This window comes from Paenibacillus sp. WG02, assembly GCF_055396115.1.
Genome location: NZ_AP036016.1, coordinates 2,854,291 through 2,911,961, shown reverse-complemented (window position 1 = coordinate 2,911,961; position 57,671 = coordinate 2,854,291). Strand labels below are relative to the sequence as shown.

Genomic DNA, 57,671 nt, shown 5'->3' with positions numbered 1-57,671 from the left:
GTCCACTTCAATCCAATTGACATCGCTCTTTTGGAAAAAATTGCTCAATCGTGAAAGAACAAAATCAATATCCGGATATCGCGCCGCCGAGAGATTTTGCAGTGCAAGCAATATTTCATCCTGCTCTTTTTCTGAGAGCACCGACTTATTTAGTACAAAGTTATCAAGGATGACAATGCCTCCGCCTTTGCCCTGATTCGTATAGATCGGTATACCGGTACTGCTTAATGTTTGGATATCGCGATATATGGTTCTGACCGACACTTCAAAACGGTTTGCAAGTTCTTTCCCAGTGCTTTCTTTTTTCTCAAGCAAATAATAAACGATACCGAAAAGTCTGCTGATCTGCATAAAAGTTACCTCAATTCAAGTACATAGCTTCTCAAAATAACCAGTCCCTTACTTGCACTAGCCTCACGGCCTAGTGCATTTTTTCGTTTCACCTCAACAGTCCAGAGGTTAACATTTTATTTCATCACCGCGTGTGTCTGCTACATGAGATACCGCGGCGGCGAACATCCGGATTCCTGGGACCCATTGGTAGTGGAACTATTCATACACGTGAAAGAAGACGTTAGCCCACGTCGTCATTGCAGCATTATATATTCCAAAGGCTGACGATGTTGAGATAAGGATCACAGGCGATAGGTACTCGCAGCCAGCCGAAGAGTACCAGCTTCTGGGGTAAAGATATCCCTGAAACATGTATCTACCAATGCCAGCGAATTATCTCGTATCAAAACGCGATTGCGCTTGTATAACTTCTTCCCAATTAGTCGTTACCCAATCAATTAGACCTTCCAATGGGCGAATCAAACTCACCCCAAGACTAGAGAGTTCATATTCCACACGGGGTGGAACTTCAGGAAAAACTTCCCTTACAATCAATCCATCACGCTCCAAATTTCGTAAAGTCAGCGTAAGCATTCTTTGAGAAATTCCGGGAATTGATTTCTCCAAACTCGAAAATCGAGCACGATTTCGGTGTAATTTAGAAAGGGAAAGAATCAGAAAGATACTCCATCTATCGCCGATTTTTGTCAAAAGCTCTCGTACAGCCGCAGGGTCTTTATACCCACAGACGAAAGCCGAATTAAAGTCATTGTTTTCATTGGTATTCTTCATAGCTAACCTCCATGTTAGTTTACAAATGTTAAGTGCCTTCTTGTTTTATACAGGCATTCAATGTAGTAGCTCAAAAATCAAGTTACATAGTGTTGACTGAATTCAAATTTCTTATATACACCAATTTATTACCCTCAAACTTTAGCTTCCAAATATTGTTTGGAATGAACATTTAGAATCTTGATACATCCAATATCAAGTTCTTTATCCTTAACTTAGAAAGATTCGCATTACTATTCAATTGTATAAAAGATAATATGACTACGTATTGTCAAGTTATCTCTTTCTATAAAACAAAATCAACTATACATTGTTTTCATTAGTATTCTTCAAAAACTAACATCCATGTTAGCTACGAATGTTAAAGTGCCTTCTTGTCCTATACAAGTAATCAATATATATTTTAATCCGTACTAACAAGCACCATAACAAAGGGGAGTGATGACAATGTCGAGCATTAAATATACAACTTTTTATGCTCTTGACCTTTTACTGAATTAGTACAAAAAAACTAAGCGGTCTTGAGATGTGAGTATCTATATTATTTGACACCATCGAAGATATGACGCATACCCCATCTTATTTCCAGTTAAGTCCTACTCAAGGTTTCGGATTGGCGTACCTTACAAAGAGTAGGTATCTCTCCAACATCACGATTAATCGTAAACAGGAGAAATATATGGATTCTTAACGGCATGGAATGAATAAATGGCTCAGCTAAATAATCTCATTCGTCATTGAAAGGAAGTAATCATATGAAACAGATTCTCACCATTGAAGTGAGCCCAAGAGGGGCTGTATCCGCCAGTCGCGCGGTAACAGAAAAGCTTTCTGCACGGCTTAGAGAGGAATTTCCAGGATCTAAGTTCGTATACCGTGACCTTGCAAAAGACTCGATCCCTCATCTAGATAACAACACCTTAAAAGCTATTTCATCAAAAATACCAGAGGAAGTACAGGCTAATAAAGAATTTGCCCACCTATCGGATCAATTGACCGAGGAACTTCTGGAATCTGATCTCTTAGTCATTGCAACTCCGATGTGGAACTTCGGTATTCCGTCTGTGCTCAAAGCCTGGCTTGATCTTGTTGTCCGCCCTGGTAAGACTTTCGCCTATACAGAAACAGGAGTTCTAGGATTGGCAAAAGATAAAAAGGCTATCATAATCGTGGCTTCCGGCGGTGTATTTACTGAAGGGTCATGGAAGTCATGGGATTTTGTAGTGCCCTATTTACGTCAAATTTTACGATTTATTGGAATTGAAAATGTTCAAGTGGTAAGAGCTCAAGGCATAAATATTCCACTACTTGCAGAGAGCGCCATACCGAATGCTGAACAATCTATTACACAGCTTGAGCTGTAAATGTCTCCCTTCTTATAAGCATCGTTAAGCAACTAGCTCAATAATGAATGACATTGGAAAAAGTAAAACTTTCCATGCAAAGAAAGGTTGAATAAATGATCTGAAAGCGCTCGGAACGCCAGAATTTCCATTTCTGTCTTGCGCGGTGATATGGGAGACTAATATGAGGATTTGTCCAAAATAGATTTCGTGATAATTAAATAAGGATAAAAGCAAAACTGACCGAAAGGCAGTGACGCAAAGCCACGGATCTTCTCACTATTCAAGTGATGACCGTCGGGTTACCCAATTTGCCAAACACGGCCTATGGGTCGTGTTTTTTTATTTAAAGCATTGGAGGAGCGCTCGCCCTTGCACCATGCGGTGTATCAAGACCGAACCCTTCTTGCACAAAGACGGCAAGTCCGTCGATGGACTTACGCAAATCCGTGAATCCGCACGCCAAATAGACGGGATGAGAACCAGATGGCGTCAGCATGGTGCATAGAGAGCGCTCACGACTTTTCGGAGCAGAATGGCGTCGAAGTCGGCTTGAAGCTCGATACGCGCTTGGCCGATGCGAACAACAAGAGAAGAAACTGAGGGCACTGGAGAGGGACCGTCTAAAGTAAGCGGCACCCAGAGCGGGACATGGGAAGGCGGAGATGGATCTGAGATTTTCTTTAGCTTGCGGTTCCAATACTTACTGAAACGGTAATGGCTAATTTATATCTCCTGTATAGAATCCATGTGGTAATTCACCATTGTTAGCACTTCCTATGGGACCAAAATATCTTTTCTAAAGTAATAATGTTTACTGCCTAATGGGGCGTCTTCATAAACTGCAACTTCTTTATATCCATTTTTCATATAAAATTCTGGTGCTTGAAAACTAAATGTGTTTAATTTAATGAAGGTGCATTTTTTCTCTTTTGCAATATCCTCAATTCGGGTTAAAAGTTGAGTTCCGAAACCTGAACCTCTAAGTGCTTTATCTATCCATAAAATGTCAACCTCTATCCAATTCCAACAAAGGACACTTAATAATCCACCAATGATCTTACCTTCGTTATCCTTTATAGTCAGATTTATTTCCTCATAAATGTTCTTCAAATCATCGGGAACATGTTCATGATTAAATTCAATTAACTTTCTTCTAACGTATTCGCTGTCTTCTTTACTCCCATAAGTTATTTCAGTTGCCATGATAACCTCCCATGTATAGTTATTAATACACACGGTATTACCATATTATGGGCATTGTCAAGTGTAGAAGGAAAAAATGGATTATGCTAGAGAGAGAAGGCATGCCGTTATTCAGCTCTCGGGCAGAATAGCGCAATCTCATAGTCGGTTAACCAGAGAGCTTTCCACTCGACTGGAATTTATAGTATGATAATCCATAAAGGAGGAGATGAATTTATGATCAAACAACTGATCGTCGGCGACGCAACGCATGAACTGGCCACTACGCGCCGCATTCTAGAACGCTTGCCCGAGGAGCATATGTCGTGGAAGCCGCATGAGAAATCGATGACGCTCGGCGGGCTGACCACGCACCTGATCAACCTGCTGAACTGGCAAATCGCGATTTTTCAGTACCCGGAGTTCGATCTTTCGACCGTGCCGCTGCGGCGGGAGCCTTTGGAAAAACGCGCTGACATTCTGGAGGAGTTCGACGCAAACGTCTGCAAGTTTGAAAAGCTGCTCGCCGAATGCGACGAGAAAACGCTCGGCGAGGAATGGACGCTGCGCCACGGCGACCATATCATCCTCCGCAAGCCGCGGGCGATCGCTCTCCGCACCTTCGGATTAAGCCACATGGTCCACCACCGGGCGCAGCTCGGGGTATACTTGCGGCTTCTCGATATTCCGGTGCCGGGCATCTACGGTCCCTCGGCCGACGAAGCCCAATGAACTAAGTTTCTCGATCAGATATGTGCCAAACAGTCGCAGGGCACCGGCATGACCGCCGGTACTCTGCGACTGTTTTTATTGTCGTCGGAACTATCGTTTCCCGTTAGTTTAATGATATAATTACCATAAATCCAAATAAAATAGTGAGGCGGTAATTATTATGGAAACAGCTAATCAAATAACGGTAGAAACCACAGTTCATGCACCAGTTGAAAAAGTGTGGGAATATTGGACAGAGCCACAGCATATCACGAAATGGTCTTTTGCTTCAGAAGACTGGCATGCACCAATTGCTGAAAATGATTTAAGTGTTGGCGGCAAATTTCTTACCAGAATGGAAGCAAAGGATGGAAGCTTTGGATTTGATTTTGGTGGAGTTTATGATGAAATTAGAACAAACGAATTTATTTCTTACACTCTTGGAGATGGAAGAAAAGTTGCGATCACTTTTATTAGTCAAGAAAACGATACTAAGGTAATTGAAACTTTTGACGCGGAAACCGCCAATCCCATTGAGATGCAAAAAGCAGGCTGGCAGTCGTTTCTAGACAATTTTAAAAAATATAGTGAAATTACTAAAGAAGTTTAGGATAAAATAAATCGGACAAGCAGTCGTAAACTAAATTAAACCTTCCTTTCGGAAGGTTTTTTTATTCGAGCAAACGTTTTGAGATCGTCAGTAACCAAAAAAATGCTTTAACAGACCGTTAACTAGTGGTTAGTTTACTCTGCGGGACTGCGTGTTGATCTGCGGGGTTCGTAGCCGAATTCCGAGATGAAATCATCCATGGCATACAAGGGTTTATATTCATTGCCTGGAAGTTTGTAATAATCCAGACTATAATGGTCTCCCAATATAGAAGAGAGAATTTCCAGCGCGGGTATCGTACTGCTGATATCCGGTCCTACTAGGTTAAAGTTTCTTACGCCTGATTTGATTGGCGCATCCACGACCCTGATTATTCCCTCAACGACATCGCTTTCATACACATGTCCTAAGACGATAAACGGAACAGACATCCTTTTATCCTTCTCAACCAATGGCGGTACCCAATCTTCATTCGCTACCGCGCCAAAGCGTAAATTGATAAAATCCGTGTCAGGATGTACGCGATGAAAATAACGGGTCAATTCCTCCACTAAGGCTTTGCTTAACCCATATGCATCTGCTGCCAGACAAGGATGATCAGCTTGGATCGGTAGGCTAAGCGGAATAAAATCATCGTCCAAGCCGCCTACTGCTGCAATCGAGCTGGCCGTCACGAATTTTTTGCACCCGCGATCGAGCAAGTACCGGTAAAGTCTTCGCGTACCCAGTACATTTACAGCTAGTCCATCCTCTTCTGTGCAACCGCCGGTAACGGCAGCAAGGTGAATAACCGCATCGATCTCATAAGGATCCAAACCGCGCAAATCTTCCAAACTATCAAACGAACCTTGAACATATATTGCATCTTTTTTAATAGGATGATGCGAACGCGACATAGAAATAACGTTATGATTGTTTGCTAAGCCATTAACCAATTTCTTTCCGATAAATCCGCTGGCGCCCGTAATGAGTATATTCATCGTACTGCCTCCCGGTTAAATTTCATTATATCTGTTAATCCACGAGCTTCTCTAACCATATTGAATCAGGTTTCATTATACGTAATCCATCTGCTAGCCAAAGCTTCTGCTGATCATTCATGTTGATGACATAATTATTGAAATCTTCAATATCTTTTTTTCTTGGGTTCAAACTTTTAAACAACAATTGCCAAACCGGATTTACAAAGGGTCTCCCCTCACGATCTTTTAGAGCAAATTCATTTATGGGCATGGTAATATTTTTATTTTTTCGAAAGAGAACTTTATCCTCCACACGTTCAGTAAGCAGAATTTCTACAAAATCTTTATCCCTGAAGAGATGTAAACAATACCTAGGTAGTGATAAGTCGCTTATTTGTTCATATCCAACAAGACGGTTTTCACCTGGAACCGCTACTTTAATTTCCCAGTCCTCAAAATATCGTAGTGCTTCATTAGCATCCTCACGGAAAATACAAATATCAAGATCGTCATGCTCCCTCGTCACTTTACCTAAAGCGATGTCGATTACCCAACCCCCTGATATAAACCAAGGCATCTGGAAATTCTTCATTTCTGACATGATAAAATCTAAATCAGGATGAATAATTACTCCCCCTAAAAACCGCTAAATTTAAGGAAACTACTTCGACATTATTCTGGATTTCCCTTCCAGAAGCGCTTGTCTTTTTGAAATGCCACCACGCATAACTGGCCATTAACTGAATAGGCTGCCAATGTTATCGGCAGCCTTGTTGTCTTACACTATCCTTCCTATACAATAAAAAAATCGCCGCAGCAGCACTGCGACGATTTTTCGTATTCCCATGCTATTTTTTGCTTAGTATTTGCTTAGTATAGGCTTAGTGTAAAGTCATCCATGGCTGCCCAGTTGTTAGCATTCGCGTTAGACCAAATCCCGAATTCAATTTGTCCATTAGTAACCGGAATGTTATCGATCGTATATTGCGTCCAGGCTGATGAAGCTCCTATATTGGTTTGCAGTTCCGTTGGGTTCCCGTAATTTTTGGCATATAGGAGCAATGTGTTCTGTCCGCCGGTCGATCTCATCCACACGGATAATTTATACGTACCGTTGGGCACGGATAGCGTCTGGTATGTTTTTTGCTTATAGGCCGATGTGCTGTTAAAATGCGCCAGCTTATAAGTCCCGGTATGTGCGCTTCCCGATTCGATTCGATAGTTGGTTCCTATGTCGGAATACTGCGACCATCCCGATGCATTTCCTGTTTCAAATCCGGGATTATTGATCGATACCGCCGGCTCTGCAGTTTGCACGGGAAAGATCGTTACCGGCGTATAAAAGGCCCGATCCGTAATATTCATCTGTAACAGGTTCGATGCCGGAGTAGAGCTGCCAGGCATGACGATGTTGTCGAAGATAATATTGCTGATCATCGCTGAGCTGCTGTTCCCTTTCAACTTACCCGCGGTAGTCCCTTTCTCGCGGACTTTAATGTTCTTCACAGTCAAGCCATTGACCGGACCTCCACCAAAACCATCTTTATTCTCAACATAGAATAATGCCCATGTGCGGTTACTGTCGTTCGTCTGGCCTACCCTCTCAATATCAATATTATCAAAGGTGACATTTGTCAGCGTGCCAGTCCCATATTTGTGATGGACCCCGATCCCTATCGCGGAATCATAGACCACGCTGTTCTTGAAGGTGATGTCGCTCTGATTCTGACGCATGCCCTGCCCAACTTTAAATCCGTAGCACCACGTCCATGATATCAGGTCATCAAAGGTCACATTCTGAACCGGCTGGGGACTTCCTGGCCAACTGCGGCTAATATCGGTCGCCTGATCCCATGTTTTCGTCGTAAACGGATCATCCAAACCGATCCCGATGCTATGTTGGACCAATACATTCTGCGATTCGTTAACGTCAATACCGTCGTTCTCGCCCATATCAAAGCGGTTGAATATTTTCATATTCTTAAAAGTCAAAACGTTGGACCTCGCCGGGGTCACAGCCCAAGAGCTGGATTCTCGTATTAACGGCCCGTCGAAGGTGAAGTTGGTTGTGCCTATCGGAACGATAATATTGCTGGCGAAATTCTGGGTCACCGCATATTTTCCGTTCCCGTCAATGGTGCCGCGGCCATAAATCTTCACATTATTCGCGCCGGTTTGCGTATAGATCCACCAGGTAACATCACGATTCTGGGAATCTTTATGCCAATTGACTGTGTAGTCGGACTTCACGCCAGAGAACCTGAGCACAGAGCCCCCCTGCAGATAAAGCGCTACATTGCTCTTCAACTGCAAATTGCCTACCATATAAACGCCTGTCGGAACGTAGACAATCCCTTGCCCGCCAGCATAGTTTGCTGCATCGTTAATGGCATTCTGGAATGCGGCAGTGGTCATGTTAGTCCCCGAACTATCGGCGTTATAAGGAGAATTCGTCACGTTATAAATCCCGGTGCCCGATGAAGCCGGGCGCTCCAACCTCCTCCGGATAGACTGCAATCACTAATGCGCGCAAACCAGGGATTTTTACAATCAAATATTCATCATTCTGAATCGTGAAGGTCAGCTTGCTTCCGCTGATAGAACCCGATATATTCAATTTCTGAGGGGTGATGACGTATGAGCTGAAGGTAACCCCTCCTAGAGCCGTTACTTCAATGACAGTCGTGCCGGCTGACATGGAAAAATGAGCATAATCATATTCGTTCGCATACCCGATAACCGGAATGTCGATTCCGTTCGCCTTCAAAGAGAAAACATTAGAGCTGGGGTAGATTGAAGGCTTGGCATACGTTGCTATGGTGTTGGCGCTGGCCTGAATCTGGGGCAGAATCAGCATTACGGAAAACAATAGGGTGAAAATCATCATCACATGAAGCAACTTTTTTCTACTTACCATTAGACAACCTCCTAAAATAGTTTTACTTAATACTGGTATAACCAACGACGGGAATTACCGTTGTATCCGCTTTCAAATTTCACCTCCCCAATTTTTCTGCGAAGTAAAGAAGGATTCCAGCAATCGCTCGGGACAGTAAAACTCCTCCCATACCATCCCGGTCGATTGCTGTTGCTCCTTACAATAGCAGCGTCCACTAACCTTGGAAATCTTCTCTTTTTGTGATACTATGCTTTTTCACTTTTTCAGCCAAACTTAAGCTGTTCATGCTATTTCAAGCATAATTGAACTAGATCATCCACATGTGCCGTAGCAAGACAGACTACCGTATCCGCAGAACCATAGTAAATTTTAACTTCACCTGTAGGCTCATGAATCATTCCGCCTGGGAAAATTACATGATTCCGAAACCCGCCATCCGTTTCGTAACTGGTTTCCGGGGCAAGCAACGGATCTTGGTACACACCGATTACCTTTTTGGGATTGTCTAAGTCCAGCAGCATGAGACCGGCTGTATACCTTTTCTTCCAAGTAGGCTCCCATCCATTCTTGCCTCTAGAAGAGTCGATATCTACGGCATGAAATGTCGTTAACCACCCCTTATCTGTTCGGATGGGCGGTGCTGCTGGGCCGATTTTATCATTAGCGAAAGGCACTTGTTCGACAGCTAGCAACAGATCTGAATTCCCCCAATAAACTAAATCTGGCGATTCCGAAATCCATGTATCGAATCGGTCTATACCGCCTCGACTGTAGACTGTGAATGGGCGCTCCAAACGAACATAGTTGCCGCCAATTTTTTCAGGAAAAAGGACCATATTCCGAAGATCAGGTGTCGACAAGCTCAACACTTCAAAATGTTCAAAATCATCGGTAACCGCAATTCCCCCGCGAATGCCGTGTTTGGTATCGACTGCAAAGCACATGTAACAGCGTCCATCGATTACCGTTAGCCGTGGATCATAGGCGCGGATGATTTCTTCATCGTTCATTTTAAAACAAGGCTTCGGACCAACCTCGAAGTGGATACCATCCTGACTATAGGCGATTCCCAAGTCCGTCGTTGAGAAAGGCTCCAACCTTTGCTCACGAAGAGAGCCGTAATCATTTCGAAATACCATCACATATTTACCGTTAAACTTAGTTACGCCAGCATTAAATACAAGTGCCGTCGGATAGGGAACTTTCTCAGCGTCCAAGATCGGATTTAATGGATGACGCTTTATAACCTGGCTTGATGTTAATAGCCCTATGACAGGTAATGTCATGTTGAAACCCCCAATTTGTTAATAATCATTCGTTGACTACACTTCCACAGGTCTCTTGTGTAAAATGAATGCTGTTTCTTCATCCTTATTACCTGATCTCACGATTAACCGATTGTCGTCATGCTCGATCATTGGCGCGTGAGGAGCCTCAGCGCTGTCCATCACGAACGAGAACAGGAAGGCTGCTTCTTGTATCAATCGAAAATCGATACTTCTCCGTTCACCCGAATACATAATGAGATCTACATTGAACGTCCGACCGTCCTCATGGATTTCCCATTTCAGTGGTGCTTGAGGAATGTTATCTTCCTTAAAAGCTGCATACCATGTCTGTAAAAACAACTGGAGCTTACCTATCGAAATTACGGCACCATTGTCACTAGAATCGCCGATCACATTGTCAAGACAACCCCCGATCTCCAATCGCAAGCGAAGGTCCGAAGCTTCGATCACTCCTCCCGTCTTGTCCAAGTTCGGATGCGTATCGCCCCCATTCGTTATGAACTCGACACCGAACAGAACATGCTGACGGTCCTGCTTACCGTTGAATACAGCCGAGCAATAATCATATCCGTCATGCAGACAGCGCAATTGCGCATACGTCGCTTGGCCTCCGTTATCGACGTAAGCCAATAGCGGACGTTTCTGATTCCACATGACCTCCCTGCTATGGCTGCCGAGTGAATATTGCGGAGTCATATACGTCGTAGCCCAGCTCTCCCTATCCGTAGTTGCGTTCACCGCATACAATTGCCTAATTTCCTTTTCCTGCGAAGTGGAGAATGAGGCGATCAATGACTCGGGACAATAATACCCGCTCTCATACCATTCCTCCTCATAAGGCAGCTCTTCCCACGGGAAGAACATCAGTTCACCTTTCGTCGCCAATTGAAGAAATGCTTGATTCTCTACACTGAGCAAGGTTTGATAACAACGGGCGTGCGGACCCGACCACTGTTTGGAGGCACTATGAAAATGCTCGGCAACTGAGCTCCATGCCAGATGGAGAAGTTCATCGCTTAATCTCTTCGATTCATCTCCCATTGTTTCGTTACGTATCTTCGATAATTCTAGAATCGCAATGTACGTGTAAGGCGGGCTATTATATTCTTGGAAAGCTCCTCGTTCCATCGTAAACCGATGGAGCTTCGCTAAGCGGTTCAATCCGTATTCGGCATAATCTCTCCGTCCGAACCGTTCCCCAGCGATAAGTGTCACAAAGGCGCCCATGATGGCAATATTCGTATAGTGCGGACCTACATCCCGTTTAATAATGGCATCACATGCGTTGAATATCGCTTGGATAACTGCATCGCGCAGTTGATCTGGGAATCGATCGCCATGGCGTGATAATGCGAGTACAAGCTGCTTCCCGATAAAGTCAGCCCAGTTCCAATCAGGCGGAGACATCTGGTCGAGACTTTCCTCGTAGAACCAAGACCAGATACCGAAAGTGCTGCGGCTGCGGTCGGTATCCTGTAAGGAAACAATTTTCTCAATAATGTCGAATGCTCTTTCCTTATTTTCATCCAGTTCTGTATCTAACAATGCAAGCGCGTATCTCATGGACTCACGGGTTGCATGGATAAAGTCAGCTTGTTTAATCGTGGTGTGATAACCAGGGCTGCTGAATGGCGATCTTAGCAAGCGAAGCTCCGAATTGTACGCAGCATTTCTCGATTTCACAACATTCAGCAGCATTTGCTTCTGATCTAGTTGTTGCATGAGGGTTCTCATCCTTTCAAGTATCCTATTATCATCGCGTAGATTTACTCTAGCAAAAGCGACTCTATTAACAATTGCATCGTTAAGCCTTGCCCATAGAGTGTCGGACATATACGAACACGATTGTAATCTTCGATGGTCGGCTTAACCGCCGTCCCTCCGGATACGCCAGTTACTTCGCCCTTGGAAGTAATTAACGGAAGTACACTTTCCAGCGTCAATCGGCTCAATGCTAAATAAGAGGTATCCAGCATGCCTGCTCTGACCGCTTTGATAAAACCACTAGCAATTCCCGCACTCCCAGACGTTTCCTTGTAGAAATCCTGTCTGTCCAGAACGGTATGCCATAAGCCATCTTCTGCTTGACATTCACACAGTGCCATTGCAAGCCTCGAATAGCGTGTATGGAGCTCATCTGGAATCTCAATAATTCCTCTTATTTCCATGACAATTTCCGGTACTGCGATCATGATCCAAGCATTGGCACGATTCCACTGGGTCGCTGACATATGATTTCCTGCTTCGCAATTCCAACCGTGATACAGCAGCCCTGTATCGGGGTTCTGTAATAATCGAAGATGAAGCATCGTTTGTCGAAGAGCTTCCTCGGCAACCTTCCGATCTTGTGTTAATCCAGCATATCGAGCTAGGAACAGAACCGCCATATAGATGGTGTCGGCCCATACTTGCTCCTGAAACTCAACGTTCTCCGTAACGGTATGCTCGAAGGCTCCCTCGCGTGTTCGAGGCGCTTCATCGATCATCCAGCTCACTATTTCCCGTGACTTTTCCAGAAACCAATTTTGTTGCGTTGCTCGATATAAGGCAGGGAAGACAGCGAATGGTGCCATGGAATTAATCGTCTTCTTCACATCCGACTTATCCTTGTTCATCTCAACCCATTCCAGCGCATAACGAATGACACTTTCTTGCTTTAGCTTACTGCCATAGTCAGCAATCGCAATAATGCCAACCCCCGGCACCCAGTCCCATTGATGGATATCCATCCCCCAGTCACCACGATGATCCTGAATCATATAGGAATAAACCTGAGAGAGCATGTTGTACATCTCATCTCTATTCATAGTCCTTTCAATTCCTTTCAAGTTAAAATTTGACATTATTATGGTATAGGCAACCCTCAAAGAGCTTGCCGATAGAATGTGTAAATTGTCATTCCAGCGGATCACTCCTTGTGTTTTGCCCGATATTCGGTTGGCGTCAAACCTGTTATTTTCTTGAATATCCTCACAAAGCTATTTACATTCGAATAACCTACATTCTCGGCGATCGTGCGAATCATTTCATCCGTACCGACCAATTGTTCCATCGCTTTGTTCATTCGGACATCCATTAAATAGTCGATAAAATTACATTCCATCTGTTCCTTAAACAGCTTGCTCAAATGAGAGATGCTTAGATGAAACTCGCTGGCCAGTAAGTTTAAGGACATATCATTACGCTTATAATGCTGTTGAATATACAGCAGCACTTTATCAATCACGTCATTTTTTTCCCGTATGTTTCGTTTTTCTCTAATTCGTTCAATAATATGTTCCAAGGCTTCCATTGTATATTGTTCCAAGTGCCCTAGCTGTTCATATTGATTCAGCGCGTCATACATGTCGCGCCCGGGTAGTATTTCTCCTACATTTACACCGATTTCTGCAGATACAGTAGCAACCTTCATTAGACATTGGACAATCAGCTGCATGATCATCTCCGGTGGAACATTTTGCTCCTCGAACAATTCGAACCATTTACTTACCTGATGTCGCAGCTTATCGCTATCGACCATTTTGATAGAAGCAACTATCCCATCTGTCATCGCAAAAAAGCGGTAATACTGCGGCGATTGGCCGCTCGTAATCTCTTCATTGGTAATAATCGAATTTCCACCCATAACTAACTTGTAGCGAAGCGCCTCGATCGATTGCTTGTAAGACAGATGTGTGTCGTTAAAGCTTACGGAATCTCCAATTCCGACTGTAATCGTCTGATTGAAATATTCCCGGACAAAATTCCGCATTAAATCGGCTACCGCTACTGCTCGCATCACGTTATACTCAGCCGTTTCCTGATCGTCGAAATTCATAATGACGGCACATTTGCCGTTCTCAACTTCGACTGCAAATCCTAGACTTTCCGCATTCATGAGTTCCTCGGCTACATTGCATAGCGCATAAGCATATAAATGCAGATCTCGTGCAGTCGCTATTTTGTTCTTATTATCAAATTCGATACTCATCACCACGAACTGGCCATCTTGCAAACGGATACCGAGTTTATCCATGTAGGTCTGCAAGGAGCTCCATTTCTGGGGGGGATTGGACAATATTTCTGTGAAAAGTTTCCATTTAATTAATGGTTTACTCTCATTGACCTGTTTGTGCAGTTGTTCCCGGTCTTGTAAAATATGCTCCACGGTTGATTCGAAATATTGGAACTCATCTGAATATTTGGGTACCGGATGCCCTTTGGGGTGAACCGTTAACCGTCCGGTCATCGACTGAATGAAGCGGTTAATCGGCTTGAACGTCCAACCGCCAACTACGGCAACCACCACCATAGACATAACGAACAACACCACCGCAAGTGCTAAAAATCCATAACGAATGACTGACAACGGCTGATTAAATTGGACCTCAGGAATAAAACGCACGATTTTCCAGCCCGTATATTGCTGATTGACATAAAATAGGGAGGATGGCGTTTGATCCACTTCATCCGAAAAATGCCCTTCTGATTGGGAGCTATTCAGAATCGATTGGATATAGGACAAGTCGCTAATGTTTGTACCCAGAATTTTCTTGTCTCGATGCAGGATAATGACACCGTTAGGATCGATAACAAAAATCTCACCCTCATCCTGATTTGAGGTTTTCTTAATCAGGTCGTACAGCAATTCTTCTTTCATATTGATAGCAATGGCGCCTTTTCTTACATTCGGATTGGATATAAGCGGATAGGTTCTGACAAAAGTGACCACGTTTCGATAAATCGGATAATTCGATTGATCCAGCATCACTCTACGAGTCGGCATCCACTTGGAATATCCCTCATATTGTTTGAAATCGTTAATCCATTGATAGTTCTGCAAGAAATCCTGTTCATCCAGTACATTGCCAGACACTAGCTGTTTTTTGTTGTAGGCGTATAAATCGATGGAAAACATATTGTCATTACTGCTCAAAGCATTATCAAAATAATTGGATATCCGATAGGAGTTGCTGTGACTCTCCTGCTCATTAAACTCATAAGTGAAGAACTGAGTGACATCTTTATTATTTAGCATCTGGATCGCGAGCTTATCCATATTCTCCATTGTAAGCTCGAGCTTATGATCCAATTGTCTGAGCAATTCCATATTCGTATCCGTTAACTGCCGCTTTAATTCCTTATTGAAGAAAATATACGTTGAGAAAATGGAGGACGAGACCAGCAGGAACAAAAGAATCGATAACATACCGACCGCTTTGGTAAGCCGTTTGTTCTGAATCCACTTCATTGTCCCATCCTCCTCTTCTCAGTTGTTATTTAAAGCTGGCTTTATTGTCCTGGTACCACTTATTAGCGATTTCTTCCGCTTTGGCTCCGCCTAAACGAGCCCATTCCTTGCGAATTTCGCCAAGTGCCCATTCACCGCTATATTTATCTCCCTGCGTTGTTGCTTCAGCGCGGATTTCCTTAATGAACTTGTCGAATGATGCACGAATGACATTGATCTCGTCAAAGTTTGGTTGATAGGGAATATCACGTCTGAAATTAACCTTGAGAGCGGTTTCCAATGCTTTCGCATCAAGCTTGGCAATGCGCTGCGACAACGGATCATTCGCTGCCTGGAGAATTAAATCCTCTGGCTTAACAACCTCTTGACGTAATACGGCATACTCTGCTGCATAAGATACTTCCTTATTGTACTTATCCATGTTCAATCGTTTGGCAACACCATTAACATCCTCATAGTGTACGCCTTTCTCACCATTTAATAAAGGATACCATCCCTTATCAATCATCCAATCCAGATACTCCATGGCTGCCTTCGGATTTTTCATCTCCTTATTGAAAGCGACATAAATAAAAGGTGATGCTTCCTGGTACACGCCATACTTACCGTATTTGGTGGATACTGCTTCTAGTGGTACGGGATTAGCGTTTGGCACGTTTTTAATCAGGTCCGTATTTAGCGTAGTAAGCCACTGACCAAGCATAATGCCTGCTTTGCCAGTCGTCCATAGCTGGTTGCTTCTTTGGTTGTTCGTATCTGTGAAATATTCACGATCCACGAGTCCAAGACTGAACAGTTTCTTCTCCAGACTAATGACATCTGCAAAACGGTCCAACGTTGCTCCGTATTTCAGCTTGTCGTCTTCCACATACCACTGATTGTTCATAGCGCCATTCAGAGCGGCATAGATATCACTGGCATTTGCCCCTACGATAGGCGTACTTCCTGGATATTTGTTCTTAAATGCTTGCGCCACAGTAATTAATTCATCGACCGTCGTAGGCGCCTTAAGGTTCAACTCATCCAGCCAATCTTGTCTAATCCACATCCCGTGGTTTGCAACGGCTGTAATCGGACGCTTCGTAACAGCTGCATATATTTTACCGTCGAACGTAATATGAGGGAGCAAATCCGGATTCTCTTTCAGGTATTTCTTATATGAAGTGCTATACTTCTCAATATACTCATTAATGGGTTGGAGAGCTCCCTGTGTCACTAACTTTCCGATATAAGAGCGGTCGAACTCCCAGATAAGATCAGGAGCCTGATTCGAAGCGATGAGCACATTCAACTTATCCTTAGACTGAGCGCGCGGTACAGGGACGATCGATACATCAATCCCTGATTCCTTACGAATATAATCCACCCAGCGGTTTTTCTCATACGTGCCTTCATCACTGGATACTTTTCCTCTATCGAACATGGAAATACTGACTTTTTTCGGAAGATTACTATAAGGATCCTTTACAGCCTCAGCAGTCGCAGAAGCCGCAGGATTTTTCTCATTTGCCTGTCCCTTTGCGCCTTCCTTACTTTCATTAGAGCAGGCCGCAGCAAGCAGTACTGTAATCATACTTAAAACGAGCACCATTTTCCCCTTTATTTTACCAAAGCTTTTCATACATAACCTCCCATAATATTTATATTATATTATAAAAAAGCGCTCGCGAGTTCGCTTCAATATATATCCAGCTTCATTAACCCTTGACTGAACCGAGTAACACTCCTTTAATGAAATGTTTCTGCAGGAACGGATAGATACAAAGAATCGGAATGATGGTCAAAATAACCGCCGCAGCTCGAATCCCCTCGGGTGTAAGCGTAGTCTGGCTAATGCCTTCTCCGCTCCGCAGAACCTCGGGACTTACCAGTGAAATCATCTGGTACAACTTAACAATCAAGCTCAGCTTATCCGTACTTCGGATATAGATCAGCACGTTCACGAATGAATTCCACCAGCCGACTGCATAGAACAACGTTAGAGCGGCGATCACAGGTTTGGAAAGAGGAAGGATAATCTTCCACATAATCGTTAGTTCATTGGCGCCGTCGATCGAAGCAGACTCTTCCAGCTCCTCAGGCAACCCTTCAAGAAATGACTTCAAAACGAACATATTATAGACGCTGATAAGCGCGGGCAGCCATAAGGACCAATAAGTATTCACCAAACCCAAGCTGCTCACGAGCAAGAAGTTCGGGATAATGCCTCCACTGAATAACATTGTAAACAGGATCGCCATCAGAATGACGTTTCGACCTTTCAGTCTTGATTTGGACAGCGGATAAGCGGCCATGACAGTAAACAGCATATTGAGCGCTGTACCTACAACGGTAATGACAACCGAGTTCTTCATGGCCACCAACATCTGTCCGTCTCGCAGTAAATTCGAATACGCGGTCATATTAAACTCGATCGGCCACATGAATACTTCGCCTGAGTTGATCGCCCTCGTGCTGCTCATCGAAACCGCAAATATATTTATAAAAGGGAACAATGCGATATACGCAAAGAATGCCAACAACAAATAGTTCAACCATAGAGAGGTCTTTACCATAATCCACGTTCTCCTAACGTTTTAATAATCCGATTCACAGATACGATAAGAATGAGTCCGATAACCGATTGGAATAAGCCTAAAGCAGTCGTATAGCTGTATTGCAGATCCTCAATCCCGCGTTTATATACGTACGTGCTAATGACCTCTGCGACACTCGATATAGTGGCGTTGTTATTGCTCAGGGCATACACCTGTTCAAAACCGACATCCATCATCTTTCCAACTTGGAGGATAAGCAGTATGGCGATCGTGCTGCGAATACCCGGAAGCGTAACATGCCAAATCCGCCTGATTTTGCTCGCGCCGTCCATCTTAGCTGCTTCATATAAGGTGGGATCAATCGATGCCATGGCCGCCAAATACAAAATCGTGCCGAAACCCGCTTCTTTCCAAATTCCCGAGAAAATAAAGGAAACCGTCCACCAGAACTTGTCTGCCATAAAATAAATCGGTTCAAGACCGACGCCTTTCAGCACGTAATTCAGAATACCTGTGGACGGCGATAACAAAGCGTAAACGATGCCACCCAGTACGATCCATGAGATGAAATGCGGAATGTACAACAAATTTTGCAGCGTTCGTTTGTACCATTCCACACGCACCTCATTCAGCATTAACGCCAAAATAATGGGTGCTGGAAAAGCAAAAATAAGCGTATATAGATTCAACAGCAGCGTGTTTTTCAGCACATTAAAAAAGTCCCTGCTCGAGAATAACTTCCCAAACTGCTCCAAACCCACCCATGGACTTCCCCATAATCCATCAGCCAGACGATAATTTTTGAAAGCGATGATTTCACCCGCCATAGGGGCGTATTTAAAAACAATTAAATAGATAACAACCGGTACCAGCAGCATATACAAAAAGCGGTTCCGTGAAGTATTTTTCCATGCGGACTGCAACGCCATTCCCCCATTCTGTTGTTCAATTGTCGTTTGCAGCCTTAGAATAGCAGGGTTCTTTAACCATGGAAATCTTCACTTTTTGTGATCGTACTCCTTTTTCGCACAGCCTCGTTCACTTTTATTGTGATGTAATGCTTTTTCCTTTTTTCGGGGCAATAAATGGGAAAAATCACCTTGAGATCCTCCTCCACCATTCCCACAAAAATAATAAACGTTCACCCAATTGAGTGAACGCTTACTAATTGCTTCAAAATTTTATTGTCTACTTATCTATTTTTGCAAAGAAAAGATTTTGCGCACTTGCTCATTCCTCAACCAAAGGCCTCCCCAAACCAACACTGCAAGATAAACGGGAAACAGGATCGTAGAAAAAAGCGGGGCATCTAGACGAACCTGTGTCGCAATTACGCCGCCAAAATAACCGGTCAACAATATTGCACCTAAGATCGTTGTACGAGGTAATGCATAAAGAATAGTTGAAAGAAGTCCGAGTATGCCCATCAACAAAATATGATGTTCCTGATAACCAAGTGATACAGTAGAATCAACAACAAACGCAGGTTTAAATAATTTCATGATACTGTCAAGCAGCATAAACAAAATGGCGATTCCGCTCATCACTCTTGCTGCCCATAGTCGGCCTTTAGAAATTGTTCTTGTCATCGTCCATCTCTCCTTTTAATAACTAAATGGTATACCTTCCCAAAGCTTACTGTTTGGTAATCATCCACGTGACTTCAAAAACCTTTCTACTTGATTTTGCCCTTCTATAATTACGACGAATAAACAATGGTGAAATCGACAAAGGAAGTAAATATTCTTTTATTTTGTTTTCATGCTTTCCTTTCCTCTCAGAACAAAGATTTCTCTAATGAATGCTCCCAAACCACCTGATATAGCTACAATTGAAATTAAATTAATAATTTTAACAAATAAATGAGGTGTGCCAATTATGGTTACACAATTAAAAAATATGATGATTGGGAAGAAAATTAAGCCAACATATAACTGTTTTTTTGTAGAAATAATGCTTACCTCCCTTTTATTATTTGTTCATTATTACTACTTCTTCAACTAATTCCGTTAATATCCTTTTACACCGTGAATACCTATTCAACATTTCTACCCGTTAGCAGAATAGGCTGCCGGATTTATTAGCGGCAGCCTGTCTGAGTTGTTTGCTCAATTTCGATCCGTTAACTTAATGCATAGAGTTGAATCACATAGGGATACGTCTATTTTGCTCTTTGGATTCATCTTCATTTACTGGTTGATGAGATTTTGATGTTGAGAAAGTGACTTTAATGATTTCTTCTATTTTTTTCAAAACTTCATGAGTACCATAACCAACAAGAAAACCAATGCTTATTTGAAAATACAAGGATTGCGTGCTCGGATCTTTAATATTCGATAGCCCAATAAAACCTGCATTTAACAGCGCCACTATGATTAACGAGAGTACTCCAGCTTGTAAGGGTCTAAATAAATACCAAAATAACCATAACTTTATTTCGAACCTATCATCCAAATCGTCGCCATCCTGGGAACCGTCAATGGGTAATTTTTTGTACAGACTTCTTGCCGCAAATAAAGCGCCTCCTAAAAATCCAGCAAAAAAGACATGTAATGAGATCGAATAAAACGGAAATTGTGAATCATTACTTGAAGTCATGTTGCTAATAATTAAATTTCCAACGGGAGTGAAGACAAACAATAGGCTTGAAACAATGCAAACCACCAAATAAAGTGCAATGAATGAAATCCAAAAAACTTCTAAAATGCTATATCCGTTTTTGTCATCCATGATCATTCATCCTTTTTAACTCAGTGTATGCACATACGGCGGCAACCGTTAGAAAAAGAGACTAACCCTACCAGCAGCAAATGCTGCTAGCGGGGTGAGGCGCTAATCTTAGCAAATTGTCCACTTCGAAAATCGCCTCTTCATGCTTTAAATATCCCCAACCATTGCAGCAGGAGTATCACCCGTCTTCCGAAAGTCATGGGGAATCGAAAATATTTCCTTATTCTCAACTATTCTGTCCATTACTTCAAAAAATGAAAAAAGAGCAGCCGTCAAGCAAGCTCCTCCAATCTAGTTCTTCTTTTGTAGAACGACAAAACCGTTCCCTACGTTGTCTGTAATGGCAAGTTTTAAGGCCATCCTTTGCGGGATGGCCTCATCTTATGAAAGGTAACGAAAATGTTTCGACTCAGCCCTCTAGGTCGTAAGCAGTAGGGTGAAGTGGCTGGTAGATCGGAAGATCAGCCCCGCTAGGAAGTTTGATAGAAGCGGACCGCCCCCAACGTTGGTTGCTGATTGGCTCCGAGATCGTGACGCCCTTAGCGGTTAATTCCATAAGTGTCTTCTCAATATCTTCACACATAAAGTAGAACTCGTGCTTACCAAGTCCATCTGTAGGATGCACGGCGATCTCGGCAGGAGGCAACTTGAAAATCAGCCAGCCACCACCCGCGTCAACACGAGTTAATCCGAGCACGTCACGGATGAAGACCCGGTCGGCTTCCGCGTTGGTACTGTAGAGAATGATATGTGCTGCGTTGATCATGTTTTCCCTTCACTTCCCTATTCATCGAGTGTTTCATTATTATTACTACTGCTTACACTAAATATAGCAGTCAAGTATATCCTCCACAATGGCTTTAAGACAACTTTCGACACCTCTTACACGCCCACTCCATGAACCTTGCCATTACTTTTGATACGGTTCCCCGTAAATTAGGTTACAACCTACCCGTTTGCTGCGCTTTTCTGCCTGTTACTTCAACAAACGAAAATGCAGATCAAATTTACTCATGACATAACTTAAGAATTTCATTTGCCATTAATTCTGTTGTCAAGTCACGATTTTCTTCATCCATCGCATAAAGTTTTATCCCAGTCAGTTCTTTTATCTTGTCAATATCTGGATGTTTATCTACGCAGATTGTCCCTAGAATAATATGTTGAGAGCTCGAAACAACTTCATGGATCATTTCTTGAAAGGGAACGGATAACATTTGCATGAAACCAATTTCATCGATAACTGTAATCCTCTTCGTTTCTAACGATAGCCTCACTGCCTTTAAAGCAATTTTCTCAAAAGTATCTACTTCAACCCCATATCTCCCTACTCTTACCGAACTATCACTATCAACACCCGCAATACGATGACTCTCACCACTAAGAGTTACACAATTAAACCCAATACGATTCGTCGAGTTACGTACTTCTTCTGTGTAAAAACCACCGAAATATTCTGGACCAATTCGGTTAATAATTCGTTTTATTGCTGTTGATTTCCCCACGCGAGGTTTCCCAGTTAATAAAAAACATGTATCCAAATCATCAACCCTTCCGTGATTTCAATATGAAAGGGAGCCCCCTTAACGGCAAGCTCCTTCACTAACGTTCTCCGATAGTTTAATACAACCTTTTTAAAAAATTAACTCGCTATCTCTATTTTCCCATACATCATATAAGTTTCCATCTATGTCCACAAAGACAAAAAACTTTCCATAGATACCTTCATCACTTATATTTCTAACAGTGACTCCTTCGGAAGATAATCTCTTATGTAATGATTCAATGTCATCAGTAAAGAAAGTAATAACCCATCTAGTACGACCGTTTACTTCAAAAACCGCTCTTGTGTCATTATCGGATTCAATTAAAACAAGGATTGGGCGGTTACCCTTGAATAAACTTAAATCAGTACCTCTATCATTTCTGATATTAAAACCAAAATGTTTTACAAACCATTCTCCTGATTTTTTGACATCAGATACAGGAACTACATTATATGCAATCCCCATTATTTTTCCACTCTCCATTTTAATCACTCCTTATAATAAACTTGCTTAAAATAGACTTCGCCATATTACCTTTTTTTTCCTTTTTCGTTCCATTAAACTGCTCGTTACTTTAATAAACAAAAGAGGAACTGCCGCGAAGCAAGCCCCTCAACTATAGTTTTTCGTTAGTTGAATTACCCATTACAAACGAGTTGTCTTCACGAATCCAGCTATTCATTGAATAGAATTACTTCGTTCCCATCTTTATTCATATGAAATCCGTCAATCACAGGAAGTTAAAATCTTTCTTTAGTTGTTGAGTTAAATTGTAATACACATATCGCTTTATGCCCATGTGCAATCTTATCCACGGGTAAATATACAAGAGGGTTTATAATTGTACAAATTCTGCATTCAATTTTTTTGATTGCTTTGGGATTATTTCTATACCAATAACGGTTAAATTCTTGACCAATATCAATATCTTGCTCCACAAATGAGACAAAAGCATAAATTAAGTTTTCAGGTTCATAATCCAATTTTAAAAAATCATGGATAACCTTATCCCTTTCTTGATTTATTCTATCCTTAAATCTTTTGATTTGCTTGAAAACTAAATCTGTTATATAGGTACTTATAGTTCCTACTTTAGCGTAATGAATCTTGCCGAATGGGCCGATGCGTAAATATGGTGTTAGCAGATGCCTCTGTCTTCTTCGATTTACATACACATCGCTCTTATCCGCTCTTAAATCAAAGCCCTTAAAACAGAAAAATACGCTGACTAGCTTCTACCTAATCCTCTATCAGCCTCTAATTGAAGTTGCATGGTTTTAGATCCCATATATTCTTGTGCAACCCCAAGAATTGTTTTGTCGTTACCCAATGATTCCAATACTGTAACTGAAAAAACGTTAATTAAGTGATCATCTTTGCAATTAGATACTTCTTCAAAATAATCAAAAATACAATCTAACAGCTTGTTGTTCCTATTCTCGCTTAATAGCTTAATAATCTCAGGCATGAAGATATCCTCAATTATGACTGTTTCTAATACCTTACCGTAACGCTCAATTGATTTTTTATAATCAATACCAGTTGAAGGTAAGAAATTTAGCATAACTCTGAAAAATTCCTCCGACTTTTTGCTCATGACAACTCCTCGATTTATTCAATTATTTTAGCCCTTACTCTGCTTTTATTAGATGCTATGATTAACCCTCGTTAGGCTTCGGAAAAGTGAACCCGCCGAGCGCATTGGTAGCATAATTAATTAAGCCGCGGTGTCTGATTCAGCTAACGTAACTGCTTATTCTTCGACATTATTAAGCCGCAGCCAGACTAGCTTAATATCATTCTCTCTCAACACATAGTCTTTCAGATTATTTATCAGATTCATACCGATCTCAGGAATCGGATACTCGGCGTTTATCGTTATTTCGATTGGACGGTTGGAATACTTAGGATACTGTTCGTCCATATCGCCGCTCTCGACAAAATCCAGATAACGATACACTTTCGCCTGCATCAGCCTTAAATGGGTTTCAACATCCGACCAGTCCAAATCATCGACTATTGTAAGTCTTGTCATACTGATAGATAGCAAGTGGTGTATTGCTGACGCCGATAACCAGTGTTGAAATCAGAGGGAGGATTTGTATGAACTTCAGATTTGAGTCACCATCCCTACAGGACCTACCTGTGGTTGATTTACATCCCAATAACCGTAAACAAAAAATACTAAAGGGTGAACCACACACACCAGAGAAAAGAACAAGTAAATACCATACCTATTCAACTAGTCACCCCATTTTATGTTTTCAGTATCTATACTATGTTACCACAAATTGGAACTATCCTGCCCGTTACTTCAACAGGCCGCCGAGTAAGCCGGCAGCCTGTTGTTATTGTGCTATCGTAACCGTTAGCGTAACGCGGCTGTACCAGTTGTTTCATTTAGCAGTTGTTTCATTTCATGTAGCGATATTCCAGGAGATTCTTCAAATTTGAGATTTTCTGCAGCAGCTTCTCCCCGACATTGGTTTCCCTCACCAGTTTCCGCTCCAGTTCTTTGTCCACCAGCCTTTTTACAGACAATACGTCCGTTCCGTTACATAACACATCTTCTTTTGAATTAAATTTCTGATGGGCAACGAGCTGCATGCCAAAGGAATTATACAACAAGGTATATCCGGCGATGCCCGTTGTGGATTGATAGGCTTTGGAAAAACCGCCGTCAATGACAACCATTTTCCCGTTTGCTTTAACGGGGTTCTCTCCACGAATTTCTTTAACTGGCGTGTGGCCGTTAATGATATGTCCATGATCCGGATTCATATCAAACTCCAGCAGGATTTTCCGGCAGATCTCCTCATTTTCACGCAAATGGTAATAAGGGTTCTTTCTCTCCTTATAGGTTTCTTTATCTTGGATAAAGTACCGTTCAAAGGTGGTCATTTCTCTCTTTCCAAAGAGCGAGGAACATTCCCCTGTCCAGATGTACCATACCATATCCGTAGCCAGATCATCCGTCTCTTCCGGATGCGCAAAGGCGTAACGTAAATAATATTCAAAAACATCGAGCAGCTGACGGCCCGAATACGTCATGTCTTCAATCTGCATTTCTTCCATGTTTCCTTCTTCATCCAAGGGAATACAGCCGTGAAATAACAAATTCCCGTTGTATTTTAAATAAAGGCTGCCCGTTTTCATAAGAAAATTCATATGTCTGGCCAGCTTTTCGGAATGCTGAACGGAGAACAGCAGCTTTTCCATCACCTGCTGTTCCTCCTCCAGTAATTGTTCAGGCTGCTGCGGATTTACGGTTGCGAAACAGGTATTTTCCAGCGGGTAAGTTTTTCCGCCAATCTTGATTTCAGTTTTGTCGTAATCGATCTGCTCAAGCAAAAGCCTTTCAGACATATTAAAGTATGGGCGTCTCTTGATAATCGGGATTTCAAGCTTAAACTGGATCATGGCAATGGCTTGATGAATTTTGGCAATCTGCAGGATTTCCTGCTCCGAACCGTTATGGTCGGTCTGCAGCTTCGGTCTAAAGGCCGGATTGTCATCATAGTATTTCTCCGCCAAGTTCAGCAGTGGGCGAAGATTGATTCCATATACGTCTTCGATGATGTCCAGATTGTCGTATCTGGCGCAGATCCGGATAATATTCGCAAGGCAGACCAGGGAACCCGCATAGGCGCCTATCCACAGGACATCATGGTTCCCCCACTGAATGTCTACAGAATGGTAGTTGATCAGCATGTCCATAATTTTATCGGTCCGGCCGCGGTCATAGATATCTCCGACCACATGAAGATGGTCAACCACCAGGCGCTGGGTCGTATAAGCAAGGCCGATAATGAGCTTGTCCGCCTGGCCCAAGGAAATAATTTGCCGGTATATTTCCTCATAATAAGGGTCCTTATTGTTGGTCGAATCCGTCTTGTATAGAAGCTCTTCTACAATATATACAAACTGCTCCGGCAGAGCTTTACGCAATTTCGAGCGCGTATATTTGGAAGAGGCGTAAGAAATGAGCTTAAGCATTTGTTCAATCGTTTGTCTGTACCATCGGTTCAAGGCTTGTTTATTGCACAGGTCTCCTTTAACCAGCTGTATTTTTTCTTCCGGATAATAAACTAGCGCCGTAAAATCATTGATTTCATGGTCCGTCCAAACCTCACGGAACAAGGCTTTGATTTTCTCTTTTACGGTACCCGAACCGTTTCTTAGTACATGCTGAAAAGCCTGGAACTCCCCATGCAAATCACTGACAAAATGCTCAGTTCCCTTGGGAAGATTGGAGATCGCTTCAAGGTTGATGATTTCTGTTACAACTTTTTCTTCCGTATCATATTTCTGGGCCAATAAATCTAGAAACTGCGCATCCAAAACAGATGTCCCCCTTCAAGGAAATATGGTGATGTATAAGAGGTTTTTTAAATGGGGCTAGCCGCGTATCGAGGTTCCCTTTGGTACTCTTACTAACAGCTATTATAACTGAAACTTCCCACGCTATCCGTTACTTGAATGGACAAAAAGAGGAGTTCCCGCAAAGCAACCCCCTCTGTTCAAATAAGTTTTGATGCGGAGAGAAGATCTCCCTCTTTTTCAAGATAATGTAGCATTTTCTTAATATCGTCGATTTCGTAACTTCTAACGATAATCATGTGCGGAATATGCAATCCCGGGGGATCTATGTTTGGCCGAGAAAGGTTTTTATGCAACCTTTCGGTGTATATAACATACTCCAGCGCTTACTTCCGTCATCAAAGGTTAAAGTAATCTCATTTCATTCACCTGTTTAATAAGACATTAAGCAGTATGCCCGCATTGCAAAAGTCTATCGGTTGTGCGATTTGGAAAATACGTTATTAAAACACGCGCAGGAGAGGTGAAACGGCAGCGTTACCGCTGTAAAGCCTGCCATCAAACCTTCAACGACCTCACAAACACGCCTCTTCAACGCACCAGAAGACCCCATCTATGGGTTCGATTCATCGAATGTATGATTGAGGGCTTTTCGCTGAGAAAATGTGCCGAGCAATTGGGTAATGAGGTGACGCATGTAACCCTGTTTTACTGGCGGCATAAGATTCTTTCGGCTCTGAAGCAAATTCCAACCGAAACGTTTCAAGGTATCGTTGAAATGGACGAGACCTATTTCTTGTACTCTGAGAAAGGAAAAAGAAACATCTCTGAACGCAAGTCCCGTAAACGCGGCGGCAAAGCTAAATATCGTGGAATCAGCAACGACCAAATATGCGTATTGGTCGTTCGTGACCGTCAGAAGATGACTTTCTCTGGCGTTCTTGGTCGTGGACGCATTCGAACAACGAAATTGGATGAGGCTATTGGTGGTCATTTATCTAATTCAAACGTGCTTTGCACCGATTCTATGAACATAAACAAGTGAACCCACATAGAATGAAATTGGTCATTTGACTATTTCATTTTATGTGGAGGTTAATAAATGTTAAGTTTTCATACAGAGCGACAGATGATGATACCTCATCCAATTCTTTTGGATGCAAGACAAACCGCTTCAAATCAAATTTTATTGACATATGATAAGCGAACTGATTTAGCGTCAGCAACAAATGTTTCGAATTATTGGATTAGAAGTAATATGGGTCCTGTTGGTATCGCGAGCGTAGGAATGAAGGATGCACTAACAGCAGAAAACGCAATACGCCCCGATATGGCAATGATAACACTTGCTGACAATTCCATGATGAGATACTTCTTGACATTTAGGGTAAATGCTATGTCTGGTGTAATGTATACTGTGCTCCCTTGTTTTGTTAATTTAGAGGGAATGACTGGTTTTCGAGGAGAAAACTGGGCTCCTTTTAGCAGAAATATGTTTATTGGCATGTAATTCAGATGCTTGAAAATTGAGTATCGATACTTAAATATACCAAAAGAGGAGCTGCATGAAGCAAGCTCCTCCACTATCGTTCCAGTTAATTGAATGAATTTTAGCTTAAAGATTCCTTAAGTATTTTATCTTTAACGAATTTAGTGAATAAATAACGAACAAGCGGTCCCACAACTATGAGTTGAAGAGGGAAAGCAAAAATAAAATTTCTAAATATTAAAGAAAAGTAACTTTCAAGCAATGATTCTCCAATTAGACTGTCAGAAAAGTAAGCAGTCCCCAATCCATAAAGAGACATAAAAAGAACCATTCCACTCACCATAAAAAATGCAAGGGATAGAATCACAAAAACCTTCTTAGATTTGTCATATGGTAAAGATAAAGCAATTTTCTTTGCAACTGGACCTACAATAAATAATTCCAATAAGGAAGCAATAATAAAGACTAGAATAAGTTGAGTACATATTTCATTCAAGGATATCGTGCCAATTAAACCGTGTGTAAATAAATTATAAAATGTCATAAATACGACCATCCCAAAGCACATCATCAACCCAAAATAAAAATTTTCTTTCTTTGTTGTTGGCAATTTTCATCATCCTTTCTGTTTACCCTTGTTATTATAGCGATAGTGGAAACCTCCTCGTAAGTGAACGATTTGTGAACATTTTGGAGTTGAGAGTGTCTATTTCTCTGAGCAAAAGGCCACCAAGCAATATCTTGCTGGTGGCCTAACATCCTTTTTAGTCATACGCTTTAATAACCTCAACCTCAACTCCCTCATTACTTACCATATCCATCACAGCTTGAAAAAGATTCGGCGGGTATTCGGCAATCCGATGACACAAGTACAAAAACCATTGATGCCCATATGTAAGATAGATCCTTACTGGATGCCCAGCTGCTTTTAACCTGCTGCTCAAATCCGGACGAATACCATACAACATTTCGAATTCTACATCTGAGTTGGATAACCACCCTCGCTTCAGCACTTCTTCGATGATATGTTCATCATGGGTAGCGATCGACACATGGTGTCCTTGGCGAATCGCACTTTCAACAAGTTCCAAATAACGATCACTAAGCGTTGAAGATCGAGGGATCGAGCAGTCAGCCGGTTCCTGATAGGCGCCTTTGACGATTCGTATACGACTAGGTAAGGCAACTATAGCAGCCAAATCCTGTGGGGTTCGTATCAAGTGCGCCTGCAAAGTAATGCCAATGTTCGGATAAAAAGAGGCTGCTCGCTCATAAACAGAGAGTATGTCATCTGTCTTGCTAGACTCTTCCATACTAATGAATAATTCAACCCCAGCTCCCTGGGCTTGCTCAGCTAGATTCATCAAATGCGAAAAAGCAAACTCCTTATCTAAGGAAAGTCCGATATGTGATAGATCGAATGATACACGAGCTGGGACTCCGCCTTGGCTTAAGTCATGGATCAGGGCCATCATCTCCAATGCGGCTGCTTCACATTCAGTGGCAACAGTTGTATTTTCACCAATATACTCGATGGATACTGCGTAACCTTTATCCACTAACTTGCGTCCCACTTTGAGTCCGTCTTTGCGATGTTCACCCGTTACATATCTATCAGCCGTAAGACGCAACAGCCGATTCAGTTGTGGTGTCTGCTCCACATAAGATTTTAGGTCTGAACGGCGAGCGATAGATTTCAGTGCAGCTGTGAATTGTTTTTCCAAATCTGACACTTGGTACATGATGTCAACTCTCCCTCTTTCAAGTTACACCCAGTATATTAGGATGAAGGAGGCTGGTATTGTAAATAATTGCTCTTTTTAAATTGATAAGGCGTATTTATGCGGTGTAGTCCCGACTATCTTGTCAAATGTTTTCGTGAAGTGACTCTGGTCATAGAAGCCCACTTCTACTGCAATTTCGGCTATCGATCGCTTCTTCATCAATTCCGACTTCGCATGATTAATTCGCAATAAGTTTTGATAAGCATGCGGGGGCAGATGACTCCACCTCTTATACATACGAATGAGATGAAATCTGCTGATTCCAGCTTCGTTCTCCAAATTCTCCAACGTTATCTGTTCGGAAAAATGTGCATGTATGTATTCCTTTATAAGTTTAACGTATTTCTGGTCTTGCTTTCCTTGGTGTGTTTCATGTTCAAGATCGGAGGTATTCTGACTAACGAGTGCTTGTACCAGGTCGATTAAAGCAGTTTCGATCTCAATCGGTGATGAGGTTCTGGTAAGTGCCTCCATTGTACGGTTGATGTGTACACGGCAGGCTTTATTTTTACCCTCTCCCAATAAGAACGGGATATGAAGCTGATCAACCTCCCGTTGCTTGAGCCCCTGGAACCAATTTGGATGAATGAACAGCATCTTGTATTTCCATTCTACACCCGTATCGGGATAACATGCATGCAACATCATCGGCGGAAAGCTGATCAGTCGTCCCCTTTCAACATAATGCATTGTTCCGTCACACCAAGCATTCGTTTCACCTTCATCAATTAACCCAATCGAATATTCCTCATGGAAATGCTTTTGATAGGCAAAATCGCTCTTCAGACATCTCTTTGCTTCCAAGAAAGGCAGCGCATCATCGCGGTAAAAGGTTACATCAGGCATATTTCGAGTCCTCTTCTTTCATAATGCATGAATATTTCCATTCTCTTACTATAGTCCTAAACCTTCATCAAATCCAAGCATAATGTTCATATTTTGAATAGCTGCCCCCGAGGCGCCTTTTCCCAAATTATCAAATCTAGAAACAAGTAATATTTCATCTTTATGGCCAAAAACAAATATATCCAAATAATTTGTATTATTGCATTGCATGAGATTAAAGAAACCGTCTTCAAGATATGCTTCAGAGTCGTATGGGATAACTCGAATAAAACGTTCATCTTTATAATACGAGGCAAGCAGTTCTTGAATATCTCTTGCCGTTACATTCTTTATAAACATTCTAGGAAAGAGAGGAATAGTAACTGCATCACCCTGATAATAGTTTCCCACTATTGGAGTGAAAAGTGGTGCTGAGTTTAACCCGGAATATAGTTGCATTTCTGGAAGATGCTTGTGGTTAAGGTTTAGTGCATATTGTCTTGGTGCGAAAAGCTGTTCTCTATTTGAGTTCTGATATTCAGATATAAGTCTCTTACCTCCACCACTATATCCTGTAAGCGAATAACAAGACGCAGGGTAATCCCTCGGTATAATTCCTTCAGCTACCAAAGGGTGTATAGCTAAAATGAACCCTGTCGCGTGACATCCTGGGACAGATACTCTAGATGAATTTTGGATTTTAATTCTTTGATTTTTATGTAATTCTGGTAATCCGTATGTCCAGTCCTGGTTAGTCCTAAACGCCGTACTTGCATCAATTATTTTGGTCTTATTATTACTTATCATAGATACGGAATCCCTTGAAGCGGAATCTGGAAGACAAAGAAATACGACATCAGTTTCATTTATTAAAGCCCTACGGGCTTCGTAATCTTTTCGATTTTCCGACTCAATTTTGATTACTTCTATGTTAGAAATCTTAGATAAGTAATCATGTATTTTTAAACCTGTTGTACCTTCTTGACCATCCACAAATATTTTATATTTCACTTTTGCACCCCTTATCATTAAAATATATGCATAATTATACATACAAATGTATATATATTCAATTATTATTATTGAGTTAGGCTGCCCGGTTGGTTCCGCGGCAGCCTTGTTTTTGTGTTATTCAACTGGTATATAGGTTACACCTTCTGTGTAGGAATTGTTAGCATTCCAGATTAGGTATTCATTAACACCAGCATCTTTTAAGGCTTTAATTTGTGCATCTACTTCTGCCTTGCCATATTTAATATAATTGCCAGCACCTAACCAGCTTGCTGTAAAATCTTGAATCCAAGGACGTGATAAGGGGGGAGTCTGGAGCTGTGCAAACTTCTCTTTTTCAGCCTTCATATATTCGGTAATTAGTCTATAGGGCTCTTTATCTGGTTTTGGAATTCCGAAATAACCATTAGACCAATGACTTGGATAAATCATAGACGAAATTACATCTACTGAGCTTGAAATGCGGTTAAAGTTCTGACCGATACCTGGAGCTTCAGGCAATGTAGCTGTATATCCGAAGATATCAACAGACACTTTTACTTTATACGGCTTTAGTTGTTCTCTGGCATTTGCGACAAAGTCGCTGACAGCATCAACACGAAGCTGTGTCATACGTGCTTTATCGCTAAAATCCGGTTCTTGAGGTGCATGTTTTTTTAGATCAGACATGCTCTTTTGAGCATCGTCCATAGCTTTTTTATTTTCATCGGTTTTTGCCGAATTGTAGGTATTCACAGCATCTGTCAACTTTATTTGTAAAGAAGTCAAATCGTCTTGATATTTCTTAGAGGCTTCAGTATAATCTTTTTCTTCTTGCACAAATTTAGTTGGTTTTTTATCCTTGTAATCGCCCATTGAATATTGAAGAGCTTTATCTCTGCTTTCAAAGCCTTCCGGGAATCGAACATAGTCGAATTGGATTTCTTTAAACCCAAGTTCTGCAGCTAATTTTGCTACATCAACATTATAATGCCATGTTTCTTGAAGGAATGGGTTAATAAATCCGTCACCTTTTCCATTACGCCAAACACTGTTGCCGTCTAAATAAGAGAGGTCTGGACGTTTTTTCGCCAAAACCGTATCTTTAAAGGCTACAATACGTGCGATAGGATAAATTTTATGCTGTTCAAGAGTTTTCATGAGTGCTTGGGGATCCTTTATGTAAGGTTGGCCAAACTCTGCAAATTTGCCCTCAGGTTTAAATGTGATATAGCCGTCATCATCCTTTATATCTATCACCATTGCATTTAGGTCTGTGTTATCAACAAGTGGTAGAAGTTTAGACATATGGCCCCCACCAGCTGACCAACCTGTTACATAAATTCCACGTACTGCATCTGGATAATCGAAGTGTACTGGGGGATCAAATGGAAGTGCTTGACTTGCTGCAGGTGTTGGTGACACCGCGGGTGAATCTGAGGGCGATGGCGCGGGTGTGGGCGTAGGCGTGATTTCTGGTGCAGACGTTGATGGCGGTTCCGATGGATTCGGCGTGTTTAAAGCGACTTTTGACGACAAACAAGCTGACAACGAGAGCACTAATAATAGCATAATAAAAATAAGACTTTGTTTCTTCACGATGTTCTCCCCCTTCTCCCAAAATCACTCAATTCTAATAGTTATTTTTAATTGGTAATAACGGGAAATTTGATACTCAATAATTGAAATATTCGCGAAGCGATTAAACTATGCTGCTCGTTTGTACAATAAATAAAAAAGAGCCGTCTAAGCAGCTCCTGCACTAAAAGTTTTCCGTTCGCGTAACAAGTGGCACTACCAATAATGACATCAACAACGGCTTGTTCGCATGCTTTTCCAATTTTTGAATACATTTAAGTATTCGATAAACAGGAGGACACAAGTCATGTCACAACACGGGCAATCGTTCATGAGAGGTACGCTGGTCTTGTCTGCCGCTGCATTCATCAACCGTATCCTCGGTTTTATCAGCGGCATGTATATCGCTCGCGTACTGGGCGCAGAGGGAATCGGCATCTTGATGATGGCGCATCCGCTCGTCCCGCTCGTCATTACGATTACGGAGCTTGGATTGCCGGTGGCAATTTCAAAGTTGGTCGCAGAGGCCCATGCTCGCGGCGAACGGATGAAAGTGAGGCGCATCCTACATGTCTCGCTCGCTGTCACGGCCGCCTTGAGCGTAGCGCTCACGACCATATCGTTACTTGGATCTGAGTGGATCGCATCCATTCTGCTAAGCGACCAACGCGCTTATTACGCGATGCTGGCGATTACGCCGATCGCGCCGATCGTCGCTGTCTCCGCCGTATTAAAGGGATATTTCCGCGGCATGCAGCAGATGAAGACCATCGCAGCTTCCGATGTACTGGAGCATACGGTTCAAATCGCCTGTGTACTTGCGCTGGTCCACCTATTGCTGCCTTACGGCGTCGCTTATGCGGCTGCTGGAGCAATGGCTGCCTCTGTCGTCAGCGAAGCGATCAGTCTCCTATTCCTGGTGACCAGCTATAAGCTTTACGGTGAATCGAAGATGCCGGGCGAGACTTGGGCAAGCCACCTGAAACAAGGAAGAAGCACACTCGGCGAGCTGCTGCAGATCGGACTGCCGACGACCGGGCACGGTGTCATTCATTCGTTATACAGCACCTTCCAGCCGCTTCTTATTACAACCAGCCTGGCACTAGCCGGCATCGGCACGGTGTTAGCCACGAAACAATTCGGCATGCTGGCCGGCTATGCGTTTCCGCTGCTGTTCATGCCGAGCTTTATCACGCAGTCCTTGTCCACCGCTCTCATTCCTGCAATTGGTGAAGCAGCAGCAAACAAGAACAGTCTGCTCATACATGAGCGAATGAATCAGGCTTTGAACTTGGGACTCCTGATCGGCGCGCCGGCGACCGTAATCCTGTACGTGTGGGCAACTCCATTAACGACACTTGTCTATCATGCGCCGGAAGCAGGATTGCTTCTGAAAATACTGGCGCCGATGTTTTTCCTGCATTACTTCGACGCTCCTCTTCATGCGATTCTGCTCGGGCTCGGCCGTGCCAAAGCTACGCTGTGGAATTACATAATAGCCACCGCATTCAAGGGTGTCTCGATCTTCGTGTTCGGCAGCCAATTTGGTATTATTGGCGTTGCTTACGGCATCGGTATCGGCATTGTGATGCAAACACTGCTGAACTTCTTATCCATCTCAAGCTCGATCGGATTTTATTGGAGTATTCGGCCTTATGTCAAGGTTGGGATCTGCATGATGCTGATGATGATATGCGGACACTGGAGCTATAACTATGTTGTGAGCCATGGTATGCCGCAGTTATGGTGCGTCATTACTTCAATCTCCTGCTCCTTGTTTCTCTATTTCGCCGCACTCGTACTGACGGGTACGTTGAATTGGAAAAGTACGCGCCACCGATTTTCGATTCCATGGTAAGTTTAGTTGAAAAAGAAAAAGGGCTGTCCCATAAGGCGTTTATCTTTAGGCTGCCTCTGTTTTCACTCTGCACTACATGGAATTCCTATCGCTAATTTGGGTATTTTTTTATAAAAAGCTAGTTTACATGGAAAATCTCCCGTTATTTCTGTTGTTTCTCTGCTAAATAGCGATTCCCCCTAAAATAGAGGAAGGTTTTCCAGTTAGTTGACCGTTTAGAGCAGTTAACGCCAAATTAACGGGAGGAATGCACCTAGAATAAGAAGTGGACACCTCACTAAGAGAATTAGATAATAATCATAACTAGGAGGTGTTCACATGAGTGGGCAGCGGAGGTCATTTAATGAAGAATTTAGACGTCAAACAGCAAAGTATTTGCAAGAGCAGACAAAGTCTGTAGAGGAGATCGCACTCGAACTGGACATACCTGCCAAAACGCTACATGCTTGGAAAGCAAAATACCGCGAGTTTAAAAACGAATCCGTCAATCAAAGTGAACGGGTTCGAGAACTCGAGCAACTATTGAAAGAAAAAGAACGTGAACTGAATCAGAAAGACCGCCGTTTAGCTGATGTAGAAGAGGAATTGGCTATCGTAAAAAAGGCGGTGCACATCTTCAGCAAACCAAAGAATTAAGGTTTCAATTCATTGAAGATCATCGCTCTGAGTTTCCAGTGGAGAAGATGTGCAGCGTGCTTAAAGTATCCAGGAGCGGCTATTACAAATGGCGTACGGCAGCACCGTCCGAACAGCAAAAACACAAAGAGATGCTAACAGAGCGGATTAAGTTTCACTTTAAGGACTCTGATCAGCGGTACGGAAGTCCAAGGATATGGAATGAACTTAAAAAGGAAGAATTGCGGGTATCTGAGCGTACTGTCGGCAAGATCATGCGTGAACAAGGCCTTCGCTCTTGTATGTCAAAGAAATTCAGAGTAACAACAACGGATTCGAAACACAATGAACCCATCGCTCCAAATGTACTCGAGCAAGACTTTTCAGCGACAAAACCCAATGAAAAATGGGTAGCTGACATTACCTACATTCCCTGTCGTGAAGGAAAACTGTACTTAGCAAGCGTAATGGATCTGTACACAAAGCAGATTGTAGGTTGGAAGCTCAGCGACAGCATGACGACAGACCTCGTGCTAGACGCATTAAAACAAGCTTATCACGCTAAGAAGCCCAAGGAGGGGCTTATTCATCATTCTGATCGTGGCGCTCAGTACGCGTCCAGTGACTACCGTAAACAGCTCAAAACCTATCGAATGAGAGCTAGCATGAGTCGTAAAGGGAACTGCTATGATAATGCCTGTATCGAGGCATTTCATAGCATTTTAAAGCGCGAACTTATTTACTGCACCCCGACATTCAAAACAAAGCAGGAAGCCTATGAGAAGTTGTATCGTTACCTAGAGTTATTTTACAACCGAAAAAGATCCAACAGTACGCTAGGCTATGTGTCCCCTCTTCGCTTTGAGCAGCAGTACTATAGACGCACTGCCTGAAAATTAGGAGTGTCCACTTTCTTGACAGAAGAGCAGAATTCCTGTTAGATTTCGCTCCGTATCGAAACAAAATAGAGGCTGCTCGCTAGGTTTTAACCTTTTGAGTCAGCCTCTTTTCGCTGCTGGCTTATAGCGTATGTTCTTTTTCCATGTTAATTCATTGCCTTGCTCATTACCACTGAATAATTTCCCTTCTGAATTGAACATAGTGGTCTCAGAATGGTGTTTATCGGCAGTAACTGTATGTGTTAATCCCACACAATGCGGCTGTCGATTAATAGCAAAAAAGTGACCCACAGCAACGGGCTGAGGGTCTAAGTTTATATTTTAAAGGGGGTCGACTTTTATTATAATCTTGAAATATTAACGCCACATGAAAATAAGATTTCAGCCATGTAACATTTACTTAACTATTGTTATACGCAGTGGTGGTTGATACAGTCATAGCATGTAGGACAGCAAGATGGTATTCAAGTCCAAGGTCCGTTCGGAAGTTGATAAAGCACGAAAAAAGAGAATGAATCCGTTAGATATCGTTATGAATAAATGCTTTGCTTTTCAAACAAAGTATTTTATTTAAAATACTACCTTTACAGTCACAGTAGTATATCGTATTATAAAAACACGGAGGTGATGAAATGAGCGAGAACAAAATTACATCCGACCTGCTGCGCGGACATACCGATACGATGATTTTAAGGCTCTTATCCGAAGCTGACCGCTACGGCTACGAAGTTGTCAAATTGATCGCCGAGCGCTCGGGCGGCGAATATGAATTAAAGGAAGCCACGATGTACTCCAGCGTCCGGCGGCTTGAAACAGACGGCGATATCGAGTGGTATTGGGGCGATGAGTCTCAGGGCGGACGGCGCAAGTATTTTAGGATTACTGAAAAAGGCAAGGATACTTACGCCCGCAACAAAAGCAATTGGGAGTATTCGAAGCGCGTGTTAGAAAATTTATTATAAAAGGAGTTTTGATGAGATGAATCCGAAATTGATGAACTATTTGAACGGCGTTTTCACGCCATACGATGGGGTAAAAAGCGTCACCGAATTAAAGGCGGACCTGCACTCCGATTTGCAGGAGCGATATCGTGAACTCAAAGCTGAAGGCAAAGACGATGAAACAGCATTTAATATGACCATTGAGAGCATCGGCGATATCGAACAAACGATCCTGGAGGTCGCCAACCTCTCCCGCTCGTTGGAGCGGCAAGTCGTGACAAACTTTAGCGCGAGCAACTTGCCAATGAGCGACTTTGCGGGCGTTACTGCGCATAAAGGTCAATTTAATGCTAGTGCGTTACGCGGTTCCGACTTTGTGGGTGCAGACTTGACCGGCAGTTCGTTTAAGGCCAGCGACGCACGTGAAGCCAAATTTGACGGCGCGAATTTGACTGACTGCAGCTTTACCTCCCTAGATCTTTCAAACGCGAGCTTTAATGAATCGATCCTTGTACGCACCAACTTCAGCACTTCGGGGCTGGACGGAGCAAAATTCACAGGCATAAAACTGACCGACGTCACGCTAACCAAGACCGATCTTAGAAAAACAATCTTTGAAGGTTGTATCTTTGACGGCGTGGACTTCAAATATTGCGACCTGAGCGGGCAACGTTTTGACGGGCAAACCTTTATCGGCGTTAAGTTTGACAAGTCGGCATTAACCGAAGCTTCGTTTAGGGGCGCTACACTCAAGAATGTATCTTTTCAAGCGTTCTTTTCGTTGACCAATAAGTATTACCGTGGCATCAAAACCATCTGCTTTGACGGAGCATTGATGGATAAGTTGACTTATGCCTCTCTTAAGGGCATGGGGGCCGATTTGTCTAAGGTTACTGTTCGATAAGGAGGGGAATTTTATGCAAAACACTTTAATTAAAGTGGTTGGCCTGCAAAAGTCCTACAAGCAGCTTCAAGTCCTAAAAGGCGTAGATTTCGAGGTGGAAAAGGGCAGTATTTTCGCCTTACTTGGCTCTAATGAAGCTGGTAAGACAACGGTTGTTAAAATACTCACTACCCTGCTCAAACAAGACAGCGGAACCGCCATCGTAAACGGATTCGATGTTGCGTCAAAACCCGAGAATGTGCGGCAGGCAATCAGCCTGACCGGGCAATTTGCCGCCGTGGACGAAATTTTGACCGGACGGGAAAATCTGATTATGATTGCCAAGCTGCGATACCTCAAAAATCCGCGTCAGGTTGCGGACGACTTGCTAACACGCTTCGGCTTTACAGACGCCGCCGACCGCAGGGCGTCTACTTATTCGGGTGGTATGCGCCGCAGACTCGACATCGCCTTGAGCCTTGTGGGAAAACCACAGATCATTTTCCTCGACGAACCGACCACTGGCCTTGACCCCGAGGCACGCATCGAGGTTTGGAAGATTGTCAAGGAGCTGGCGGGCGGCGGTACGACGGTACTCCTATCTGTTGTCGTCATCATTCTTGTAGCGTTGATTATGGGCTTTCGTTCGTCCGCGGGGATACTCTCATGGCTTGCAGTAGCCGGCATACTCGCTCTGTTTACCTTGGCATTAACTTGGGTCGCGGCGATTGCCGGACTGTCTGCAAAAACGGTAGACGGTGCAAGCGCCTTTTCCTACTGAGGGTGTATAAAAAACGGGTGTAAAAGTACGAATGTCGTTCATATACTGGACTTACATCAAGAGGGTTTTATCCGAGTTATCGTGCTGTGGTCGCTCATGTTGAAATAAATCGTGAAGTACTTATTACGATGATTCTCAAATAAAATCCTAGCGCAGCCCCAAGTGCTGAAATATCAGCTCAGCTTAATGCACCTAAGTGGTGCTTATTATTTTGCCTTACGACTCATTTTATTAGTTTCCTTCTTCATACGGCAGGAGCTATCCACTCTTAAGATAGTGCATTCAGCTGCGCATACCATACGCGTTCACCTGATCGTATCTCGCTTAACTGCCTTAATAAGCAAACACAGCCGACCCAATGGGCCGGCTGCTTTAACTTGTTGTATATTGAATTCTCATTTACCGTTTGCGGAATAATTGTTGGGTTCGTTCGGCACCGGGTAGCCCACACACACCCGTCAAAGAACAGCTAATCCTTGCGACCCAAAGTAAGGAAAGTTGGTCCATGCAGCAACCTGCATTCTTACTAGACTACCATCATTTTGGATATTAAATACGGATACTGTACCCTGATTTCCGTTAAGGGTGTAAAAATGCCGTCCATCTCTACTCACTCCAACATCGATCGGAGTACCTGGTGCTGTATCCGGCGGTGTACTGGTAATATGACTTACCACCGACAGTGCTCCATTGGGATCAATTTGGTAGGTTGAGATGGTGCCACTTAAGGTGTTGGTCGTGTAGGCAAAACGTTCATCCTTTGTTGTTACAACCCAACAAGCAGTCTTGTATCCGTTTGGTACAGAGCCGCTGATCACATGAAGGATACCGTCGTTGCTCAATGAATAAGATGACAGTGCATTTGAACCTGCTTCTGTAACTAAGAGGATTCCAGAGGATAGAAAATAAGCGCCCAACGGTCCTTGACCGTAAGAATCATTAACGATTGGTCCTGTAACCGTACCATTTTTATTTACATGGAATACACTGATATGGTCTGATGTAAACTCGGTGACAACAATTTTGCTGCCATCTGGAGTGAAGAGAACCTGTGCCGGCTGTGCATTGAAAGTACTGAGAGAATGGGTGGATCCGGAAATAGGAGTAAGGCTTCCGTTATCACTTATGTGAAAACCAGTGATATTTGATGCAAAATTGTTTGCTTCATTACCTACATTGGAAACATAGAGAAGATTGCCAAACATACCTATGCTATTGGGCTGGGCACCTCCTGATGGCTTTACATCCACTAGAACGGGTGCTCCGCTGTCGGTTATGATGAAACTACTGATACTATGGCTGCCTGCGTTAACTGCAAGTAGGAAACGTCCATCACGGGACAAAGTTAGGGCGCCTTGTGACGTTAAGGGGTCAATGCCATCGTTTGCTGTTGCAGTGGAAACTTTCTTTATACCAGTACCTCTACCATAAGTTGGGTAGGAACCCACAAAGGTGAGCATTCCATTCATATCCATGTAAAAGGCAATGATTTGATTCATTACTTCATTATTGGTCATCATATATACCATATTTGCACGCGCACGAAAATAGTTGTTCTTTATCTGCATTTTATGAGTCTCCTCCTTTCATAATTTTATATGTTTCTTTTGCCATTTAAATTCCCCAACGGATGTAATTGGTTAACCCCTAACCAGAACTATTACTACAATAAGCAAAAGGCTGTCGGAACATCCTTACCTTGTTGAATTTAGGACACGCTAATAAACAAAATGATATGTTCTCTATCAACTTTCGCCCCTTGTGAACTCCTTCGTTGAATAGAAAAAAGAGACCCACAGCAACGGGCTGAGGGTCTAAGTTTTATATTAAAAAAAGTTAAATCATTAAGTTAAGCTGCCTTACATATGGTCTCAGTTCAACAACCGTCTCAAGAAAAGTGGTATATACATGCAGCAGGGTGTTATTAGGAACTTCCCGTTTAAGTTCCTGCTGCAGCAAACCGATCACTTCCTGCAGCTCCTGACGAGCACTTTCCGTCTTTTGAAGCTCCTGGATCTTGGCGGAAAAGGAATGCAGAAAAGCGTGGATCGTTTCTTTCTGCGTGTGCGGATCTACAGGATTGATATGGTTAAAGTAGACATTGGATTCTTTAAGAACTGGCTTGTTTTCATTGCTAATCATATCCTGTACAATAGCATCCATTCGTTCAACAAAGAAAAGAGCCAGCTCCGACATAGGAAGCGCGATCACCTTTTGATGAGCATAAGCAATATACTCCCTCTGGATTCCTCTAAATATGGCTACAATATCCCAGATGCAATCCTCGATACGATCCCCATAAGCTTCATAGAAACAATCCCGGTGCCAGGTAAGCAAAGCAGCCCGCTTATTCTTCCAAGCCACAATAAACTTCTCGTTATGTATGATTGAGAGATCTCTGAATTCGCTCGTAAAAAAGTGATTTTCAAACATATATTGAAGCTGGAATTCAATCTTGCGCCGTAATTTCTCCATGGGAGCCACGTTATCTTGAAGACGATCTAGTTCTCTGGCTTGTTCAAACATGGTTTTATGACAATCCTCAAAAACCGCTGTAAATAAATCTTCTTTTGAATCGAATATTTTATAAATGCTCCCTTTAGCCATGCCGCATGCATCTGCAATTTCTTTCATCGAAGTGGAGGCATAGCCTTTTTCTTTAAAAACAGCCATTGCCGTATGTAAAATTTGTTGTTTCTTTATTTCTTCGAGTTCTTCCATAACATTCACCCCTTATTATTCTGACATTATTCGTTTTCGAGGTCAATAAAGGAATTGACAAGCAAAACTAACGAGTCATATAATGAACTCATGAGTTTTAACTCTAAAAATATGAAGGAGGTGACCAAAGCGTAACGCTTTGGAACGATGAAAATTGCAGATGGTATTGAAATGTTGGAACTAACGATAGATATACTCGGAAGATCCATGGTTATTTATCCCACGGTGATTCATGATTCCCATTCTTATGTGCTTGTGGATACGGGAATGCCGAGCTCTCACAAGGAAATCATAGATCTTATTCGCCAATCGGGTATTGAGGCATCGGAACCACATTCGATTATCCTCACCCATCAGGATCTGGATCATATTGGTGGTCTGCCGCAATTTATAGTAAATAGTAGTCAGCAGGTGAATGTGTATGCGCATGAAGACGATAAGTCATATATTAACGGCGAGTTGCCATTTCTTAAATTGCCCCTCGACATCAAACATACCATTCTTCAAACTTTGCCCGAGAAGCACCGTCTGGAGTATGAGGCTGCATTTTCCAACTCGACACCAGCAAATGTCAGCCATGTGGTGACGGAGGGGGAACGATTACCTTTTGGCGGGGGGCTAGAGGTGATTCATACACCGGGACATACGCCCGGACATATCTGCCTGTATCACGAACCAAGTAAAACACTGATAGCTGGGGACGCCTTGCTTATTGAAGAAGGCCAACTGATGGGACCGAAGCCGGAGAACACACCTAATATGGATGAGGCAATCCGCTCGTTACAGAAATTGAAAAATTTTGAAATTGATAGCATTATTTGTTATCATGGCGGTGTTTTCCGAGGCGATATTCCTCAACGCATCAATGAATTGACTTCGAACCAGCGGAAATCATAAACAAACGAAAAGAAGTGATAAACCATGAATGACCTCCGCTGGTTCCATATGAAATGGGTACAACTTCTGTTCAGCATTGTGCTTGCAGTTATCGGCGGTTTCCTTTTCCAATGGATTCATTGTCCCATTCCATGGCTTCTCGGCCCCATGATTGTTGTTTTTATCGGCTCTCGACTGTTCAAAAGAATAAAGCCTGTTTGGCCGGGTCCGATGCGTGATAGTGCGATGGTTATTATAGGTTATATGCTAGGGCTGTCGTTCACGCTGGAAACGTTCAAACAAATTGGGAAACAACTGCCCTCCATGATCTTGCTCACCGCGTTGCTTTTGATTTGTACGTATCTGATTGCTTTGATGGTGGCCAAATTTTCAGGTCTCAATTTTCCAACTGTATTATTGGGAAGTATCCCTGGAGGACTGAGTCAAATGATCGCCTTGGCTGAGGAGCTAAAAGGAATTGATTTAACCGTTGTGACTTTTTTACAAGTTTCCCGGATCATTATGATTATATTCTTTGTCCCTTTGTTTATTTTTAGTCCGTTATTCGGAAGCTCACTTCATCATTCGCTTCCTGATGCAGCATCGGCTGCAACAGCGAGCTGGGGAGGATTATTTCCTAACATTTTGGTGTATGCCGTTGTATGTACAGCCTGTGCTCTTCTCTGGAAAAAGATAAAATTTCCAACTGCATTTTTATTGGGGCCGATGGTTGCAACGATTGTCCTGCATCTGTCCGGTTTATCAGGGCCTGCCCTTCCATCGTCACTTGTGAGCATTTCACAGTTGTTGATTGGCGGTTATCTTGGTCTTATGCTGAAGCCCGAGAATTTGAAGAATAAATTAAAAATAATATTGCTTGCCTTATTAAGTGGGACTGCATTACTGATCTGCTCAGTTGTTTTGAGCCTCTTGCTAACACAATTGCATCCGGTACCGTTGTCGACCAGCTTTTTAAGCCTTTCTCCGGGTGGGATGGACCAAATGGGGATTATTGCGAAAGAAGTGAACGCCGATCTTTCGTTCGTAACCTGTTACCAGCTATTCCGAACTTTATTTATTTTTCTGGTGGTGCCACCAGTGCTAAAAGCCCTTTTTAAAGCAATGCATCGACGCCGAGCATCAGATAAAGTGGCCTAACAAATAATAGCACTTCAACTTTACAGTTTATGGGTGCAGGATTTCTTTTTGCGCGTATATTCGACTCGAATTAACGAACTTAACCTCTAATTTCAATGCTACATCGCCCATCGCACAATTTGATGCAAATTGTGCATCTCTTTCAGCAGATAACCAAGGTTTTCAAGAGTTTTGTTGCAAAAACTACAGCAAATTCGACGCATACAGCCCAATTTGAGCCATAACACGGATATTTGATGCACAAAATGCATCTTCTCATCCGAAAATGAACATTCCCCCATCATTTGATGCACTTTTTGCATGTTCTTTCTACAGCATCTTGTTGCCACCCAGCCAGCCAATACTAGCTCGTTCGCGGAGTTTTAGATTACTTGAATGAATGGACTGCATGTGGTTTATGTTGATTGTACGCAAAAACGGCAACCACCCGAGTACAGACAACAGCTCTGTCCTGTAAGGTCACCGATCAATCGTGACTCTGGAGCAAGTACGAATATAGGACTATACATTAAACGCGATTGTTTACGCTGGAAATTCTTTTTTTTGCTGAACTCTCGTTTTCCGTTTAGTTTAATTCATCTTTCTTTACAGTCATTCGGTAGTTAGAATTTATTTATTCATATTCCCCTGAGCAAGATAACTAATCTAATAATATGGATTATGACTCGGGCATTCAATCCTGTAATCTGCCCATTAGTAGAGCAAAGGGCTGCCACCTGGCAGCCCTTTTTCGTATTTCGTATTTACGTTAGTAAACTTACTCAATTCCGTATTTATCATAAAACTCTTTGACTAATTCATCTCTTTTTTCTTTGCCAACTAATATCCAAGTTTCTTGTTGGTATCTTGTTGAAATGAGGGTTTTTGCTGCTTCTACCCTTATATTTTTTCCAAGAGGGGTAAATCCTCCAATTATTATCAGCACAAGTGAGACTCCTACAAAAATTCGTTTTATTGAGAGAATAATTTTCACACAACCTTTTTCTTAATAGACGATTTGATGACATTTTGTTGCGAAATACTGCCCGTCCCTCAATAAAAACAAGGAGCAGTTGTCGCCGCAGAACAGCACCTTGTTTTGCTAAACAATAGTCACCGTTATGTTAGGATTTCCTATATTCGTTTAGAACTATTTTTGAATACAAAATAATACAGAAAAATAGTTATGTAGTAAACTGGGAATAAAATAAGTCCTGCAAATGATATGAATAAAACCACTGTAACCTTTATGTCCTCATGGTCAGAATCATAACTAATGAATCCATACACAATCAAAATTAACCAGGAAATTGTTAATACATATCCAACTTTGTACGGCAGTTTCACTTAGTGCATCTCCAGTCTTATTTACCGTAGATTAATAAAACGTTCTTCGAATTTCGAGAATTTCTTTTTCTTATTACTATATCATACACCATATTTTTCCAAAAATCACTTGCAAATGACCACGTTAACTTGTCCGATAGTTGAATAGGCTGCCGATGCCGGCACCCTGATTCTCAAGTTCCTATCGTTTTCCCAGTTAATGACCCCTTATCATTTATGAGATTGAAACCGTACAATAAGGATGATGACTAGTAAAACAACGCATAAAGACATTGTATTAGTTATCAAAAAAGCTAAACCAACGCCCGTTACTGCCAAATTAACAGCATAGGCTTCCATGAGACTAATCCCCAATAAAATCAGTAAGTACGACTTTAAACTTAAGTCTGCAACAGATTTTGTTTTCAAAATTTGTATGATCTGAGGAACCCAACCTAAAGAAAGAATGACTCCACCAATTAGTTGCATTACTGAAAACAGCACCGAATCCACTCCATTTTATACTGTTATATTCAGAGCAACCCACTTTGTGATCATCTTTCTTTATTAATACTATTTTCGTAATAATCAAATCCCGTTAGGTTAGTTCCGCTATCTGTCCTTGTCAATTTCGGAAAATTCAACATATGATGCTTTTCTAAGTCAACATTCGGAAATTACCCTCAAAAGGTTTAGTCCATGCCTCTTCATTCAATTCATTGTTTATGCCTACACCAGCCAATGAGCCCAAAGAAGCAGCTATAATGGCCTGATGAAGTTGTGATGCTGCATCACCGGCACTAAATACGCCTGGAACGTTCGTTTTACCGAAATTATCGACGATGACAGTCCCTGCTTCCGTAATCTGGCAACCTATGGCTTGCGGCTGGTCTGATCCGGTAGTAAGCTTCGGTCTAAAAAATATCCCCGTGCATGGGATTCTTGTACCGTCCTCCAGAATAACTTGCTGCACCATGCCTTCGTTAGATTCGACAGAATGGATCGGTGAGTCAAATACAGGAACGTTATGTTGATTTAGTTCCTCACGTTGTTCATCCGTCAATTCATCAGGTCCATGGGTACAGATTGTTAACTGATTCGTCCATCCTGATATCATTTTGGCCATGTGAAGTGCATCCGCTCCCTTGACAATTAAGACAAGCGGTTGCTCTCTTAGTTCCCAGCCATCACAATACGGGCAGATAAAGGCGCTTTTACCATATACGTCTGCCAGCCCTTTAATATCCACCGGGAGGTCCTTCATTCCTACTGCAAAAAGCAGCTTTTTACTTCGATAGGTCTGTCCTCGCGCAGTCGTAATTAGAAAATCACCATCGGTTCCCGTGATCGATAAGGCAGTATCCTCCACAAAGTTAACGGATGGATATGAACTAATCTGATCCTTCGCAATTCGCCTAAATTCGCTTGGACTGATAGGATCTCTAGTAAGAAAGCCGTGGATCTGGCGAGTAACCCCATTTCGCGGCCGCCCTTCATCAATAACCACCACATTTTTTCTTGCCCTGCCTAAAACAAGAGCAGCATTTAGACCTGCCGGTCCTCCGCCGATAATAGCACAATCGTGATTCATTCTGATTCTCCCTTTCAAATTTCGAAATTTCAATAGAGATATAATAGACTATTTATATCTTTAATAACTTTTAAAAAAAAGCGGATCCTTACTCGTTTTGATTAATTTCGACAAGCTCAGCAAGCAATAGCACGCCATCAGGCTTATCAGGTGCCGCCGTTATCAGAGATAGATTGCATGAAGCGCATAGTCGGTCGCCTGCGAATATTTCATTCAGCTTCTCGATTAAAGACTTTACGTGTCCATAATAACTCTAATGTTTTTAAAAGGCAAGCAATAATTCCGTACAATACGGATTCCACACTTTTTTTTGTAAAAACAATACTTTTATTTCAATAAATACCAATGTTATTAAGAATACAGAGTGGTAAAATGTAATTTGGTTTGCTGAAGTTAACATTTAGTTAATGAGATTTTTTTGAGAGATAGAAGAGGTATAAATCGATAGAATAGGAGAAGGAGTTAACATGAATATTGCAACAACTACGTTCAAACAAATTAAGGGCTGGAGCTGGCTGAAGCGAATTTTGGGCGCAGTCGCGCTGTTTGGATTCCTTAGCTCTAGCTTCCTATATTTGACTCCACTAGGGACGAATATCCGCATGTTTTTGGCTAATACTGTCATCGAAACGCAACACCGCGACTGGGCTTGGATCTTCGTCGGTGCCAAGAAACGCGATGAAATGATCAACGCTATGGGCTTAATGAGCGATGCAAACGCCAAAGAACCGCAGGATTTGAGCGCAATTACGATCCGCAAACATAATGGTGAATTAACGAAAGTCGAAGACATCTCGGGTCATGGTTGGGTTGGCAAAAAAATGTATGTCTACGACCCGCGAGCTCTGCGCGTTGTCGTACCCAACACGGTAGGCCAAGGAGAACGCATAACTTCCATGGTACAGCGAACGGGTGCGGTTGCCGGAGTGAACGGCGGCGGCTTCGACGATCCGCAAGGGCTTGGCAACGGTTTTTCTCCGGTCGGCGTCATCATGTCGGGAGGTAAAATTTTGTACACTGGCGTGGACGGAACCGTTCCACAACACGTAGTTGCCTTCACGAAAGAAGGAAAGCTCGTTATAGGTAAATATCCAATTGACCAACTGTTGCAGATGCACGTTACAGATGCGGTGTCGTTCTATCCGCGCGTGATTGCGAACGGTAAAGCTTTACCGATCGAAGGAGATGGTCTCAACCCGCGGACAGCCATTGGTCAGCGTGCTGACGGCGTCATCATTCTCGTGGTCATCGACGGGCGTCAACCTCCTTACAGTATTGGAGCGACGTTGAAGGAAGTACAGGATTTATTGCTGGCAGAGGGATGTATCAACGCTGGCTTCCTTGACGGCGGCGCCTCCTCCGAGATGGTTGTAAATGGACAACTCATTACTAAACCGTCCAGTAAATATGGCGAACGCAGACTGCCTTCCGCCCTGCTCGTCTTTGAACATCCGGATAAGATTCAAGTTCCGAATATCTGGGATGGGTTGACGAAGATTGATCCGGGCGGTGCTTACGACAATCCGGATTATATTGCGGACATGCAAAAGCAGCATGCCAATAAACCCAAATCAACGTCTACTCCGAATCCCACGGCTTCTGCTACAAGAACACCCGAACCCACGCAAACGCCTGGCGTAATCGAGACACCGTCTCCATCGCCGGAAGGAAGCATGACGCCTTCGCCTGGCGTAACACCATCAGTCAAACCTACCGTTTCGCCAACGCCAGCCGTTACTCCAACTGGCACGCTCTCCGTATCGCCAACACCAGGCGCTACTCCAGGGGAAACGCCAACAGGTACGCCGTCGGGAAAAAATAAATAATATCATGCCCCAAGCTAGTATAAAGAAGCTTGGGGCTTTTTTTATATATACAGATTGATAACCTTCAGATCTCACCTCTTGTAAATCCAGTATATCCAAAAGTCATTATATTTATGGTTCGGGGACATGAAAGCTGAATGAATCACAAGGCTCCAGCATCTCTTGCTGTATAAAATGAAGGGAAAACTGGACGATAGTTGAGCTCGTTCCGTATGCGGCTTGTATCCACGATCATGTCCCATGGATTGAACGGTTGTTGTATGGATTCAGCCGCTAATTGTTCGGACTGATGATGAAGCTGAAACAACTCTGCCACCGTAATCGGAGAGTCATCAGCCACGTTATAGATGTGGCCATCTATGCCAGGGGTGGTAGCGGTAAGCAACAGGGCTTGACTAACATCCGCATGGTGGACCATGTGAAGCCGCTTGGCGGGATGCCATGTACGCATCATCGGTAGGAATTCTGTAATATGAGGATCGCTTTCCCCATAGACAAAAGCTAACCGTGCGATGCGGAGCCCTAATCCCTTATCACGATAAAGCTGGAGTAAAGCTTCTTCAGCCGCCATTTTGGTCTGAGGATAAAGGAATCCAGGCTGCAAAGGGTCATTTTCACGGCTCGGTCCGCTAGTATTCCCTGCGCCATACAATAAGTTGGTGCTTGCAAATACAAATCGTGGAACATCCGCCTTCAGGGCAGCTTCCGCCAAAGCGATACTGGAGTCGATGTTTGACATTCGCGCAGTTGCTTCGTCTACACCGCGAAATTGCGCCGCTAGATGTACAACGACATCCACGCCTTTCAGCGCGTTAGCGAATTTTTCCGGCTGAAAAAGATCGCCTTCAATCAAATTTGTGCCTTGCAGTTGAAACGTACCCGCTTTCGTCGCATCACGCACCAAAACACTAACGTTATGACCGCGCTGCAGCAAGCGTGGTACAAAGCGGCTTCCTACTTTTCCTGTTGCCCCAGTTACAAAAATATTCATTTTCGATTACCTCCTAAAGTTTTGTTGGTGCTATACTTGCAGTATTACATATACTGGAATCATCTGCCTTCCTGCGCTTATCGTACGACTGGCAGTGTCAGGTTAAAGGGGACAAGACTATGAAAGAGAACCCTCCTAGCTTATCGCTTGGCGAATTTTTGCGAGCACGTCGAGAACGCCTTACTCCAGAGGAAGTGGGGCTGCCGTCATACGGGCGTCGCCGAACGCCCGGGTTGCGCCGCGAAGAAGTAGCCCAGCTTGCCCATATGGGGACTTCATGGTATACCTCTTTGGAGCAGGGCAGAGATATCAATCCTTCCGAACAAGTGCTTGATAGCTTGGCTGAAGCACTAAAGTTGTCTGTTGATGAGCGTCGTCATCTTCACATGTTGGCAAAGGCAGCTGAAGTGAAGGAAGATGAACCCGAACATGAGGTAAGCGCTGGTTTGGAGCGCACGGTGCTGGCTCTTGAACCGAATCCTGCGTTCATATTGGGGCGATATTGGGATTTGTTGATGTGGAATCAAGCAGCAGAAATCGTGTTTCGCCTGCCGGAATTTTCTAAGGGATCAGGACAGCGCACTAACTGGATGCGACGTTTCTTGACCGATTCTTCTCTTCGAACGAATAATTTGGATTGGGAAGCCAAAGCGCAGGTCATGATTGCACAGTTTCGTGCTGATTACGCACACTTCCCGCAAGACGAGAGATTTGGGGAATTGACGGAGGAATTTATGCAGCTAAGCGAATTGTTCCGTTCTTATTGGCCACGACATGACGTTCAGTTGGTTGCTGACTGCCATAAACGATGGAAGGATCCTTGCATCGGGGAGATGGAATTTGAGCATGTGACCTTGCAGCCACCGGGAAATCAGGATCTGAAGATTATGATTTTTACTGCTTCGTCGGCTACTTCTGAGCGTTTGAAGAGTTTACTTAGAAAAATCAAATATCGATAATAGAGGTAATATGATCGAAAAGCCAATAGAGCTAGAGTTGTTCGAAGAGCTTAGGACGGAGCTAACTTCATACTGTTACAGAATGTTAGGGTCAATTTTCGATGCTGACGATGCTGTTCAGGACACCCTTATTCGCGCCTGGCAATGTTGGGACCAATTTAGGCAGGAATCCTCGCCTAGATCCTGGATTTACCGCATTGCTACAAACGTTTGTCTAGATAAGCTGCGATACACAAAGCGCCGTGCACTTCCAATGGACCTGTCTGGTCCCGCCGTTTCGATTGTGGAACCTCGAACGGTTTTACCCCATACATCATGGATTTGGCCGGTGCCTGACACTGCATGCGATCCAGTAGATCTTCTAGTTCGGAAGGATTCCCTGCGATTGTCCTTTATTGCACTGCTGCAAACCTTACCACCCCGCCAACGCGCGGTGCTCATTCTATATGATGTCCTCAGATGGTCGGCCAAACAAACTGCGGAAGCAATGGGAATGACCTCAGTGGCTGTCAACAGTGCCTTACAAAGAGCGCGGGCGACGATGACTCGTGCGAACCTTCGGTCGGATGAGCTTCGGGATATGGATGCCGAGGCAGACCGCCAACTTCTCTCCCGTTACGTGGAAGCTTTTGAACGATACGATATCGATGTGCTAATGGAGTTATTTCATGAGAACGGAAGCTTGTCGATGCCGCCTTTCGTCATGTGGGTTCGTGGCCAAGCCAACCTCGCTTCATTCTATATAGCCACGCGAAGCCATTGTTTGGGTTCCCGGCTCCTTCCGGTCAGCGCCAACGGTAACAGTCCTGCCTATGCACAATATGCACCTACTGGCCCAGATGGGACATTGAAACCGTGGGGCATACATGTGCTTGAGATTAAAGATGGAAAAATCGGTCATATTCACACCTTTATAGATGTAGCCCTGTATTCTCGGTTTGGTCTTCCGACACAATTAGAAGCGAGGCCAGCCACCAGTAAGCAACAACCTGACGAGTAAAATTTACCAGTCACTCTCGAAGTAGCAACTATCGTGCTTTTATTTAGACGTACCGATGATTTTTGACCAGCTCATTCGTCTATATTTATGAATAGCTAAAAGCATTCAAATTATAGTCTATGGAGGTTAAAAAATGTTACAACGTTTGTTTATTTGGGTTGAGATTCCAGCAGTGAATTTGCAACGGGCAAAAACTTTTTACGAGCAGATTTTTCAGTGTGAAATGCAAGTGGTTCCGATGGATGATTCCGAATACGCATTTTTCCCGGTTCGGGAGCAGTTTAATGGTGGAGCTTTAGTACAGGGACCGAATCACAAACCATCTACAGAGGGTCTTACTGTATACCTGGATGGAAGCCCAGACCTGGCAACAATTCTATTACGCGTACATGAAGCTGGTGGACAAGTTATTATGGAGAAAACATATGCTGGAAATAACGCTGGATACTTAGGCATGTTTATTGACAGCGAAGGCAATCGCATCGGGCTGCAACATTTGTGAACGAAGGTTAAATGTTAAATTTCTAAGATCAAATTGATAGTAGGAGGATTAGAAGAATGTATCGTACAATCGAAGAATTTATGACGAACTGGAACCATGAAGCAAACTCGACACAAAAAGTCATGGATGTGCTGACAGATGCTTCATTGAATCAAGAGGTAGTTCATGGTCATAGAACACTGGGGGAACTGGCTTGGCATATAACTACTTCTTGTCATGATCTGATATCTAAAACCGGATTAAAATTTGATGCAGTGGGTGGGCATGGGAGCCAGGTTCCCTCTTCTGCAAAGGAAATAGCGAATAGCTTTCGTCAGTCAAGTGAATCCATGATTACCGCAATAAAAGAGCAATGGACAGACGAATCATTAAAAGAAATAAAAGATATACATGGAGAAAAATGGTCGAATGGATTAACGCTTTATATCTTAAATTGTCATCTGATACACCATCGCGGTCAAATGACGGTTCTAATGCGTCAAGCAGGTCTGAAAGTACCTGGCATGTATGGTCCTTCACTGGAAGAATGGGTGGAGTATGGTCTGCTAAAACAGACTGATTAATCAATCTAAGGAATTATTAGTTCGATATTCTTGAGAAGACTGTCGCAATTCTACAGGAGAATGACAGTACCAACATTACCTTGACCGTACAAGTGCTAACCTACTTAGGAGATAACTTGAGCTTCGAAGTCCTCCCAGGAAGCACCTACTCTTTCAATATCAATAGCATTCAGCTTATTGGCATTCTCAGTAGTTCGGGAGCGGGAATAGCTGCAGGAACATTAGCTCTTTTTCCTTTCTTTGGATTCCCTTTATTCTCAAGTCCACGTGCAGTACAAGGGGGACTGCAATAGACTGATGTTAAAAAAAGACACCTAGCATGCAGCATACAGCATGGGGTGTCTTTTTCCAATCCTTGTTGCCCTTCTACATTCAATGTTCTTGAACGGTTAATGGATTCAATGAAAGCGTATATCGTTTTCCTATCACTGTTTGAAATTCACTCTTAACTAAAGCATCGATCTGAACGCTGCAAAGTCCTCCAGAATGCGAATAAATCTCCGCTTCAACAATTTCACCCTTATCCCAACTTATGCTCACCTCAAATCCTCCGCGTGCCCTTAAGCCTTTAACGAAGCCTGTCGGCCAAGCATCAGGCAGAGCGGGAAGCAATTGAAGATAACCCTGATGGGATTGCAGAAGAAGTTCAGCTATTCCAGATGCCGCGGCAAAATTGCCATCAATTTGAAACGGGGGGTGTGCATCAAACAAATTCGCATAAATACCGCCCGTTTGATAATTTTCCGTATCATCTTTAACAAGCCTAAGCAGATTGGCAATCAGGTCTAGCGCCCGGTTTCCATCTCCAAATCGGGCCCATAATCCCACTTTCCAGCCGAGACTCCATCCCGTCCCCTCATCTCCGCGCCTATTCAAGGATTGCTGCGCCGCAGCATATAGCTCCGGTGTTGTATGCTGTGTCAACTGACGGCCAGGATAAACGCCGAATAAATGGGAAATATGCCTGTGATGCTTATCTTCGTCCTCGAAATCCTGAGACCACTCCTGCAGACTGGCCATATTTGCCGATTTGCATCGGAAATAAGCGACTTCGCGCATCTTCCAATTCTAGACGGAAGTCAGCATCCATTTGCAAAATGTCGGATGCTTCCATACAGTTTGTAAACAAATCCCAAATGATTGACATATCCATGGTGGCTGCCGCACTAACGCCGGCTTTTCCTTCTGCGGTCACAAATTTGTGTTCCGGAGACGTAGATGGCATGGTAATCAATCGGCCAGAACCGTCATCTACCAACCAATCTAAGCAAAAAAGCGCTGCTTCTTTCATAATAGGATAAGCATAATTGCGCAAGAAAGTGTCGTCTTTGCCAAATGCATAGTGCTCCCATAAATGCTGTGTTGTCCAGGGTCCCCCCATCGGCCATAATGCCCAAACAGGATCTCCCTGACCATAATCACCTACAGGTGAGGCTTGGCACCAAATATCCGTATTGTGATGTGCCGTCCAGCCACGAGCCCCGTAATTGACATCTGCTGTTTTCTTTCCGTTCTGCGACAATCTTCCGATAAAACCGAGGAAAGGCTCATGGCATTCCGCAAGATTGCAGGTTTCTACCATCCAATAATTCATTTGTGCATTAATGTTAAGCGTATAGTTGCTGCTCCACGGCGGCCGGATTTCTTTATTCCAAATGCCCTGCAAATTAGCCGGTTGCGTGCCTGGACGAGAGCTGGCAATCATCAGATAACGGCCATAATGAAATAAGAGCTCGATTAGTCCGGGATCCTTGGCCCCATATTCGGATATCCGCTCTATCGTCGATAAATCGGCTGGCGCAACGGTTTCACCCAAGCTAAGCTCTACCCGATTAAATAGAGATTGATGATCCTCAATGTGTTTGCGTCGCAGTGAATCATACGATTGCGCCTTCACCAACTCCAGCGCTCGGGCAACAAGAGGCTCAGGATCCTTCCCCTGTCTGCCAGGCGATTTGTCATAACCGTTAAAGCTAGTCTCTGCCACGAAATAGAGTGTGACCCCCGTAGCTCCAAGAATATGCATGCCGTCATGATCGACTTGCAGCTTACCGTCATCCAGCACTGCCCCTAGACGAGCTTCAAAACGTATCGCTTCTGCAGCTATAGGATCACCGTATACAATCGGATTATCGGTCGCATAGTAATTCGGATCCACATGTTCAGGTGCAGTTCCCTTAAGCAGCAGATCATTTTCAAATGTATCCGTTCGATAGTGGAGTTGACTATCCAGCCTAATATGCAGGTTCAACATCCCCGTCTTGCTTGCTTGTAAACGAAGCACAATCACTTGGTCCGGATGGGAAGCAAACATTTCCCGGCTGTATGTAACATTGCCAATCCGATACTCCACTCGCGATATTCCTTCTTGAAGAGATAGGCTCCGTTGATAAGATTGATAAAGATCTCCGTGATCAAACTTAAGGTGCAAGTTGCCAAGCGGCATATAGGATTGTGTGTACGGACCCAACATTTCCTTACTCAGCTTATCTGCTTCTATAAATTTACCATCCATGAGGAGACGCCGAACTTCTGGAAGTACTTCTTTGGCTCTGGGATTGTTGCCGTCCTTTGGGGAACCGGACCACAATGTATCTTCATTAAATTGCAAATGTTCGTTCATCACCCCGCCAAATATCATGGCACCGAGTCGGCCATTACCAATTGGCAGAGCCTCTGTCCACTTTTCTGCTGCTGAGAAATATTGAAGCTTCATTTTTCTATCTCCTCACTTTTATTTAAATGAATTCGATTTAATTGTATGCAACATGATTCGACTTCTGCTCAAAACTCTAGTTGCCCCCATCTGATAGCGCTTTCTATATTTATACTACAAGATTCAATTTTCTAATAGATACACTTCGGAATAATACGTACATATTTCCGTTTTGAGATATCATATGAACCCAACAAAACAAAGAGGCTGACTCAAAAGGTTAATAACCTAGCGAGCAGCCTCTATTTTGTTTCGATACGGAGCGAAAGAAGAACGCCTTATGGGACAGGCCCTTCATTGTTTAAGACCAATGTTCGACTTTAATTTCTACTTTCGAATCTGAAACGGCTTTATATTTACGCTGCACAGGTTTCCCTGTTTGATCAACCTCGAAAGCTCCATCATCCCTACTAATTTGGTAGACGAATTCAGCATGAAAAGGTACTTGAAGTTGATTGGAGTAAGTATCATTTCCCCAATTATGAGTTAATGGAAACCACGCATATATCTTTATATCTTCAGGCGTATTCGCCGGGACATGAACGACCATTTCTAAGGTCACACGTTCTTTTTGAGCATTGACCACACGAATTGATTTTGTAGCTTCCAAATCCCGATATTTGATCGTTACCGAAGTTTCCCCTTCTTCCAACGGCACCACGGTTCCGTCATCCAGAACATCCAGTATGCGATGATCTTCTACTTCATAAATCGCACGCAGCAAAGACATCTGAAAGCCGGTTTCAAAGGCAAGAATCGGATTCATCCTACATTTGGGGCCAGTAAGACCAACCTCTTCGCTGCCGTGTAAAGACAGAGAACGTTCCTTCCCCTTTTCCCCAAAAAAGTGAATGAGAGGAGAAGATAGTCTCAGTGCCCAGTCTTTCTCCGAATGCTCCGCTCCTGGATCATTGAAATAAATGAGTTCATTATCTGCTTCATATCCCAAGTCCAACAGTTTCTCTGCAACCTCACGGACATGCTTTTCCATCACCAAGGTGCCTTCGCTGCCTCCCAAATCGATCCAGATTTGAGAGGTCGACTGCTTCTTACTAAAAGCATGATAAACTGGCGTTTCTTCCAATGTCAGAGAGTCCACACAGTAAAAATAAGGTGAAATGATGGCGAGCTTACCAAAAATATCCGGTCGGCGAAATCCGATATGATAGGTGACTTGCCCGCCTCTGGATGACCCCATTAGCGCTGTATGATCTGGATCGATTAAGGTCCGAAACACGGAATCCACGTAAGGCTTTAGCTCATCAATAATAAACGCTTCATACAAATGGCCTTTGGGCTTGATTTGAACTTTATCGGACTGATGGAGAATCCCTTCCATATCGTGGGTGAATTCATCTGCTCTCTCTGCACCCATGTTCGGAATGCCCACAACAATGATCTCTTCCATCGCATGGTTTTGAATTAATCTATCCACGGTTTCGTTGACATGCCAGGAGTAGCCGTTAAAGGCAGGATGGAAAATATTTTGCCCATCATGCATATACAATACCGGATAATGCTTACTCTTTTCGTATCGATAACTGGGGGGGAGGTATATAAAAATATCTCTTCTATTGTCCAAATGTGTGGAGTAAAAATTTTCGATCCGCAGTATGCTTGATTTGCTGTCCATCCTATTCACCTCTATCAGCCACAGCTGCTATGTCTATCCAATTCTCCACTTCGTAATTCAGGACTAAACCATCATTCGTCGTAAATAAGCGATAAGGAATTTCTCGGCCTTGAAGATCAACTTCATGCTGACCTAGACCTCGAGAAATACGAAATTCAAATGACATATCCCTAGGTACCTCAAAGGTTCCGCCATACAGTCCATCACGAATCATCGGCAGCTCTAAGCCTGCATATAGCTTATTTGTTTTTGGCGTGAATTCCGGCACTTTAACGAAGACTTTAACCGTAGCCGTATCAGACATATAAGGGACAACGGTAACATCCAGAGCAGCCGTTAAGCTACCATTCCTATATTGGATCATCGTTTTCCCTTCTTTTTTAGGAACTAGTTTACCGTCCGTTGTAACCTCCAATATCTCGGGATCAACAACTTCATAATAAGCGTTTAAATCCGTCATCAAAAAACCGCTATCGAAGTGTACCACTGGATTCAATGTTACCTTTGGCCCCTTCAGGCCAACAACCTTAGGGCCGTGTAGATCAACCCGAACAGGCTGGCCTATTTCCCCAAAAAAATAAATGAGCGGCGCATGAACCCTAGCAGCCCAATCCTTTTGAGAGTGACCGGAATCGACTGCGAGGTAGTACATCAGATCGTTTCCGAGTACATATCCAGCTCTTAGTAGAATATCCGTGA

The 57,671-nt window shown here is 43.0% G+C and carries 56 protein-coding genes, 1 pseudogene and 1 riboswitch (2 of these 58 only partly in view); of the genes and pseudogenes, 18 read left to right on the top strand and 39 right to left on the bottom strand.

From position 1 onward, the window contains the following. Positions 1-351: the 5' end (the start) of a helix-turn-helix transcriptional regulator gene (locus ACBP55_RS12935; protein WP_464652056.1), read on the bottom strand. 573 nt of this gene lie to the left of the window's left edge; only the first 351 of its 924 coding nucleotides appear in the window; it begins with the start codon at positions 349-351; its stop codon lies off the left edge, out of view. 375 nt (positions 352-726) lie between these two features. Continuing rightward, the gene (locus tag ACBP55_RS12930; RefSeq protein WP_464652055.1) at positions 727-1,125 is read right to left on the bottom strand and encodes a winged helix-turn-helix transcriptional regulator; all 399 of its coding nucleotides are present in this window, start codon (positions 1,123-1,125) and stop codon (positions 727-729) included. 755 nt (positions 1,126-1,880) lie between these two features. Here ACBP55_RS12930 and ACBP55_RS12925 point away from each other — a divergent pair. Then, complete coding sequence (locus ACBP55_RS12925) at positions 1,881-2,489, top strand: FMN-dependent NADH-azoreductase (protein WP_464652053.1); 609 nt, start codon at positions 1,881-1,883, stop codon at positions 2,487-2,489. A gap of 201 nt (positions 2,490-2,690) precedes the next feature. Further along, positions 2,691-2,778, top strand: a riboswitch (cyclic di-GMP riboswitch). 467 nt (positions 2,779-3,245) lie between these two features. On the opposite strand, the gene ACBP55_RS12920 is transcribed toward ACBP55_RS12925, so the two are convergent. Beyond that, positions 3,246-3,674: a GNAT family N-acetyltransferase gene (locus ACBP55_RS12920; RefSeq protein ID WP_464652051.1), complete on the bottom strand. Its 429-nt coding sequence runs from the start codon at positions 3,672-3,674 to the stop codon at positions 3,246-3,248. A gap of 216 nt (positions 3,675-3,890) precedes the next feature. Here ACBP55_RS12920 and ACBP55_RS12915 point away from each other — a divergent pair, with 216 nt between their 5' ends. Together ACBP55_RS12915 and ACBP55_RS12910 are read left to right on the top strand one after the other, a co-directional pair. After that, positions 3,891-4,385, top strand: coding sequence for a DinB family protein (locus ACBP55_RS12915; RefSeq protein ID WP_464652049.1), 495 nt, complete (start codon positions 3,891-3,893; stop codon positions 4,383-4,385). Between the two features lie 160 nt (positions 4,386-4,545). Continuing rightward, positions 4,546-4,974, top strand: a complete 429-nt coding sequence (locus ACBP55_RS12910) for an SRPBCC family protein (RefSeq protein WP_464652048.1) — start codon at positions 4,546-4,548, stop codon at positions 4,972-4,974. A gap of 134 nt (positions 4,975-5,108) precedes the next feature. Here ACBP55_RS12910 and ACBP55_RS12905 read toward each other — a convergent pair whose 3' ends face one another. From ACBP55_RS12905 to ACBP55_RS12805, 21 genes are all read right to left on the bottom strand, one after another. Next, positions 5,109-5,954 carry an NAD-dependent epimerase/dehydratase family protein gene (locus ACBP55_RS12905; protein WP_464652047.1) on the bottom strand — a complete coding sequence of 282 codons (846 nt, stop codon included), beginning with the start codon at positions 5,952-5,954 and terminating at the stop codon, positions 5,109-5,111. 34 nt (positions 5,955-5,988) lie between these two features. Beyond that, the gene (locus ACBP55_RS12900) at positions 5,989-6,537 is read right to left on the bottom strand and encodes a nucleotidyltransferase domain-containing protein (protein ID WP_464652046.1); all 549 of its coding nucleotides are present in this window, start codon (positions 6,535-6,537) and stop codon (positions 5,989-5,991) included. A 269-nt stretch (positions 6,538-6,806) separates the two neighbouring features. Further along, the gene (locus tag ACBP55_RS12895; RefSeq protein WP_464652045.1) at positions 6,807-8,432 is read right to left on the bottom strand and encodes a glycosyl hydrolase family 28 protein; all 1,626 of its coding nucleotides are present in this window, start codon (positions 8,430-8,432) and stop codon (positions 6,807-6,809) included. After that, the gene (locus ACBP55_RS12890) at positions 8,395-8,853 is read right to left on the bottom strand and encodes a hypothetical protein (protein WP_464652043.1); all 459 of its coding nucleotides are present in this window, start codon (positions 8,851-8,853) and stop codon (positions 8,395-8,397) included. Before ACBP55_RS12890 ends, ACBP55_RS12895 begins: the two co-directional genes overlap by 38 nt. Before the next feature lie 269 nt (positions 8,854-9,122). Further along, positions 9,123-10,121: a glycoside hydrolase family 130 protein gene (locus ACBP55_RS12885; RefSeq protein ID WP_464652041.1), complete on the bottom strand. Its 999-nt coding sequence runs from the start codon at positions 10,119-10,121 to the stop codon at positions 9,123-9,125. A gap of 36 nt (positions 10,122-10,157) precedes the next feature. Further along, positions 10,158-11,846, bottom strand: a complete 1,689-nt coding sequence (locus ACBP55_RS12880; protein ID WP_464652039.1) for a hypothetical protein — start codon at positions 11,844-11,846, stop codon at positions 10,158-10,160. 44 nt (positions 11,847-11,890) lie between these two features. Continuing rightward, complete coding sequence (locus ACBP55_RS12875) at positions 11,891-12,931, bottom strand: glycoside hydrolase family 88/105 protein (RefSeq protein ID WP_464652038.1); 1,041 nt, start codon at positions 12,929-12,931, stop codon at positions 11,891-11,893. A 101-nt stretch (positions 12,932-13,032) separates the two neighbouring features. Then, positions 13,033-15,354, bottom strand: coding sequence for an AraC family transcriptional regulator (locus ACBP55_RS12870; protein ID WP_464652037.1), 2,322 nt, complete (start codon positions 15,352-15,354; stop codon positions 13,033-13,035). 25 nt (positions 15,355-15,379) lie between these two features. Further along, entirely contained in the window at positions 15,380-16,975 is a 1,596-nt protein-coding gene (locus ACBP55_RS12865) for an extracellular solute-binding protein (protein ID WP_464652036.1), read from the bottom strand. A gap of 76 nt (positions 16,976-17,051) precedes the next feature. Then, complete coding sequence (locus ACBP55_RS12860) at positions 17,052-17,909, bottom strand: carbohydrate ABC transporter permease (RefSeq protein ID WP_464652034.1); 858 nt, start codon at positions 17,907-17,909, stop codon at positions 17,052-17,054. Next, positions 17,903-18,820: an ABC transporter permease gene (locus ACBP55_RS12855; RefSeq protein WP_464652032.1), complete on the bottom strand. Its 918-nt coding sequence runs from the start codon at positions 18,818-18,820 to the stop codon at positions 17,903-17,905. The genes ACBP55_RS12860 and ACBP55_RS12855 overlap by 7 nt, the downstream gene beginning before the upstream one ends. A 267-nt stretch (positions 18,821-19,087) precedes the next feature. After that, positions 19,088-19,480, bottom strand: coding sequence for a DoxX family protein (locus ACBP55_RS12850; protein WP_464652031.1), 393 nt, complete (start codon positions 19,478-19,480; stop codon positions 19,088-19,090). Between the two features lie 556 nt (positions 19,481-20,036). Beyond that, positions 20,037-20,621 carry a hypothetical protein gene (locus tag ACBP55_RS12845; protein ID WP_464652030.1) on the bottom strand — a complete coding sequence of 195 codons (585 nt, stop codon included), beginning with the start codon at positions 20,619-20,621 and terminating at the stop codon, positions 20,037-20,039. Between the two features lie 147 nt (positions 20,622-20,768). Continuing rightward, positions 20,769-20,897: a hypothetical protein gene (locus ACBP55_RS12840; RefSeq protein ID WP_464652028.1), complete on the bottom strand. Its 129-nt coding sequence runs from the start codon at positions 20,895-20,897 to the stop codon at positions 20,769-20,771. A 133-nt stretch (positions 20,898-21,030) separates the two neighbouring features. Beyond that, positions 21,031-21,387 carry a VOC family protein gene (locus ACBP55_RS12835; protein WP_464652027.1) on the bottom strand — a complete coding sequence of 119 codons (357 nt, stop codon included), beginning with the start codon at positions 21,385-21,387 and terminating at the stop codon, positions 21,031-21,033. 241 nt (positions 21,388-21,628) lie between these two features. After that, positions 21,629-22,162, bottom strand: a complete 534-nt coding sequence (locus ACBP55_RS12830) for a nucleoside-triphosphatase (protein ID WP_464652025.1) — start codon at positions 22,160-22,162, stop codon at positions 21,629-21,631. A gap of 93 nt (positions 22,163-22,255) precedes the next feature. Then, entirely contained in the window at positions 22,256-22,651 is a 396-nt protein-coding gene (locus ACBP55_RS12825) for a VOC family protein (RefSeq protein WP_464652023.1), read from the bottom strand. Between the two features lie 257 nt (positions 22,652-22,908). Continuing rightward, entirely contained in the window at positions 22,909-23,343 is a 435-nt protein-coding gene (locus ACBP55_RS12820; protein ID WP_464652021.1) for a hypothetical protein, read from the bottom strand. Between the two features lie 53 nt (positions 23,344-23,396). Further along, positions 23,397-23,765, bottom strand: coding sequence for a DUF7674 family protein (locus tag ACBP55_RS12815; RefSeq protein ID WP_464652020.1), 369 nt, complete (start codon positions 23,763-23,765; stop codon positions 23,397-23,399). Positions 23,766-23,921: 156 nt separating this feature from the next. Then, complete coding sequence (locus ACBP55_RS12810; protein ID WP_464652018.1) at positions 23,922-24,203, bottom strand: DUF6572 domain-containing protein; 282 nt, start codon at positions 24,201-24,203, stop codon at positions 23,922-23,924. Positions 24,204-24,580: 377 nt separating this feature from the next. Next, complete coding sequence (locus ACBP55_RS12805; RefSeq protein WP_464652016.1) at positions 24,581-26,509, bottom strand: fructose-1,6-bisphosphatase; 1,929 nt, start codon at positions 26,507-26,509, stop codon at positions 24,581-24,583. 433 nt (positions 26,510-26,942) lie between these two features. Here ACBP55_RS12805 and ACBP55_RS12800 point away from each other — a divergent pair. Both ACBP55_RS12800 and ACBP55_RS12795 read left to right on the top strand, forming a co-directional pair. Continuing rightward, positions 26,943-27,515: pseudogene (locus ACBP55_RS12800) on the top strand (IS1595 family transposase); the annotation flags it as partial. 75 nt (positions 27,516-27,590) lie between these two features. After that, a complete protein-coding gene (locus ACBP55_RS12795) occupies positions 27,591-27,998 on the top strand; it encodes a hypothetical protein (protein WP_464652014.1) in 408 nt (135 codons plus the stop codon). Positions 27,999-28,098: 100 nt separating this feature from the next. Here ACBP55_RS12795 and ACBP55_RS12790 read toward each other — a convergent pair whose 3' ends face one another. The 5 genes from ACBP55_RS12790 to ACBP55_RS12770 all read right to left on the bottom strand — a co-directional run bounded on the left by ACBP55_RS12790 (position 28,099) and on the right by ACBP55_RS12770 (position 33,175). After that, the gene (locus ACBP55_RS12790; RefSeq protein ID WP_464652012.1) at positions 28,099-28,587 is read right to left on the bottom strand and encodes a DUF2798 domain-containing protein; all 489 of its coding nucleotides are present in this window, start codon (positions 28,585-28,587) and stop codon (positions 28,099-28,101) included. A gap of 154 nt (positions 28,588-28,741) precedes the next feature. Continuing rightward, complete coding sequence (locus ACBP55_RS12785; RefSeq protein ID WP_464653308.1) at positions 28,742-29,710, bottom strand: proline dehydrogenase family protein; 969 nt, start codon at positions 29,708-29,710, stop codon at positions 28,742-28,744. Between the two features lie 87 nt (positions 29,711-29,797). Beyond that, positions 29,798-30,607 (bottom strand): helix-turn-helix transcriptional regulator, encoded by an 810-nt coding sequence (locus ACBP55_RS12780; RefSeq protein ID WP_464652010.1) that lies wholly within the window; start codon positions 30,605-30,607, stop codon positions 29,798-29,800. Between the two features lie 48 nt (positions 30,608-30,655). Next, positions 30,656-31,597, bottom strand: coding sequence for an N-acetyl-gamma-glutamyl-phosphate reductase (gene argC / locus ACBP55_RS12775; protein ID WP_464652008.1), 942 nt, complete (start codon positions 31,595-31,597; stop codon positions 30,656-30,658). 117 nt (positions 31,598-31,714) lie between these two features. Further along, complete coding sequence (locus ACBP55_RS12770; protein ID WP_464652006.1) at positions 31,715-33,175, bottom strand: putative glycoside hydrolase; 1,461 nt, start codon at positions 33,173-33,175, stop codon at positions 31,715-31,717. Positions 33,176-33,461: 286 nt separating this feature from the next. On the opposite strand from ACBP55_RS12770, the gene spoVB reads away from it, so the two are divergent. The 6 genes from spoVB to ACBP55_RS12740 all read left to right on the top strand — a co-directional run bounded on the left by spoVB (position 33,462) and on the right by ACBP55_RS12740 (position 39,131). Beyond that, positions 33,462-35,012, top strand: a complete 1,551-nt coding sequence (gene spoVB, locus ACBP55_RS12765) for a stage V sporulation protein B (protein WP_464652005.1) — start codon at positions 33,462-33,464, stop codon at positions 35,010-35,012. A 318-nt stretch (positions 35,013-35,330) separates the two neighbouring features. After that, positions 35,331-35,648, top strand: a complete 318-nt coding sequence (locus ACBP55_RS12760; protein ID WP_464644440.1) for a transposase — start codon at positions 35,331-35,333, stop codon at positions 35,646-35,648. Then, positions 35,597-36,520, top strand: a complete 924-nt coding sequence (locus tag ACBP55_RS12755; RefSeq protein WP_464653293.1) for an IS3 family transposase — start codon at positions 35,597-35,599, stop codon at positions 36,518-36,520. Before ACBP55_RS12760 ends, ACBP55_RS12755 begins: the two co-directional genes overlap by 52 nt. A gap of 638 nt (positions 36,521-37,158) precedes the next feature. Further along, positions 37,159-37,488 carry a PadR family transcriptional regulator gene (locus ACBP55_RS12750; RefSeq protein ID WP_464652004.1) on the top strand — a complete coding sequence of 110 codons (330 nt, stop codon included), beginning with the start codon at positions 37,159-37,161 and terminating at the stop codon, positions 37,486-37,488. A gap of 16 nt (positions 37,489-37,504) precedes the next feature. Continuing rightward, positions 37,505-38,371, top strand: coding sequence for a pentapeptide repeat-containing protein (locus tag ACBP55_RS12745; RefSeq protein WP_464652003.1), 867 nt, complete (start codon positions 37,505-37,507; stop codon positions 38,369-38,371). 13 nt (positions 38,372-38,384) lie between these two features. Next, on the top strand, positions 38,385-39,131 hold the full coding sequence (locus ACBP55_RS12740) for an ABC transporter ATP-binding protein (RefSeq protein WP_464652001.1): 747 nt from the start codon (positions 38,385-38,387) through the stop codon (positions 39,129-39,131). Positions 39,132-39,589: 458 nt separating this feature from the next. Here ACBP55_RS12740 and ACBP55_RS12735 read toward each other — a convergent pair whose 3' ends face one another. Together ACBP55_RS12735 and ACBP55_RS12730 are read right to left on the bottom strand one after the other, a co-directional pair. Next, positions 39,590-40,699 carry a lactonase family protein gene (locus ACBP55_RS12735; RefSeq protein ID WP_464651999.1) on the bottom strand — a complete coding sequence of 370 codons (1,110 nt, stop codon included), beginning with the start codon at positions 40,697-40,699 and terminating at the stop codon, positions 39,590-39,592. 268 nt (positions 40,700-40,967) lie between these two features. Next, positions 40,968-41,852 carry a TetR/AcrR family transcriptional regulator gene (locus ACBP55_RS12730; RefSeq protein ID WP_464651998.1) on the bottom strand — a complete coding sequence of 295 codons (885 nt, stop codon included), beginning with the start codon at positions 41,850-41,852 and terminating at the stop codon, positions 40,968-40,970. Positions 41,853-42,023: 171 nt separating this feature from the next. Between ACBP55_RS12730 and ACBP55_RS12725 the strand changes: the two genes are divergently transcribed. Further along, complete coding sequence (locus tag ACBP55_RS12725) at positions 42,024-42,749, top strand: MBL fold metallo-hydrolase (protein WP_464651996.1); 726 nt, start codon at positions 42,024-42,026, stop codon at positions 42,747-42,749. Between the two features lie 24 nt (positions 42,750-42,773). After that, the gene (locus ACBP55_RS12720; protein WP_464651995.1) at positions 42,774-43,886 is read left to right on the top strand and encodes an AbrB family transcriptional regulator; all 1,113 of its coding nucleotides are present in this window, start codon (positions 42,774-42,776) and stop codon (positions 43,884-43,886) included. Positions 43,887-44,643: 757 nt separating this feature from the next. Here ACBP55_RS12720 and ACBP55_RS12715 read toward each other — a convergent pair. From ACBP55_RS12715 to ACBP55_RS12705, 3 genes are all read right to left on the bottom strand, one after another. Further along, entirely contained in the window at positions 44,644-44,811 is a 168-nt protein-coding gene (locus tag ACBP55_RS12715) for a hypothetical protein (protein ID WP_464651993.1), read from the bottom strand. Positions 44,812-45,422: 611 nt separating this feature from the next. Further along, a complete protein-coding gene (locus ACBP55_RS12710) occupies positions 45,423-45,680 on the bottom strand; it encodes a PQ-loop domain-containing transporter (protein WP_464653307.1) in 258 nt (85 codons plus the stop codon). Between the two features lie 169 nt (positions 45,681-45,849). Next, positions 45,850-46,782: an NAD(P)/FAD-dependent oxidoreductase gene (locus ACBP55_RS12705; protein WP_464651992.1), complete on the bottom strand. Its 933-nt coding sequence runs from the start codon at positions 46,780-46,782 to the stop codon at positions 45,850-45,852. Between the two features lie 467 nt (positions 46,783-47,249). Here ACBP55_RS12705 and ACBP55_RS12700 point away from each other — a divergent pair, with 467 nt between their 5' ends. Continuing rightward, positions 47,250-48,608: a phosphodiester glycosidase family protein gene (locus ACBP55_RS12700; RefSeq protein WP_464651991.1), complete on the top strand. Its 1,359-nt coding sequence runs from the start codon at positions 47,250-47,252 to the stop codon at positions 48,606-48,608. A 142-nt stretch (positions 48,609-48,750) separates the two neighbouring features. Here ACBP55_RS12700 and ACBP55_RS12695 read toward each other — a convergent pair whose 3' ends face one another. Further along, on the bottom strand, positions 48,751-49,599 hold the full coding sequence (locus ACBP55_RS12695) for an NAD-dependent epimerase/dehydratase family protein (protein WP_464651990.1): 849 nt from the start codon (positions 49,597-49,599) through the stop codon (positions 48,751-48,753). A gap of 119 nt (positions 49,600-49,718) precedes the next feature. Between ACBP55_RS12695 and ACBP55_RS12690 the strand changes: the two genes are divergently transcribed. From ACBP55_RS12690 to ACBP55_RS12675, 4 genes are all read left to right on the top strand, one after another. Next, positions 49,719-50,558, top strand: coding sequence for a helix-turn-helix transcriptional regulator (locus tag ACBP55_RS12690; RefSeq protein ID WP_464651988.1), 840 nt, complete (start codon positions 49,719-49,721; stop codon positions 50,556-50,558). Positions 50,559-50,568: 10 nt separating this feature from the next. Then, positions 50,569-51,558 carry a sigma-70 family RNA polymerase sigma factor gene (locus tag ACBP55_RS12685; protein WP_464651986.1) on the top strand — a complete coding sequence of 330 codons (990 nt, stop codon included), beginning with the start codon at positions 50,569-50,571 and terminating at the stop codon, positions 51,556-51,558. Between the two features lie 133 nt (positions 51,559-51,691). Beyond that, complete coding sequence (locus tag ACBP55_RS12680; protein ID WP_464651985.1) at positions 51,692-52,060, top strand: VOC family protein; 369 nt, start codon at positions 51,692-51,694, stop codon at positions 52,058-52,060. 56 nt (positions 52,061-52,116) lie between these two features. Next, the gene (locus ACBP55_RS12675) at positions 52,117-52,623 is read left to right on the top strand and encodes a DinB family protein (protein WP_464651984.1); all 507 of its coding nucleotides are present in this window, start codon (positions 52,117-52,119) and stop codon (positions 52,621-52,623) included. A 372-nt stretch (positions 52,624-52,995) separates the two neighbouring features. Here ACBP55_RS12675 and ACBP55_RS12670 read toward each other — a convergent pair whose 3' ends face one another. The 4 genes from ACBP55_RS12670 to ACBP55_RS12655 all read right to left on the bottom strand — a co-directional run. After that, entirely contained in the window at positions 52,996-53,643 is a 648-nt protein-coding gene (locus ACBP55_RS12670; protein ID WP_464651982.1) for a glycosyl hydrolase family 95 catalytic domain-containing protein, read from the bottom strand. Continuing rightward, positions 53,597-55,339, bottom strand: a complete 1,743-nt coding sequence (locus ACBP55_RS12665; RefSeq protein WP_464651980.1) for a glycoside hydrolase family 95 protein — start codon at positions 55,337-55,339, stop codon at positions 53,597-53,599. Before ACBP55_RS12665 ends, ACBP55_RS12670 begins: the two co-directional genes overlap by 47 nt. A 301-nt stretch (positions 55,340-55,640) precedes the next feature. Then, the gene (locus ACBP55_RS12660; protein ID WP_464651978.1) at positions 55,641-56,972 is read right to left on the bottom strand and encodes an alpha/beta hydrolase; all 1,332 of its coding nucleotides are present in this window, start codon (positions 56,970-56,972) and stop codon (positions 55,641-55,643) included. A gap of 1 nt (position 56,973) precedes the next feature. After that, on the bottom strand, positions 56,974-57,671 hold the 3' portion of the coding sequence (locus ACBP55_RS12655) for an alpha/beta hydrolase (RefSeq protein WP_464651977.1). The gene runs 649 nt beyond the window's last position; 698 of the gene's 1,347 nt are visible here — the last part of the coding sequence; its start codon lies off the right edge, out of view; the stop codon is at positions 56,974-56,976.

Excerpts from the sequence above, each read along its gene's own strand:
- ACBP55_RS12705 (WP_464651992.1), bottom strand. The coding sequence starts at position 46,782 with ATGAATCACGATTGTGCTATTATCGGCGGAGGACCGGCAGGTCTAAAT.
- ACBP55_RS12865 (WP_464652036.1), bottom strand. The coding sequence starts at position 16,975 with ATGAAAAGCTTTGGTAAAATAAAGGGGAAAATGGTGCTCGTTTTAAGT.
- ACBP55_RS12700 (WP_464651991.1), top strand. The coding sequence starts at position 47,250 with ATGAATATTGCAACAACTACGTTCAAACAAATTAAGGGCTGGAGCTGG.
- ACBP55_RS12875 (WP_464652038.1), bottom strand. The coding sequence starts at position 12,931 with ATGAATAGAGATGAGATGTACAACATGCTCTCTCAGGTTTATTCCTAT.
- ACBP55_RS12760 (WP_464644440.1), top strand. The coding sequence starts at position 35,331 with ATGAGTGGGCAGCGGAGGTCATTTAATGAAGAATTTAGACGTCAAACA.
- ACBP55_RS12750 (WP_464652004.1), top strand. The coding sequence starts at position 37,159 with ATGAGCGAGAACAAAATTACATCCGACCTGCTGCGCGGACATACCGAT.
- ACBP55_RS12735 (WP_464651999.1), bottom strand. The coding sequence starts at position 40,699 with ATGCAGATAAAGAACAACTATTTTCGTGCGCGTGCAAATATGGTATAT.
- ACBP55_RS12730 (WP_464651998.1), bottom strand. The coding sequence starts at position 41,852 with ATGGAAGAACTCGAAGAAATAAAGAAACAACAAATTTTACATACGGCA.
- ACBP55_RS12795 (WP_464652014.1), top strand. The coding sequence starts at position 27,591 with ATGTTAAGTTTTCATACAGAGCGACAGATGATGATACCTCATCCAATT.
- ACBP55_RS12810 (WP_464652018.1), bottom strand. The coding sequence starts at position 24,203 with ATGACAAGACTTACAATAGTCGATGATTTGGACTGGTCGGATGTTGAA.
- ACBP55_RS12885 (WP_464652041.1), bottom strand. The coding sequence starts at position 10,121 with ATGACATTACCTGTCATAGGGCTATTAACATCAAGCCAGGTTATAAAG.
- ACBP55_RS12850 (WP_464652031.1), bottom strand. The coding sequence starts at position 19,480 with ATGACAAGAACAATTTCTAAAGGCCGACTATGGGCAGCAAGAGTGATG.
- ACBP55_RS12665 (WP_464651980.1), bottom strand. The coding sequence starts at position 55,339 with ATGAAGCTTCAATATTTCTCAGCAGCAGAAAAGTGGACAGAGGCTCTG.
- ACBP55_RS12880 (WP_464652039.1), bottom strand. The coding sequence starts at position 11,846 with ATGCAACAACTAGATCAGAAGCAAATGCTGCTGAATGTTGTGAAATCG.
- ACBP55_RS12680 (WP_464651985.1), top strand. The coding sequence starts at position 51,692 with ATGTTACAACGTTTGTTTATTTGGGTTGAGATTCCAGCAGTGAATTTG.
- ACBP55_RS12710 (WP_464653307.1), bottom strand. The coding sequence starts at position 45,680 with ATGCAACTAATTGGTGGAGTCATTCTTTCTTTAGGTTGGGTTCCTCAG.
- ACBP55_RS12845 (WP_464652030.1), bottom strand. The coding sequence starts at position 20,621 with ATGGATGACAAAAACGGATATAGCATTTTAGAAGTTTTTTGGATTTCA.
- ACBP55_RS12870 (WP_464652037.1), bottom strand. The coding sequence starts at position 15,354 with ATGAAGTGGATTCAGAACAAACGGCTTACCAAAGCGGTCGGTATGTTA.
- ACBP55_RS12780 (WP_464652010.1), bottom strand. The coding sequence starts at position 30,607 with ATGCCTGATGTAACCTTTTACCGCGATGATGCGCTGCCTTTCTTGGAA.
- ACBP55_RS12670 (WP_464651982.1), bottom strand. The coding sequence starts at position 53,643 with ATGGCCAGTCTGCAGGAGTGGTCTCAGGATTTCGAGGACGAAGATAAG.
- ACBP55_RS12900 (WP_464652046.1), bottom strand. The coding sequence starts at position 6,537 with ATGTCAGAAATGAAGAATTTCCAGATGCCTTGGTTTATATCAGGGGGT.
- ACBP55_RS12725 (WP_464651996.1), top strand. The coding sequence starts at position 42,024 with ATGTTGGAACTAACGATAGATATACTCGGAAGATCCATGGTTATTTAT.
- ACBP55_RS12890 (WP_464652043.1), bottom strand. The coding sequence starts at position 8,853 with ATGGTAAGTAGAAAAAAGTTGCTTCATGTGATGATGATTTTCACCCTA.
- ACBP55_RS12860 (WP_464652034.1), bottom strand. The coding sequence starts at position 17,909 with ATGGTAAAGACCTCTCTATGGTTGAACTATTTGTTGTTGGCATTCTTT.
- ACBP55_RS12905 (WP_464652047.1), bottom strand. The coding sequence starts at position 5,954 with ATGAATATACTCATTACGGGCGCCAGCGGATTTATCGGAAAGAAATTG.
- ACBP55_RS12695 (WP_464651990.1), bottom strand. The coding sequence starts at position 49,599 with ATGAATATTTTTGTAACTGGGGCAACAGGAAAAGTAGGAAGCCGCTTT.
- ACBP55_RS12745 (WP_464652003.1), top strand. The coding sequence starts at position 37,505 with ATGAATCCGAAATTGATGAACTATTTGAACGGCGTTTTCACGCCATAC.
- ACBP55_RS12720 (WP_464651995.1), top strand. The coding sequence starts at position 42,774 with ATGAATGACCTCCGCTGGTTCCATATGAAATGGGTACAACTTCTGTTC.
- ACBP55_RS12740 (WP_464652001.1), top strand. The coding sequence starts at position 38,385 with ATGCAAAACACTTTAATTAAAGTGGTTGGCCTGCAAAAGTCCTACAAG.
- ACBP55_RS12815 (WP_464652020.1), bottom strand. The coding sequence starts at position 23,765 with ATGAGCAAAAAGTCGGAGGAATTTTTCAGAGTTATGCTAAATTTCTTA.
- ACBP55_RS12685 (WP_464651986.1), top strand. The coding sequence starts at position 50,569 with ATGATCGAAAAGCCAATAGAGCTAGAGTTGTTCGAAGAGCTTAGGACG.
- ACBP55_RS12855 (WP_464652032.1), bottom strand. The coding sequence starts at position 18,820 with ATGGCGTTGCAGTCCGCATGGAAAAATACTTCACGGAACCGCTTTTTG.
- ACBP55_RS12825 (WP_464652023.1), bottom strand. The coding sequence starts at position 22,651 with ATGGAGAGTGGAAAAATAATGGGGATTGCATATAATGTAGTTCCTGTA.
- ACBP55_RS12925 (WP_464652053.1), top strand. The coding sequence starts at position 1,881 with ATGAAACAGATTCTCACCATTGAAGTGAGCCCAAGAGGGGCTGTATCC.
- ACBP55_RS12920 (WP_464652051.1), bottom strand. The coding sequence starts at position 3,674 with ATGGCAACTGAAATAACTTATGGGAGTAAAGAAGACAGCGAATACGTT.
- ACBP55_RS12930 (WP_464652055.1), bottom strand. The coding sequence starts at position 1,125 with ATGAAGAATACCAATGAAAACAATGACTTTAATTCGGCTTTCGTCTGT.
- ACBP55_RS12660 (WP_464651978.1), bottom strand. The coding sequence starts at position 56,972 with ATGGACAGCAAATCAAGCATACTGCGGATCGAAAATTTTTACTCCACA.
- ACBP55_RS12675 (WP_464651984.1), top strand. The coding sequence starts at position 52,117 with ATGTATCGTACAATCGAAGAATTTATGACGAACTGGAACCATGAAGCA.
- ACBP55_RS12835 (WP_464652027.1), bottom strand. The coding sequence starts at position 21,387 with ATGATCAACGCAGCACATATCATTCTCTACAGTACCAACGCGGAAGCC.
- ACBP55_RS12690 (WP_464651988.1), top strand. The coding sequence starts at position 49,719 with ATGAAAGAGAACCCTCCTAGCTTATCGCTTGGCGAATTTTTGCGAGCA.
- ACBP55_RS12915 (WP_464652049.1), top strand. The coding sequence starts at position 3,891 with ATGATCAAACAACTGATCGTCGGCGACGCAACGCATGAACTGGCCACT.
- ACBP55_RS12910 (WP_464652048.1), top strand. The coding sequence starts at position 4,546 with ATGGAAACAGCTAATCAAATAACGGTAGAAACCACAGTTCATGCACCA.
- spoVB (WP_464652005.1), top strand. The coding sequence starts at position 33,462 with ATGTCACAACACGGGCAATCGTTCATGAGAGGTACGCTGGTCTTGTCT.